54 protein-coding genes and 2 tRNA genes (2 of these 56 running past the window's edge) are annotated in these 54,855 nt (G+C 67.7%); 30 read left to right on the top strand and 26 right to left on the bottom strand.

What is annotated here, in order from left to right; genetic code table 11:
* Positions 1-134, bottom strand: partial view of an Lrp/AsnC family transcriptional regulator gene (locus AC3A6B_RS16920; RefSeq protein ID WP_487837839.1) — the beginning only. It extends 361 nt beyond the left edge of the window; the window shows 134 of its 495 coding nt (coding positions 1-134); its start codon is at positions 132-134; its stop codon lies beyond the left edge, outside the window.
* Between the two features lie 64 nt (positions 135-198).
* On the opposite strand from AC3A6B_RS16920, the gene ilvB reads away from it, so the two are divergent.
* Positions 199-1,947: a biosynthetic-type acetolactate synthase large subunit gene (ilvB, locus tag AC3A6B_RS16915; RefSeq protein WP_487837838.1), complete on the top strand. Its 1,749-nt coding sequence runs from the start codon at positions 199-201 to the stop codon at positions 1,945-1,947.
* A 104-nt stretch (positions 1,948-2,051) separates the two neighbouring features.
* Complete coding sequence (locus AC3A6B_RS16910; RefSeq protein WP_214698001.1) at positions 2,052-3,497, top strand: NAD-dependent succinate-semialdehyde dehydrogenase; 1,446 nt, start codon at positions 2,052-2,054, stop codon at positions 3,495-3,497.
* Positions 3,498-3,506: 9 nt separating this feature from the next.
* Here AC3A6B_RS16910 and AC3A6B_RS16905 read toward each other — a convergent pair whose 3' ends face one another.
* From AC3A6B_RS16905 to bktB, 3 genes are all read right to left on the bottom strand, one after another.
* A complete protein-coding gene (locus AC3A6B_RS16905; protein ID WP_487837837.1) occupies positions 3,507-4,556 on the bottom strand; it encodes an aldo/keto reductase in 1,050 nt (349 codons plus the stop codon).
* A 163-nt stretch (positions 4,557-4,719) separates the two neighbouring features.
* Positions 4,720-4,795, bottom strand: a tRNA-Lys gene (locus tag AC3A6B_RS16900).
* A gap of 64 nt (positions 4,796-4,859) precedes the next feature.
* Entirely contained in the window at positions 4,860-6,041 is a 1,182-nt protein-coding gene (gene bktB / locus AC3A6B_RS16895) for a beta-ketothiolase BktB (protein ID WP_487837836.1), read from the bottom strand.
* A 100-nt stretch (positions 6,042-6,141) separates the two neighbouring features.
* Here bktB and AC3A6B_RS16890 point away from each other — a divergent pair, with 100 nt between their 5' ends.
* On the top strand, positions 6,142-6,849 hold the full coding sequence (locus AC3A6B_RS16890; RefSeq protein WP_487837835.1) for an SDR family NAD(P)-dependent oxidoreductase: 708 nt from the start codon (positions 6,142-6,144) through the stop codon (positions 6,847-6,849).
* 43 nt (positions 6,850-6,892) lie between these two features.
* Here the strand turns inward: AC3A6B_RS16890 and AC3A6B_RS16885 are convergent.
* Positions 6,893-6,968, bottom strand: a tRNA-Ala gene (locus AC3A6B_RS16885).
* Positions 6,969-7,026: 58 nt separating this feature from the next.
* Between AC3A6B_RS16885 and AC3A6B_RS16880 the strand changes: the two genes are divergently transcribed.
* Complete coding sequence (locus AC3A6B_RS16880; RefSeq protein ID WP_487837834.1) at positions 7,027-7,893, top strand: alpha/beta hydrolase; 867 nt, start codon at positions 7,027-7,029, stop codon at positions 7,891-7,893.
* Here AC3A6B_RS16880 and AC3A6B_RS16875 read toward each other — a convergent pair whose 3' ends face one another.
* A complete protein-coding gene (locus tag AC3A6B_RS16875) occupies positions 7,894-8,871 on the bottom strand; it encodes a GMP reductase (RefSeq protein ID WP_487837833.1) in 978 nt (325 codons plus the stop codon). It abuts the gene before it with no gap.
* Between the two features lie 169 nt (positions 8,872-9,040).
* Here AC3A6B_RS16875 and AC3A6B_RS16870 point away from each other — a divergent pair, with 169 nt between their 5' ends.
* Positions 9,041-11,413 (top strand): UvrD-helicase domain-containing protein, encoded by a 2,373-nt coding sequence (locus tag AC3A6B_RS16870; protein ID WP_487837832.1) that lies wholly within the window; start codon positions 9,041-9,043, stop codon positions 11,411-11,413.
* A gap of 94 nt (positions 11,414-11,507) precedes the next feature.
* Here AC3A6B_RS16870 and AC3A6B_RS16865 read toward each other — a convergent pair whose 3' ends face one another.
* From AC3A6B_RS16865 to AC3A6B_RS16855, 3 genes are read right to left on the bottom strand one after another with little or no spacing between them, the layout of a single operon-like run.
* Positions 11,508-12,311 (bottom strand): BPSS1780 family membrane protein, encoded by an 804-nt coding sequence (locus AC3A6B_RS16865; RefSeq protein ID WP_487837831.1) that lies wholly within the window; start codon positions 12,309-12,311, stop codon positions 11,508-11,510.
* Positions 12,312-12,335: 24 nt separating this feature from the next.
* On the bottom strand, positions 12,336-13,394 hold the full coding sequence (locus AC3A6B_RS16860) for a homoserine kinase (protein WP_487837830.1): 1,059 nt from the start codon (positions 13,392-13,394) through the stop codon (positions 12,336-12,338).
* A gap of 9 nt (positions 13,395-13,403) precedes the next feature.
* Positions 13,404-13,763: a hypothetical protein gene (locus tag AC3A6B_RS16855; protein ID WP_487837829.1), complete on the bottom strand. Its 360-nt coding sequence runs from the start codon at positions 13,761-13,763 to the stop codon at positions 13,404-13,406.
* Between the two features lie 97 nt (positions 13,764-13,860).
* Between AC3A6B_RS16855 and polA the strand changes: the two genes are divergently transcribed.
* The 3 genes from polA to AC3A6B_RS16840 are packed head-to-tail and all read left to right on the top strand — an operon-like array spanning position 13,861 to position 18,882.
* Positions 13,861-16,653 (top strand): DNA polymerase I, encoded by a 2,793-nt coding sequence (polA, locus tag AC3A6B_RS16850; RefSeq protein WP_487837828.1) that lies wholly within the window; start codon positions 13,861-13,863, stop codon positions 16,651-16,653.
* A 26-nt stretch (positions 16,654-16,679) separates the two neighbouring features.
* The gene (locus tag AC3A6B_RS16845) at positions 16,680-17,963 is read left to right on the top strand and encodes a M20/M25/M40 family metallo-hydrolase (protein ID WP_487837827.1); all 1,284 of its coding nucleotides are present in this window, start codon (positions 16,680-16,682) and stop codon (positions 17,961-17,963) included.
* A gap of 16 nt (positions 17,964-17,979) precedes the next feature.
* Entirely contained in the window at positions 17,980-18,882 is a 903-nt protein-coding gene (locus AC3A6B_RS16840) for a LysR family transcriptional regulator (protein ID WP_487837826.1), read from the top strand.
* Here AC3A6B_RS16840 and AC3A6B_RS16835 read toward each other — a convergent pair.
* Positions 18,879-20,087, bottom strand: coding sequence for a D-amino acid dehydrogenase (locus AC3A6B_RS16835; protein WP_487837825.1), 1,209 nt, complete (start codon positions 20,085-20,087; stop codon positions 18,879-18,881). The two genes, AC3A6B_RS16840 and AC3A6B_RS16835, sit on opposite strands and share 4 nt — an antisense overlap.
* A 225-nt stretch (positions 20,088-20,312) precedes the next feature.
* Here AC3A6B_RS16835 and AC3A6B_RS16830 point away from each other — a divergent pair, with 225 nt between their 5' ends.
* The 6 genes from AC3A6B_RS16830 to AC3A6B_RS16805 all read left to right on the top strand — a co-directional run bounded on the left by AC3A6B_RS16830 (position 20,313) and on the right by AC3A6B_RS16805 (position 24,847).
* The gene (locus AC3A6B_RS16830; RefSeq protein ID WP_487837824.1) at positions 20,313-21,197 is read left to right on the top strand and encodes a transporter substrate-binding domain-containing protein; all 885 of its coding nucleotides are present in this window, start codon (positions 20,313-20,315) and stop codon (positions 21,195-21,197) included.
* Between the two features lie 6 nt (positions 21,198-21,203).
* Positions 21,204-21,971, top strand: coding sequence for an aspartate/glutamate racemase family protein (locus AC3A6B_RS16825; RefSeq protein WP_487837823.1), 768 nt, complete (start codon positions 21,204-21,206; stop codon positions 21,969-21,971).
* 71 nt (positions 21,972-22,042) lie between these two features.
* Positions 22,043-22,951 carry a dienelactone hydrolase family protein gene (locus AC3A6B_RS16820; protein WP_487837822.1) on the top strand — a complete coding sequence of 303 codons (909 nt, stop codon included), beginning with the start codon at positions 22,043-22,045 and terminating at the stop codon, positions 22,949-22,951.
* Between the two features lie 71 nt (positions 22,952-23,022).
* Entirely contained in the window at positions 23,023-23,913 is an 891-nt protein-coding gene (locus AC3A6B_RS16815) for a ZIP family metal transporter (protein ID WP_487837821.1), read from the top strand.
* Between the two features lie 129 nt (positions 23,914-24,042).
* On the top strand, positions 24,043-24,282 hold the full coding sequence (locus tag AC3A6B_RS16810) for a hypothetical protein (protein ID WP_487837820.1): 240 nt from the start codon (positions 24,043-24,045) through the stop codon (positions 24,280-24,282).
* A gap of 22 nt (positions 24,283-24,304) precedes the next feature.
* Positions 24,305-24,847, top strand: coding sequence for a DUF421 domain-containing protein (locus AC3A6B_RS16805; protein WP_487837819.1), 543 nt, complete (start codon positions 24,305-24,307; stop codon positions 24,845-24,847).
* Between the two features lie 14 nt (positions 24,848-24,861).
* Here the strand turns inward: AC3A6B_RS16805 and AC3A6B_RS16800 are convergent, their stop codons facing one another.
* The 9 genes from AC3A6B_RS16800 to AC3A6B_RS16760 form a co-directional block, all read right to left on the bottom strand.
* The gene (locus AC3A6B_RS16800; protein WP_487837818.1) at positions 24,862-25,071 is read right to left on the bottom strand and encodes a dodecin; all 210 of its coding nucleotides are present in this window, start codon (positions 25,069-25,071) and stop codon (positions 24,862-24,864) included.
* Positions 25,072-25,138: 67 nt separating this feature from the next.
* Positions 25,139-25,621 carry a hemerythrin domain-containing protein gene (locus AC3A6B_RS16795; protein ID WP_487837817.1) on the bottom strand — a complete coding sequence of 161 codons (483 nt, stop codon included), beginning with the start codon at positions 25,619-25,621 and terminating at the stop codon, positions 25,139-25,141.
* 162 nt (positions 25,622-25,783) lie between these two features.
* Positions 25,784-26,386 (bottom strand): DUF3299 domain-containing protein, encoded by a 603-nt coding sequence (locus tag AC3A6B_RS16790; protein WP_487837816.1) that lies wholly within the window; start codon positions 26,384-26,386, stop codon positions 25,784-25,786.
* Positions 26,387-26,388: 2 nt separating this feature from the next.
* Entirely contained in the window at positions 26,389-27,651 is a 1,263-nt protein-coding gene (locus tag AC3A6B_RS16785) for an ABC transporter permease (protein ID WP_487837815.1), read from the bottom strand.
* On the bottom strand, positions 27,648-28,349 hold the full coding sequence (locus tag AC3A6B_RS16780) for an ABC transporter ATP-binding protein (RefSeq protein WP_487837814.1): 702 nt from the start codon (positions 28,347-28,349) through the stop codon (positions 27,648-27,650). Before AC3A6B_RS16780 ends, AC3A6B_RS16785 begins: the two co-directional genes overlap by 4 nt.
* Positions 28,346-28,900 carry a DUF2796 domain-containing protein gene (locus AC3A6B_RS16775; RefSeq protein WP_487837813.1) on the bottom strand — a complete coding sequence of 185 codons (555 nt, stop codon included), beginning with the start codon at positions 28,898-28,900 and terminating at the stop codon, positions 28,346-28,348. The genes AC3A6B_RS16780 and AC3A6B_RS16775 overlap by 4 nt, the downstream gene beginning before the upstream one ends.
* A complete protein-coding gene (locus AC3A6B_RS16770; protein ID WP_487837812.1) occupies positions 28,897-29,808 on the bottom strand; it encodes a sulfurtransferase in 912 nt (303 codons plus the stop codon). Before AC3A6B_RS16770 ends, AC3A6B_RS16775 begins: the two co-directional genes overlap by 4 nt.
* Before the next feature lie 10 nt (positions 29,809-29,818).
* The gene (locus AC3A6B_RS16765) at positions 29,819-30,736 is read right to left on the bottom strand and encodes a DMT family transporter (protein ID WP_487837950.1); all 918 of its coding nucleotides are present in this window, start codon (positions 30,734-30,736) and stop codon (positions 29,819-29,821) included.
* Positions 30,737-30,751: 15 nt separating this feature from the next.
* Positions 30,752-31,885: an aromatic ring-hydroxylating oxygenase subunit alpha gene (locus tag AC3A6B_RS16760; RefSeq protein ID WP_487837811.1), complete on the bottom strand. Its 1,134-nt coding sequence runs from the start codon at positions 31,883-31,885 to the stop codon at positions 30,752-30,754.
* A 181-nt stretch (positions 31,886-32,066) separates the two neighbouring features.
* Here AC3A6B_RS16760 and xseB point away from each other — a divergent pair, with 181 nt between their 5' ends.
* The 4 genes from xseB to AC3A6B_RS16740 all read left to right on the top strand — a co-directional run bounded on the left by xseB (position 32,067) and on the right by AC3A6B_RS16740 (position 36,314).
* On the top strand, positions 32,067-32,333 hold the full coding sequence (xseB, locus tag AC3A6B_RS16755) for an exodeoxyribonuclease VII small subunit (protein WP_487837810.1): 267 nt from the start codon (positions 32,067-32,069) through the stop codon (positions 32,331-32,333).
* Entirely contained in the window at positions 32,330-33,247 is a 918-nt protein-coding gene (locus tag AC3A6B_RS16750; RefSeq protein ID WP_487837809.1) for a polyprenyl synthetase family protein, read from the top strand. Before xseB ends, AC3A6B_RS16750 begins: the two co-directional genes overlap by 4 nt.
* Before the next feature lie 14 nt (positions 33,248-33,261).
* Positions 33,262-35,145: a 1-deoxy-D-xylulose-5-phosphate synthase gene (gene dxs / locus AC3A6B_RS16745; protein ID WP_487837808.1), complete on the top strand. Its 1,884-nt coding sequence runs from the start codon at positions 33,262-33,264 to the stop codon at positions 35,143-35,145.
* A gap of 89 nt (positions 35,146-35,234) precedes the next feature.
* Entirely contained in the window at positions 35,235-36,314 is a 1,080-nt protein-coding gene (locus tag AC3A6B_RS16740) for a TRAP transporter substrate-binding protein (protein WP_487837807.1), read from the top strand.
* A 34-nt stretch (positions 36,315-36,348) separates the two neighbouring features.
* On the opposite strand, the gene AC3A6B_RS16735 is transcribed toward AC3A6B_RS16740, so the two are convergent.
* From AC3A6B_RS16735 to AC3A6B_RS16725, 3 genes are read right to left on the bottom strand one after another with little or no spacing between them, the layout of a single operon-like run.
* A complete protein-coding gene (locus AC3A6B_RS16735) occupies positions 36,349-36,810 on the bottom strand; it encodes a hypothetical protein (RefSeq protein WP_487837806.1) in 462 nt (153 codons plus the stop codon).
* A complete protein-coding gene (locus tag AC3A6B_RS16730) occupies positions 36,807-38,348 on the bottom strand; it encodes a TRAP transporter large permease (RefSeq protein WP_487837805.1) in 1,542 nt (513 codons plus the stop codon). The genes AC3A6B_RS16735 and AC3A6B_RS16730 overlap by 4 nt, the downstream gene beginning before the upstream one ends.
* Positions 38,349-38,394: 46 nt before the next feature.
* Positions 38,395-38,934, bottom strand: a complete 540-nt coding sequence (locus tag AC3A6B_RS16725; RefSeq protein WP_487837804.1) for a TRAP transporter small permease subunit — start codon at positions 38,932-38,934, stop codon at positions 38,395-38,397.
* Positions 38,935-39,102: 168 nt separating this feature from the next.
* Between AC3A6B_RS16725 and AC3A6B_RS16720 the strand changes: the two genes are divergently transcribed.
* The 5 genes from AC3A6B_RS16720 (at position 39,103) to AC3A6B_RS16700 (ending at position 44,131) form a co-directional block, all read left to right on the top strand.
* Positions 39,103-40,395 carry an SUMF1/EgtB/PvdO family nonheme iron enzyme gene (locus tag AC3A6B_RS16720; RefSeq protein ID WP_487837803.1) on the top strand — a complete coding sequence of 431 codons (1,293 nt, stop codon included), beginning with the start codon at positions 39,103-39,105 and terminating at the stop codon, positions 40,393-40,395.
* Positions 40,396-40,425: 30 nt separating this feature from the next.
* A complete protein-coding gene (locus AC3A6B_RS16715; protein ID WP_487837802.1) occupies positions 40,426-41,082 on the top strand; it encodes a TetR/AcrR family transcriptional regulator in 657 nt (218 codons plus the stop codon).
* 7 nt (positions 41,083-41,089) lie between these two features.
* Positions 41,090-41,656: a dCTP deaminase gene (gene dcd / locus AC3A6B_RS16710; protein WP_126838377.1), complete on the top strand. Its 567-nt coding sequence runs from the start codon at positions 41,090-41,092 to the stop codon at positions 41,654-41,656.
* 13 nt (positions 41,657-41,669) lie between these two features.
* Positions 41,670-42,551 (top strand): KPN_02809 family neutral zinc metallopeptidase, encoded by an 882-nt coding sequence (gene ypfJ, locus AC3A6B_RS16705; RefSeq protein ID WP_487837801.1) that lies wholly within the window; start codon positions 41,670-41,672, stop codon positions 42,549-42,551.
* Between the two features lie 119 nt (positions 42,552-42,670).
* A complete protein-coding gene (locus AC3A6B_RS16700; protein WP_487837800.1) occupies positions 42,671-44,131 on the top strand; it encodes a DEAD/DEAH box helicase in 1,461 nt (486 codons plus the stop codon).
* Positions 44,132-44,135: 4 nt separating this feature from the next.
* Here AC3A6B_RS16700 and AC3A6B_RS16695 read toward each other — a convergent pair whose 3' ends face one another.
* Positions 44,136-44,981 carry a symmetrical bis(5'-nucleosyl)-tetraphosphatase gene (locus tag AC3A6B_RS16695; protein WP_487837799.1) on the bottom strand — a complete coding sequence of 282 codons (846 nt, stop codon included), beginning with the start codon at positions 44,979-44,981 and terminating at the stop codon, positions 44,136-44,138.
* Between the two features lie 22 nt (positions 44,982-45,003).
* Between AC3A6B_RS16695 and AC3A6B_RS16690 the strand changes: the two genes are divergently transcribed.
* The gene (locus tag AC3A6B_RS16690) at positions 45,004-46,317 is read left to right on the top strand and encodes a hemolysin family protein (RefSeq protein WP_487837798.1); all 1,314 of its coding nucleotides are present in this window, start codon (positions 45,004-45,006) and stop codon (positions 46,315-46,317) included.
* A gap of 44 nt (positions 46,318-46,361) precedes the next feature.
* Here the strand turns inward: AC3A6B_RS16690 and AC3A6B_RS16685 are convergent, their stop codons facing one another.
* On the bottom strand, positions 46,362-46,850 hold the full coding sequence (locus AC3A6B_RS16685; RefSeq protein WP_487837797.1) for a thermonuclease family protein: 489 nt from the start codon (positions 46,848-46,850) through the stop codon (positions 46,362-46,364).
* Between the two features lie 163 nt (positions 46,851-47,013).
* Here AC3A6B_RS16685 and AC3A6B_RS16680 point away from each other — a divergent pair, with 163 nt between their 5' ends.
* Positions 47,014-47,676 (top strand): hypothetical protein, encoded by a 663-nt coding sequence (locus AC3A6B_RS16680; RefSeq protein ID WP_487837796.1) that lies wholly within the window; start codon positions 47,014-47,016, stop codon positions 47,674-47,676.
* Between the two features lie 31 nt (positions 47,677-47,707).
* Here the strand turns inward: AC3A6B_RS16680 and AC3A6B_RS16675 are convergent, their stop codons facing one another.
* Together AC3A6B_RS16675 and AC3A6B_RS16670 are read right to left on the bottom strand one after the other, a co-directional pair.
* The gene (locus AC3A6B_RS16675; protein ID WP_487837795.1) at positions 47,708-49,153 is read right to left on the bottom strand and encodes an NAD(P)/FAD-dependent oxidoreductase; all 1,446 of its coding nucleotides are present in this window, start codon (positions 49,151-49,153) and stop codon (positions 47,708-47,710) included.
* Between the two features lie 16 nt (positions 49,154-49,169).
* Entirely contained in the window at positions 49,170-49,556 is a 387-nt protein-coding gene (locus AC3A6B_RS16670; protein ID WP_487837794.1) for a nuclear transport factor 2 family protein, read from the bottom strand.
* A 119-nt stretch (positions 49,557-49,675) separates the two neighbouring features.
* Here AC3A6B_RS16670 and pdxR point away from each other — a divergent pair, with 119 nt between their 5' ends.
* From pdxR to AC3A6B_RS16645, 5 genes are all read left to right on the top strand, one after another.
* On the top strand, positions 49,676-51,211 hold the full coding sequence (gene pdxR / locus AC3A6B_RS16665) for a MocR-like pyridoxine biosynthesis transcription factor PdxR (protein WP_487837793.1): 1,536 nt from the start codon (positions 49,676-49,678) through the stop codon (positions 51,209-51,211).
* 140 nt (positions 51,212-51,351) lie between these two features.
* On the top strand, positions 51,352-52,356 hold the full coding sequence (tauA, locus tag AC3A6B_RS16660) for a taurine ABC transporter substrate-binding protein (RefSeq protein ID WP_487837792.1): 1,005 nt from the start codon (positions 51,352-51,354) through the stop codon (positions 52,354-52,356).
* 10 nt (positions 52,357-52,366) lie between these two features.
* Positions 52,367-53,155 carry a taurine ABC transporter ATP-binding protein gene (locus AC3A6B_RS16655; protein ID WP_487837791.1) on the top strand — a complete coding sequence of 263 codons (789 nt, stop codon included), beginning with the start codon at positions 52,367-52,369 and terminating at the stop codon, positions 53,153-53,155.
* On the top strand, positions 53,148-54,044 hold the full coding sequence (locus AC3A6B_RS16650) for an ABC transporter permease subunit (RefSeq protein WP_487837790.1): 897 nt from the start codon (positions 53,148-53,150) through the stop codon (positions 54,042-54,044). The genes AC3A6B_RS16655 and AC3A6B_RS16650 overlap by 8 nt, the downstream gene beginning before the upstream one ends.
* Positions 54,045-54,084: 40 nt before the next feature.
* A protein-coding gene (locus AC3A6B_RS16645; RefSeq protein WP_487837789.1) for a DHHA1 domain-containing protein crosses the window boundary here: on the top strand, positions 54,085-54,855 show its 5' portion. The gene runs 204 nt beyond the window's last position; the window shows 771 of its 975 coding nt (coding positions 1-771); it begins with the start codon at positions 54,085-54,087; its stop codon lies beyond the right edge, outside the window.

Below are 54,855 nucleotides of genomic sequence, written 5' to 3'. Positions count from 1 at the left end.
GGGGACAGGCCGACCTCGGTGCCGATCTCCTGCAGCGTCTTGCGCGAATCGTGCAGCAGGGCACGCAGGATCGCCATATCGAACTTGTCGAAGGTTTCTTCGTCGGTTTTCTTGTTTTGGCGATTGATCTTCATGGGATAGGACGAATTGCTTGAAAGAAGGAAGCAAATTCTGCAACGAAACCGGAAAAATTGGCGAATGCAAACCACCGCTCCCGTCCCCACGCTTCTCTCGCTGCGCAATGGCGCCGAAGCCCTGCTCGACACCCTGGTCGAGTGCGGCATCGACACGATCTTCGGCTACCCCGGCGGCGCCGCGTTGCCGCTCTATGACGCGCTGCACGGAGAACCGCGGTTGCGCCATGTGCTGGTTCGGCACGAGCAAGCGGCGGTGCATGCGGCCGAGGGCTACGCACGCAGCACCGGCCGCGTTGGCGTGGTGCTGGTGACCTCCGGGCCCGGCGTCGGCAACACGATCACCGGGCTGCTCGACGCCATCAGCGATTCGGTGCCCGTGCTGTGCATCAGCGGCCAGGTCGCGACCGCGGTGATCGGCACGAATGCGTTCCAGGAGAGCGATGCGCTCGGCATGTCGCGGCCGGTGACCAAGTGGAATCACCAGATCCGCCTTGCGAACGAGATTCCGGCCGTGGTGCGGCGCGCGCTGGGCATCGCCGCCTCCGGGCGTCCAGGACCGGTGCTGCTCGACGTGCCGAAGGATGTTCAGCTCGCGCCGCTGACCGGCGAGCCGGCTTCGACGGCGCGGCGGCTCGGCCCGGGTGCGCGGATCCCGCCGTACGCCAGCCTGCAGCGTGCCGCCGATCTTCTGTCGACCGCACGCCGGCCCGTTCTCTACGGCGGCGGCGGGCTCATCAACGCCGGTCCCGGCGCATGCGAAGCCTTTACCCGCCTCGTGCATCGCCTCGACGCACCCTGCACGCTGACCTTGATGGGCCTCGGCGCCTTCCCGGCGTCCGACCCGCGCTTTCTCGGTATGCTGGGCATGCACGGCACGCTGGAGGCCAACCTTGCGATGCACGAGGCCGACCTCGTGGTTTGCGTCGGCGCGCGCTTCGACGATCGCGTGACCGGCAGGCTCGACGAGTTCTGTCCGCATGCGCGCAAGATCCACATCGACATCGATCCCAGCAGCATCAACAAGGTGGTGCGGATGGACGCCCCGTTGGTTGGCGACTGCGGCGCGGTGTTGGATGCGCTGCTCGTCATGCCCGCGCTCGATGGCCTCGCGTCCAAACGCTTGGCGCCCTGGTGGCGGCGCATCGAGCACTGGCGCGCGCAGCGCTGCCTGGACTTCGCTGCGCGCCGCGACGCGATCCTGCCGCAGCAACTGATGCGCTCGCTGCAGCAGGCCATCGCAGGCCGCGACGCGATCGTCTCCACCGATGTCGGCCAGCACCAGATGTGGGCAGCACAGTACCTGCGCTTCGAGCGGCCGCGCCGCTGGCTCACTTCGGGCGGCGCCGGCACCATGGGCTATGGCCTGCCGGCCGCGATCGGCGCGCAGATCGCGCATCCGGACGCGCTCGTCGTCTGCGTGAGCGGCGATGCGTCGGTGCTCATGAACATCCAGGAGCTTTCCACGGCCATGCAGCACCGCGCGGGCGTGAAGCTCGTGCTCTGCAACAACGGCTACATGGGCATGGTGCGCCAGTGGCAGGAGCTGAACCACGGCAATCGCCTGAGCCACAGCTGGAACGAGGCGCTGCCCGACTTCGTGGCGCTGGCCAGGGCCTTCGGCTGGGGTGCGCGGCGCGTGTCGGACCCTGCCGAACTACCGGCGGCGCTGGTCGAGTGCCTGGCGTACGAAGGTCCCTTCTTCCTCGACGTGCAGGTGGCGGCGCAGGAGAACTGCTTTCCGATGATGCCGGCCGGCCAGGGCCACCATCGCGTGCTGCTCGCCAAGGACCGGTGGTACGCGGAAGACTGACCGCGCAGGCCGGGTAACCGTCACGGGCGACAATGCCGGTTGGCCGCGCGTTCCGGTTTCGTTTTGCGCGCCATCACCACTCGGAAAGAACCCCAAGGACCGACATGAGCACAGCAAGCTACACCGACACCCGCCTCTTGATCGAGAATGAATGGTGCGACGCCGCGAGCGGCAAGACCCTGGACGTGATCAACCCCGCCACGGGCAAGCCCATCGGCAAGGTCGCCCATGCGGGCATTGCCGACCTGGATCGCGCACTGGCCGCCGCGCAGCGCGGCTTCGAAGCCTGGCGCAAGATTCCGGCCAACGAGCGCGCGGCCACCATGCGCAAAGCCGCCGGCCTGGTGCGCGAACGCGCCGCCGACATCGCCCGCCTGCTCACGCAGGAACAGGGCAAGCCCTTCGTCGAAGCCCGCGGCGAAGTGCTGGCCGGCGCCGACATCATCGAATGGTTCGCCGACGAGGGCCGCCGCGTCTACGGCCGCATCGTGCCCTCGCGCAACCTGGCGGCGCAGCAGCTGGTGATCAAGGAACCGCTCGGCCCGGTGGCCGCGTTCACGCCGTGGAACTTCCCGATCAACCAGATCGTGCGCAAGCTCGGTGCCGCGCTCGCGAGCGGCTGCTCGTTCCTGGTCAAGGCGCCGGAAGAAACGCCGGCCTCGCCCGCGGCGCTGCTGCAGGCCTTCGTGGATGCCGGCGTGCCTGCCGGCACGGTCGGCCTGGTATTCGGCGATCCGGCCGAGATCTCGAGCTACCTGATCCCGCATCCGATCATCCGCAAGGTCACTTTCACCGGCTCGACCCCGGTCGGCAAGCAGCTGGCGGCGCTGGCCGGTGCGCACATGAAGCGCGCCACCATGGAGCTCGGCGGCCACGCACCCGTGATCGTGGCCGAGGATGCCGATGTGGCGCTGGCCGTGAAAGCCTCCGGCGGCGCCAAGTTCCGCAACGCGGGCCAGGTGTGCATCTCGCCGACGCGCTTCCTGGTGCACAACAGCATCAAGCAAGCCTTTGCCGAAGCGATGGTGAAGCATGCCGAGAGCCTCAAGCTCGGCGACGGCCTGGCCGAAGGCACGACTCTCGGGCCGCTCGCGAACGCGCGCCGCCTCACTGCGATGGCGAAGGTGCTCGACGATGCGCGCGCCACCGGCGCGAAGGTCGCCACCGGCGGCGAGCGCGTGGGCTCCTCGGGCAACTTCTTCGCGCCCACCGTGCTGACGGACGTCTCGCTCGAAGCCGACGTGTTCAACAACGAACCCTTCGGCCCGATCGCCGCCATCCGCGGCTTCGACACGCTGGAAGAAGCGATCGCCGAAGCCAACCGCCTACCCTTCGGCCTCGCAGGCTACGCGTTCACCAAGTCGATCAAGAACGCCCACTTGCTGTCGCAGCAGATGGAAGTCGGCATGCTGTGGATCAACCAGCCGGCCGCGCCCACGCCGGAGATGCCCTTCGGCGGCATCAAGGACTCGGGCTACGGCTCCGAGGGTGGTCCGGAGGCCATGGAGGCCTACCTGAACACCAAGGCCGTGTCGATCATGGCGGTGTAGCCGTCGTCCTCAGGCGCCGGCGGATTCCGCGAGCTGCTTGTGCCGCGGTCCGCCCTGGCGCTCCAGCATCCAGCCCGGATATTCCGCCGGCAGCGCGCTGGCCTTGTCGAGCGCGGCGAGTTCCCCGCCGCTCAAGGCGATGGCGGTCGCCGCGATGTTGTCGTCGAGCTGCTCTGCGCGCTTGGCGCCGATGATCACGCTCGTCACCGCCGCCTGGTGCAGCAGCCAGGCCAGGGCGATCTGCGCCACGGAAACGCCCTTCGCCTGCGCGATGCCGCGCATCACGTCGATGCAGTCGTAGGCGCGCTCGACGTTCACCGGCGGAAAGTCGAAAGTGGTGCGGCGGCTGCCTGCCTCCGCCTTGACGTCGCGGCCGTACTTGCCGCTCAGCAGGCCGCCTGCGAGTGGGCTCCACACCATCAGGCCGACGCTTTCGCTCTTGAGCAGCGGAACCAGTTCGCGCTCCAGATCGCGGCCGGCGACCGTGTAGTAGGCCTGCAGCGATTCGAAGCGCGCGAGCCCCAGCCGTTCCGAGATGCCGAGGGCCTTCATGATCTGCCATGCCGCCCAGTTCGATACGCCGACATAGCGCACGTGACCCTGCTGCACGAGGTTGTCGAGCGCCCTCACGGTCTCCTCGATCGGCGTCGCCGGATCGAAGCCGTGGATCTGGTACAGGTCGATGTGGTCGAGCTGCAGGCGCTTCAGGCTCGCCTTCACGCCGTCCATGATGTGGTAGCGCGACATCCCGCGCGAGTTGACGCCTTTCGTGCCCACCTCGCCGAGCACCTTGGTGGCGACCACCACGTTTTCGCGCGGCACCTGAAGGTTTCGCAGCGCTTGCCCGGTGATGATTTCCGAGCGGCCGTCGGAGTAGACGTCCGCGGTGTCGATGAAGTTGATCCCGGCATCGAGCGAGCGGCCGATCAGGCGCTCGGCGTCAGCCTGCTGCAGGTCGCCGATCTGCCCCCAGATACCGCCTCCGCCGCCGAAAGTCATCGTGCCTAGACACAGCTCGGAAACGAACAGGCCGGTTCGGCCGAATTTTCTGTAGCGCATATGAGGGGCTCCTTGGGTTGCGTGCTGCGAGCGTGCAGTTGGGCGAGTGTCGTTCCGGCAGGAACGCTCGCGCTAGCCCGATCCTCTTCGTCTCTTGCCTGATCCTGCGCTGCAAATGAAAAAAGCCCGCCATCGTTCTGATGGCGGGCTTTTCATGAGGTTTTGGTGGGCCCTGAGTGACTCGAACACTCGACCTACGGATTAAGAGTCCGCTGCTCTACCAACTGAGCTAAGAGCCCCTGATCGACATTGCTGTCATTCAGGCAATCCCACGATTATAGCCATATCGCGAGGCGGCTTCGCTCAGGCGCGCTCGAAAATGCACGCGATGCCCTGGCCGCCGCCGATGCACATCGTCACCAACGCGTAGCGGCCCTGGATGCGTTCGAGTTCGTACAGCGCCTTCACGGTGATCAGCGCGCCGGTGGCGCCGATCGGGTGCCCGAGCGAGATGCCCGAGCCGTTCGGGTTCACCTTCGCGGCATCCAGCCCGAGATCCTTGCTCACCGCGCAGGCCTGCGCCGCGAAGGCTTCGTTGGCCTCGACCACGTCCATGTCGGACGCCTTCAGGCCCGCCTTCTCCAGCGCCTTGCGCGAGGCCGGCACCGGGCCGATGCCCATGTAGGCCGGATCCACGCCGGCGAAGGCATAGGCGACCACGCGCGCCATCGGTTTCAGGCCGCGCCGCGCCGCCTCTTCCTTCTCCATCAGCACGACGGCCGCGGCCGCATCGTTGATGCCCGAGGCGTTGCCGGCCGTCACCGTGCCGTTCTCCTTCAGGAAGGCGGGCTTGAGCTTGGCCATGTCTTCGATCCTGGCGTCGAAGCGCACGTGCTCATCGGTGTCGAATTGCGTCGGGCCTTTGCGGCTTTCCAGCGGCACCGGAACGATCTGCGTCTTGAAGTAGCCGCTCTCGATGGCTTTCTGCGCGCGCTGGTGGCTGGCGAGCGCGGTCTGGTCCTGCGTTTCGCGGCTGATGCCCCATTTCTTCGCGACGTTCTCCGCCGTCACGCCCATGTGGATGTTCTCGAAGGGGTCGTGCAGCGCGCCGATCATCATGTCGACCAGCTTGGTGTCGCCCATGCGCACGCCCCAGCGCGCCGTAAGCGAAGAGAGCGGCGCGCGGCTCATGCTTTCCGCGCCGCCGCCGACGGCCACCTTGGCATCGCCAAGCTGGATGCTCTGCGCCGCGCTCACGATCGCCTGCAGGCCCGATCCGCACAGCCGGTTGACGGTGAGAGCAGGGGTCTCCTGTGCGCAGCCGCCTTCGATGGCGGCCACGCGCGCCATGTACATGTCGCGCGGCTCGGTGTTGACCACGTGGCCGAACACCACGTGCTCCACATCCTTGCCGTCGACCTTGGCGCGCGCGAGCGCTTCCCGGGTCACCAGCGCCGCCAGCCGCGTGGGCGGCACATCCTTGAGGCTTCCGCCGAAAGTACCGATGGCGGTGCGCACACCGCTCACGACAACCACTTCTTTCATGACGATTCTCCGGTGCGAAAAGGAAGCCCGATGATGCCAGCCGGGCGCTTCCTGCACTGACGCCGGCGTTACCATGCCTGCCCGAACAAGGAGCCGCCAAATGATCGAAGCCAACACCATCCGCCACATCGTGGTGACCGGCGCCGCCGGCGCGCTCGGCCGCGCCGTCGTGCAGCATTTTCTCGACCAGGGCGCCCGCGTGGCGCTGCTCGACCATCGCATGGAGCATCTGACCGACGCGTTCCCGGGGCTCGACAACTCGCAACACCTGTTGCTGCAGGCTGACGTGACTTCGGCCTCGGCCATGGCCGAGGCCGCGACACAGATCCTCGCGGCCTTCAAGCAGGTCGACGCGCTGGTCCACATCGCCGGCGGCTTCGAGATGGGCGAGCCGGTGCATGCGCTGAGCCGCGCGGCCTGGGACCGGATGATGAACCTGAACGCGTGGTCCTTCGTGGCCGTCTCGCAGGCGCTGGTGCCCTCGATGATCGAACGCAAGGCCGGCAGCGTGATCGCCGTGAGCGCCAAGACCGCAGCGCGCGGCGCGGCCGGGATGGCGGCCTACATCGCGTCGAAGAGCGCCCTGCAGCGCCTGGTCGAGGCGGCGGCCGCCGAGCTGGCGCCGCACGGCATCCAGGTCAACAGCATCGCGCCCAGCGTGCTCGACACGCCCGCCAATCGCCAGGCCATGCCCGACGCCAAGCCCGATACCTGGGTGTCGACCGCGGTGGCGGCGCAGACCATCGGCTTCCTGGCCTCGCCGGCGGCCGCTGCGCTGCACGGCCAGCACCTGACATTGGACGCCTGAAAAGAAAAGGCCTCGGCGAGTACCGAGGCCTTCGAGAGAATGTTGGTGGAGAGGAGGAGGATCGAACTCCCGACCTCCGCATTGCGAACGCGGCGCTCTCCCAGCTGAGCTACCCCCCCAACGCAGAGCGAATTTTAACCAGAACCCATGTTCTGGCGCACAAGGAGCACGAATCTCATGGCCTTCGACGACCCCGCCTGGCTGGAGGGCATGTACAACAACCTGGCGCGGGTGAAGGATCATCCGGCGTACCTGGGGCGCTGGGCCCGCGATTCCGCCGCCGCGCGCGACGCCTTGCCCGGCCGGCTCGACCTGGCCTATGGCGAGGGACCCAACGAAACGCTCGACGTCTTCCCCGCGCCGGTGCCCGACGCGCCCGTGCTGGTGTTCGTCCACGGCGGCTATTGGCGCGCGATGGACAAGAGCGACCATTCCTTCGTCGCCCCCGCGTTCAACGACCGCGGCGTTTGCGTGGTCGTGCCCAACTATGCCTTGTGCCCGGGCCCCGCCGAGCGGCCCGTCACCGTGCCGGAGATCGTGCTGCAGATGGTGCGCGCGCTCGCATGGACATGGCGCTACGTCGCGGCCTACGGCGGCGATCCTTCACGCATCACCGTTGCCGGCCACTCGGCAGGCGGACACATGGCGGCCGCGCTGCTCGCCTGCGACTGGAAGAGCGTGGCGCCCGACCTGCCGGCGCAGCTGGTGCGCAATGCGCTCTCGATCTCGGGCCTCTACGACCTGCGGCCGCTGCAGCGCACGCCCTTCCTGGAACACGTGCTGCGCTTGAGCGACGCGGATGTGCTGCGCGCCAGCCCCGTGCTGTGGCCGGCACCTGCGCGCGGCCAGCTCTACGCTGTCGCGGGCGGCGACGAGAGCGAGGAGTTCATCCGCCACAACGCATCGATTCGAGCGGCATGGGGCCGCAACACCGTGCCGGTCTGCGAAGTGCTGCCGGGCCTGCACCACTTCAGCATCGTCGATGCCTTTGCCGATCCGGCCCACGCGCTGCACCGCTACGCAGTGCAACTGCTCGAGGCCTGACTACATCAGCAGGTGCTCGCCCGCGTTGTCGCCGCCGAGCATGACGTAGTTGACCTTGCGGATATCCATCAGCTTGCGCCCGCCCGAATAGCTGATGGAACTCTGGATGTCCTGCTCCATCTCGATCAGCGTGTCGGCCAGCTTGCCCTTGATCGGCTCGAGGATGCGCTTGCCCTCGACGTGCTTGTACTCGCCCTTGTTGAAGTCGCTGGCCGAGCCGTAGTACTCCTTGAAGAGCACGCCGTCGACTTCCACCGTCCGGCCGGGCGATTCCTCGTGGCCCGCGAAGAGCGAGCCGATCATCACCATCGAAGCGCCGAAGCGGATGCTCTTGGCGATGTCGCCGTGGTCGCGGATGCCGCCGTCGGCAATGATCGGCTTGGTCGCCACGCGCGCACACCACTTGAGCGCCGACAGCTGCCAGCCGCCGGTGCCGAAGCCGGTCTTGAGCTTGGTGATGCAGACCTTGCCCGGGCCGATGCCGACCTTGGTGGCATCCGCACCCCAGTTCTCCAGGTCGATCACGGCCTCGGGCGTGCCGACGTTACCGGCGATCACGAAGGCCTTGGGCAGCTTCTTCTTGAGGTACGCGATTATGTTCTTCACCGTGTCGGCATGGCCGTGCGCGATGTCGATCGTGATGTATTCGGGCGTGAGGCCGCCGGCCGCCAGTTGGTCCACCGTGTCGTAGTCCGCCTTCTTGACGCCCAGCGAGATCGACGCGAACACACCCTTGGCATGCATGTCCTTGACGAACTCGAGGTTGTCGAGATCGAAGCGGTGCATCACGTAGAAGTAGCCGTTCTGCGCCAGCCAGGTGCAGATGGTCTCATCGACCACCGTCTTCATGTTGGCCGGCACCGTCGGGATGCGGAAGCTGCGGCCGCCGAGGGTGACGCTGGCGTCGCATTCGGAACGGCTTTCCACCACGCATTTGCGCGGGAGCAAGAGGATATTGTCGTAGTCGAAGATCTGCATAACCAAGCTCCTGTGAAGGTAATTGAGCGCTTGGTCCGGCCGGTTTCTACAAACGAAAAACCGGGCGCAAGAAACTTGGGCCCGGTGACTGATTTTACGCGCCCGATCGAAAAGCGTTCTTCCGGCGCTTCGTATAACCCGAATACGCCCGGCTTTCTACAATCGACGGATGTTCACCGACCTCGCGGCCGCCGCAGACTCGCCGCTGCTCCACAACCTCAACCCGGAGCAGCGTGCCGCCGTCGCGCTTCCGGCCGGCAATGCGCTGATCCTCGCCGGCGCCGGCTCGGGCAAGACGCGGGTGCTCACCACCCGCATCGCCTGGCTGCTGCAGACGGGCCAGGTGTCGCCCGGCGGCATCCTGGCCGTGACCTTCACCAACAAGGCGGCGAAGGAAATGATGACGCGGCTGACCGCGATGCTGCCGGTCAACGTGCGCGGCATGTGGATCGGCACCTTCCACGGCCTGTGCAACCGCTTCCTGCGCGCGCACTGGAAGCTTGCGGATCTGCCGTCCACCTTCCAGATCCTCGACACGCAGGACCAGCTCTCGGCCATCAAGCGGCTGATGAAGCAGTACAACGTCGACGACGAGCGCTTCCCGGCCAAGCAGACCCAGTGGTTCATCGCCGGCGCCAAGGAAGACGGGCTGCGTCCGCGCGACGTCGAGATCCGCAGCGAGGACGACCGCAAGAAGGTCGAGCTCTACCAGCTCTACGAAGAGCAGTGCCAGCGCGAAGGCGTGGTCGACTTCGGCGAGCTCATGCTGCGCAGCTACGAGCTCTTGCGCGACAACGACCCGGTGCGCGAGCACTACCAGCGGCGCTTCCGCCACATCCTGATCGACGAGTTCCAGGACACCAACCGCCTGCAGTACGCCTGGATCAAGATGCTTTCGGGCAACACCGTCGAAGGCCGCTTCGTGCCCGGCGACAACAGCGTGATCGCGGTCGGCGATGACGACCAGAGCATCTACGCCTTCCGCGGCGCGCGCGTGGGAAACATGGCCGACTTCGTGCGCGAGTTCGACGTCTCGCACCAGATCAAGCTGGAGCAGAACTACCGCAGTTTCAGCAACATCCTCGATTCGGCCAACGAGCTGATCAGCCACAACAAGAAGCGGCTGGGCAAGAACCTGCGCACCGACCAAGGCCCTGGCGAGCCGGTGCGCGTCTACGAATCGACCAGCGACTTCGCCGAGGCGCAGTGGATGGTCGAGGAGATGCGCCAGCTCGCGCGCGACGGCATCGAGCGCAAGGAAATGGCCGTGCTCTACCGCAGCAACGCGCAGAGCCGGGTGATCGAAACCGCGCTCTTCAACGCCGCCGTGCCGTACCGCGTCTACGGCGGCCTGCGCTTCTTCGAGCGGGCCGAAATCAAGCATGCGCTGGCCTACCTGAGGCTGCTGGAGAACAAGGACGACGACACCAGCTTCCTGCGCATCGTCAACTTCCCGCCGCGCGGCATCGGCGCCCGCAGCATCGAGCAGCTGCAGGATGCGGCCCGCGCGGCCGGGCGCTCGCTGCACGACGCGGTGAACGCGGTGGGCGGCAAGGCGGGCACCAACCTCTCGGCCTTCGTTGCCAAGATCGACGTGCTGCGCGAGCAGACGCAGGGCATGTCGCTGCGCGAGATCATCGAGCTGGTGCTCGACCACAGCGGCCTGATCGAGCACTACAAGGCCGACCGCGAAGGCGCCGACCGCATCGAGAACTTGGAAGAACTGGTCAACGCGGCCGAGAGCTTCGTTACGCAGGAAGGCTTCGGCCGCGACGCGGTGGCGATGCCGGTCGACGAGCTGCGCCAGTCGCCGGCCAGCCAGGGCCTCGACCCGAACCGTCCCGTCACCGACGAGCCGCTGGCGCCCGATGCCGAAACCGGCGAGACCATGAGCCCGCTGGCGGCCTTCCTGACCCATGCCGCGCTGGAGTCGGGCGACAACCAGGCGCAGGCCGGCCAGGATGCGGTGCAGTTGATGACGGTGCACGCGGCCAAGGGTCTCGAATTCGACTGCGTGTTCATCACTGGCATGGAAGAGGGCCTGTTCCCGCACGAGAACTCGATGAGCGACTACGAGAGCCTCGAAGAGGAGCGGCGGCTGATGTACGTGGCCATCACGCGCGCAAGAAAGCGCCTGTACCTCAGCCATTCGCAGACGCGCATGCTGCACGGCCAGACGCGCTACAACGTGAAGAGCCGCTTCTTCGACGAGCTTCCCGAAGGCGCGCTCAAGTGGCTGACGCCCAAGAACCAGGGCTTCGCGCCGTCGGCCTTCGGCTATGGCGGCGGCTACGCGACCACGCGCGGCAGCGGTGGCTTCGGGGGCGGCAAGGACACCTTCGCCAGCCCGCCGGTTCCGCCGCAGAAGAGCGCGCCTTCGCACGGCCTGCGCTCGGGCGTGCAGGTGTTCCACAACAAGTTCGGTGAGGGCACGGTGCTGGCGCTCGAAGGCAGCGGCGACGATGCGCGTGCGCAGGTGAACTTCCCGCGCCACGGGGTCAAGTGGCTGGCGCTGTCGGTCGCCAAGCTGACGCCCGTGTAGGAGGGTTCAGGCCGGCGCCGGGCCGCCCTAAGGCGGCCTGCGGCCCCCTCCGGGGGGCAGCGAGTACACGCAGTGCCGCGGCGTGGGGGCCATTTCAATCTGCGTTGAAGCTGTCCCTGAAAGTAAACCAGGTCGAGCTCAGCGACATCGCCGCCAGCACCAGCGCGCTGCCGATCATCAGCGCGCCGCCGATTGCCGAGGCGCCGTCGCCCATGCCGATCGCGCCGACGCCCACCAGCACCGTGGCCACGAGTCCGATGCCGATGCCCGCGGCGAGGAACACGCCGAACCACGACAGGCAGAACATGGCATAGGCGCCGAAGTTGCGGAACAGCGCGACCAGGCTGAAGAACAGGCTCTTCACCGGCTCGACCTGGTGCCAGTGCACAAGCGCCGGCGCATGCCACATCGCGAGCGAGAGCGGCAGATTGAGGGCCATGACGAACAGGCGCGCGGTCTGGAAATCGCCGCTTGCGATCACCTCGGGCGCGAGCGTTTCATCCAGCAGGTAGGCGCGCGCCAGCTGGCCGCCGTCGATCAGCGCCGAGACCCCCACGGCGGCGACGAAATAGACCGCCGAGATGATGCCCAGCACCACCATCGGCCGCCATTCAGCCCGCACGGCGCGCACGGCCGCGATGAACATCGCCGCAGCGGTGGGCTTCGGCGTGTCGTTGGCATAGGCGACCGAGGTGGCGACCATCAGGCCGAGCGTCATGAAGGGCAGCAGGATCGGCGCCAGCACGCTGCCGAGGAAGGGCAGCTGCGAAGCGATCGAGATCGCCGCCATGAACAGGAAGAACAGCGAAATGAAGGCGAGCGGCTGTCGCCAGAAGGTCCTGAGTCCGAGGCGGACCCATTCGGCGCCGGTGCGCGCCGGCACGAGATTCAGTTTCATGGGGTTAGGGGTGAGCAGGCCCCGTCAGGCGGCCAGCGGCTCGGCAGTCGGGCGCATGCCTTCAAAAGGGGAGAACGGTGTTGCGGGCGCACGGACGCGTTCACGCAGCACACGCTCGAAATGGGTCGGATCATGGGCCTTGAGCATGCTCGCTTCCCGTGGCAGGTGGAAGTCCCACAGCCGTGAAATCCAGAAGCGCAGCGCCGCGGCGCGGAGCATGGCGGGGAGCAGGGCGCGCTCGGCCCCGGTCAGCGGCCGCACGGTGCCGTAGGCGGCCAACAGTGCGTCCGCATGGGCCGCATCGTGCCGGCCGCTCTGCAGGTCGATGGCCCAGTCGTTCAGGCACACGGCGAGGTCGAACAGCCAGCTGTCGGTGCCGGCAAAATAGAAGTCGAACACGCCGGTCAGGCGCGGCGTCTCGCTTCCGGTGTCGAACATCGCGTTGTCGCGGAACAGGTCGGCATGCACCGGCCCGCGCGGCACGGCCGCGTAGGCCGAGGATTCGGCGATGTGGTTCTGGTAGGCGAGCTCGCTTTGCAGCAAGGCGGCTTGCGGAGCGTCGAGGTAGGGCAGCACCACCGGCGCCGTGTCGTTCCACCAGGGCAGGCCGCGCAGGTTGGGCTGCATGCGCGGAAAGTCGCGCGCCGCCAGATGCATGCGCGCCAGCAGGCGGCCCAGCTCGGCGCAATGCGCGGCCGTCGGCGCCAGCTCGCTTTTTCCTTGCAGCCGCTGCACCAGGGCCGCCGGCTTGCCGGCCACCCTGTGCAGGAACTCGCAGGGCGCATTGGCAGGGATGGAGAGCGCGTGGCCGTCGGGCGGCGCCACGGCCGGGTCGGCCACGGGCTCCGGCACCGGAATGCCGCGCGCCGCCAGATGCTTCATCAGGCAGAGGTAGTAGGGCAGCTGCTCGGCGCCCAGGCGTTCGAACAGCGTCAGGACGAACTCGCCCGACGCCGTGCTCGCGAAGTAATTGGTGTTTTCGATGCCGCCCTCGATGCCCTTCAGCGCGGCGAGCGGGCCCAGGCCGAGGCGCTGCACCAGCGCATCGGCTTCGTCGAATCCGACTTCAGTGAAGACTGCCACTGCCCGCGCTCAGAACTTGAGCACGTTCCAGACCCGCGGGCCATTGCCGCCGGTGCCGGTTTCGGACTGGCCCTGGCGATCGCGCCCGCCGTTGTTCGGCAGCACCTCGTAGGAGGGCACGTTGGCTTTCGGCGTCACCGTGATGCTCTGGGTCTGGCCGCCGTAGCGCACTTCGTCCACCGTGGCGCCGCTGTCTTCGACGCGGATGTGCTCGATCTTCTGGTTCTGGCGCGGCGATGCGGCCTGTTCCTGGCCCTGCGGCGCGCCGGGCGGCGGCGCGCTCTGGGCATGAACGGCGGCCAGCGGTGCAGCGCAGGCCAGGGCGGCCAGCAAGGCGCCGCGAACGAGCAGAAGGGTTGGGGAGGACATGGCGAGGATTGTAGGCGCCGGCCTCGCGGCAGGTGTCAGCCGGCGACGATCTTCGCCGTCGTGCGGAAGCCCGAGCGCGGCGCGGCAAAATGCTCCGATGACCGACAAGAAAACGCTGCTGCTCGTGGATGGTTCCAGCTACCTCTACCGCGCCTTCCACGCGATGCCCGATCTGCGCGCCGTGCCCGGCGATGCCACCAGCCCGGCCACGGGCGCCATCCGCGGAATGATCAACATGATGCAGGCCCTGCGCCGCGAAGTGCGGGCCGACTACGCCGCCTGCGTCTTCGATGCGCCCGGAAAGACCTTTCGCGACGACTGGTACCCCCAATACAAGGCGAACCGCTCGCCGATGCCCGACGACCTGCGCAGCCAGGTCGAGCCGATCCTCCAGGTGGTCAAGCTGCTCGGCTGGCCAGTGCTGTGCGTGCCCGACATCGAGGCCGACGACGTGATCGGCACCCTGGCCCGTACCGCGGCCAACCAGGGCATCGAGGTGATCGTTTCCAGCGGCGACAAGGACCTGAGCCAGCTGGTCGACGAGCACATCACCATCATCGACACCATGAACGGCAAGAAGCGCGACGTGGCGGGCGTGACGGCCGAGTTCGGCGTGCCGCCGAACCTGATGATCGACTACCAGACCCTGGTGGGCGACAGCGTCGACAACGTGCCCGGCGTGGAGAAGGTCGGCCCGAAGACTGCTGCCAAGTGGCTGCTCGAGTACGGCTCGCTCGATGCGCTGATCGCGCGCGCCGGCGAGGTGAAGGGGCAGGCCGGCGAGAATCTGCGCAAGGCGCTCGACTGGCTGCCCCAGGGCCGACGCCTCGTGACCATCCGCACCGACTGCGAGCTCGACGGCCACGTGGCTGGCCTGCCTTCGCTGGCCGGCATCGCCATCGGCCCCCAGCAGATCGACGAACTCAAGGGCTTCTACGAGAAGTACGGTTTCAAGAGCCTGGTGAAGACGCTCGAGGCGCACGAAGTCTCGCCCGAGCTGATCGAGGAGAACAAGAGGAAAAAGGGCCCCGAAGGCGGTACCGGGCTGTTCGACGAGCCGGGTTTCGAGGCCGCGGCGAAGGCCACCAACCTGGCCTACGACACGGTCATGAGCTGGGAAGCTTTCGATGCCTGGCTCGCGAAGCTGCTGGACAGCGAGCTGGTCGCGATCGACACCGAAACCGACTCGCTCGACGAGATGCGCGCCGAGATCGTCGGCATCAGCTTCAGCGTCAAGCCCGGCGAGGCGGCCTATGTGCCGATGGCCCACAACTATCCCGATGCGCCGGCCCAGCTCCCGCGCGACGAAGTGCTCGCGAAGCTCAAGCCCTGGCTCGAGGATGGCACGAAGAAGAAGCTCGGCCAGCACGTCAAGTACGACCGCCATGTGTTCGCCAACCACGGCATCGAGGTGCAGGGCTACGCGCACGACACCATGCTGCAGAGCTACGTGCTCGAAGTGCACAAGCCGCACGGCCTGGCCAGCCTGGCCGAGCGGCATCTGGGCCGCACGGGCATCGACTATGAAGATCTCTGCGGCAAGGGCGCGCACCAGATCCCGTTCAGCCAGGTTTCGATCGAGAAGGCCGCCGAGTATTCGTGCGAGGACTCCGACCAGACGCTGGACATACACCTCGCGCTGTGGCCGAAGCTCGAGGCCGACCAGAAGCTGCGCTTCGTCTACGAGCTCGAGATGGCGTCCAGCGAAGCGCTCTACCGCGTCGAGCGCAACGGCGTGCTGATCGACGCGCCCACGCTGGCCGCGCAGAGCAACGAGCTCGGCAAGCGGATCATGGCGCTGGAGCAGGAGGCCTACGAGCTCGCGGGCCAGCCCTTCAACCTCGGCTCGCCCAAGCAGATCGGCGAGGTCTTCTTCACCAAGCTCGGCCTGCCGGTGGTCAAGAAGACGCCGAGCGGCGCCCCCAGCACCGATGAGGAAGTGCTGGAAAAGCTGGCCGAGGACTTCCCGCTGCCGGCCAAGATCCTGGAGCACCGCGGCTTGTCCAAGCTCAAGGGCACCTACACCGACAAGCTCGGGCAGCTGGCGAACCCGCGATCGGGCCGCGTCCACACGCACTATGCGCAGGCGGTCGCAGTGACCGGGCGGCTGTCGAGCAACGATCCCAACCTGCAGAACATCCCGATCCGCACCGCCGAAGGCAGGCGCGTGCGCGAGGCCTTCGTGGCGCCTGCCGGCAGCGTGATCGCGAGCTCCGACTATTCGCAGATCGAGCTGCGCATCATGGCCCACATCAGCGGCGACGCGTCGCTCCTGCGCGCCTTCACCGAGGGCATCGACGTGCACCGTGCAACGGCCGCCGAGGTCTTCGGCGTGGCGGTGGACCAGGTCTCGAGCGAGCAGCGCCGCTATGCGAAGGTCATCAACTTCGGGCTGATCTACGGCATGAGCAGCTTCGGCCTGGCGCGCAACCTCGGCATCGAGACCAAGGCCGCCGCCTCCTACATCGACCGCTACTTCGCGCGCTATCCCGGCGTGAAGATCTACATGGACGAGACCAAGGCGCTGGCCAAGCAGAAGGGCTATGTCGAGACCGTGTTCGGCCGCCGCCTCTACCTGCCCGAGATCAATTCGCCCAACGGCCCGCGGCGCGGCGGGGCGGAGCGCGCGGCGATCAACGCGCCGATGCAGGGCACCGCGGCCGACCTGATCAAGCTCAGCATGGTGAAGGTGCAGGAGGTGCTCGACGCCGAGCGCCGCCGCACGAAGATGATCATGCAGGTGCACGACGAACTGGTGTTCGAAGTGCCCGAAGATGAAGTCGAATGGGTTCGCTCCGAGATCCCGCGACTCATGGCCGGCGTGGCGGAGCTCAAGGTTCCGCTCCTCGCCGAGATCGGCTTTGGTCCCAACTGGGACAAGGCGCATTGATGATGAAGACCCAAGGAACCAAAAGAATGAATTTCTCTCGCTCCCTCGCCACCTTCGCGTTCTGCGCCGCCTGGCTCGGCATTGCCTCGGCCGCACCCGACGAGCGCATCGCCGCGCTGGCGGCCAAGGAAAAACCCGCGCTGCTCGAAACGCTGAAGCAGCTGGTCTCGATCGAGTCCGGCAGCCGCGACCTCGAAGGCCTGGACAAGATCGCCAACCTGATCGTCGACAAGTTCAAGGCGCTCGGCGGCCAGGTCGAGCTGATCGACCCCACGGCCGATGCCTACCGCATGGAAGACACGCCCGAGAAGATCGGCAAGGTGGTGCGCGCCACCTGGAAGGGCACCGGCAGCAAGAAGATCATGCTGATCGCGCACATGGACACGGTCTACCAGATCGGCATGCTCGCCAAGCAGCCCTTCCGCATCGAAGGCGACAAGGCCTACGGCCTCGGCATCGCCGACGACAAGCAGGGCGTGGCGGTGATCACGCACACCGTCGCGCTGCTCAAGGCGCTGGACTTCAAGGAGTACGGCACGCTCACAGTGCTGATCAACGGCGACGAGGAGATCAGCTCGCCCGGCTCGCGCAACCTGATCACCCGCCTGGGCGGCGAGCACGACGTGGTGATGTCCTACGAAGGCGCCTCGGTCAAGGAGGACAAGCTTTCGCTCGCCACCGCCGGCATCGCCTCGGTCTCGCTCAACGTCACCGGCAAGGCCTCGCACGCGGGCTCGGCGCCCGAGCTCGGCGTCAACGCGCTCTACGAGCTCTCGCACCAGATCCTGCAGATGCGCGACCTCTCCGATCCGGCCACCGGCCTCAAGATGAACTGGACCATCTCGAAGTCCGGCAGCAACCGCAACGTGATCCCGGCCGCGGCCAGCGCCGGCGCCGACGTGCGCGTGCTGAAGGTCGGGGACTACGACCGCATCGAAAAGCAAGTGCAGGAGCGAGTGAAGAAGCAGCTCATTCCCGAAGCCAAGGTCGAGATGAAGTTCGAGCGCCGCCGTCCGCCGCTGGAGGCCACCGACGCCTCGCGCGCGCTGGCCAGCCATGCGCAGCAGGTCTACAAGGAGCTCGGCCGCGAGCTCGGCGCCGACGACAAGGTGGCCGGCGGCGGCACCGATGCCGCCTTCGCCGCGCTGAAGACGAAGGCGCCGGTGGTCGAGCGCTTCGGCCTGCAGGGCTTCGGCGCGCACTCTGCCGATGCCGAGTACGTGCTGATCGATTCGATCGAGCCGCGGCTCTACCTCGCGGCGCGGATGATCATGGACATCTCGCGCGGCAAGGCAGCGGCCGCGCCCTAGGCGCCGTCGTCCCGCGATGCGCCTGCGCCATATCGAAGTCTTCAACGCCATCATGCTCACCGGTAGCGTGAGCGCGGCGGCGCGGCTCATCAACATCACGCAGCCGGCGGTCAGCCGCACGCTGCAGCATGCCGAGATCCAGCTCGGCTTCTCGCTGTTCCAGCGCGCCAAGGGGCGGCTCACGCCGACCACCGAGGCGCTGGCGCTCTATCCGCACATCGAGCGCCTGTTCGCGCAGCTCGACGAGGTGCAGCGGCTGGCCGCAAACCTGCGCAGCGCCAGCGACGTGGGCGAGCTGCGCATCCTCACCGTGCTCGCGCTTAGCTACGAAGTGCTGCCGCGCGCGCTCAAGACCTTCCGCCAGAAGCACCCGGGCATCGCCGTCACGGTGGAGTCGCTGCATTCGCCGCAGATCATGTCGGCCCTGCTGCTGCAGGAGGCCGACGTCGGCTTCGCCTTCAGTCCGGCGGTCCATCCCTCGCTCACGCAGGAGACGCTGGCGGACAGCCGCATGGTGTGCATCGCGCCCAAGGGCATGCTGCCGCGCGCGCTGGTGCGCAACGGCTCCGTCGCGCTGCACGACCTGGTCGACCTGCCGGTGGTCGGGCTGGACAGCCGCGATCCCGTCGGCACGAGCCTGAGCCAGGCCTGCCGGCAAGCCGGCGTGGGCTTCCAGCAGGCGGTGGTCACGGTGCAGACCTACCACGCGGCGCTGGCGATGGCGCACCACGGCCTCGGCGTGGCGCTGGTCGATGGCTGCACGTCGAGCTCCGCCGACCGCGCCAAGGTCGACGTGCTGACGCTGGAGCCGCACATCCCGGTGCCTATCCGCGCGCTGCGCTTCGCCGGCAAGCCGGATTCGGTGGCGGTGCGCGGCATCACGCGCTGCATGCGCGAAGCGATCGAGGCAATGACTTAGACGAGCGCTTGCGCGACGCGCTGCGCCGAACCGAAAGCCAGGGTGAAGCCCAGCGCCCCGTGCCCGGTGTTGAACAGCATGTTGGCCGGCGCGCTCGCCAGGCGGCCGATGATCGGCACGCCGGTCGGCGTGGCCGGGCGCATGCCGGTCCAGGGATGCAGGGCTTCGAGGCGGCTCGCTTGCGGGAACACGGCGCGCGTGGCCTCGGCCAGTGTTTCGATGCGCGTGGCGGGGATGCTTGCATCGTGGCCCACGAGCTCGGCCATGCCCGCCACCCGCAGCCGCGATCCGATGCGCGCGAACACCACCTTGCGCGCGCTGTCGGTCACGCTCACCCGCGGCGCCGCACCGGGCGCCGGATCGACATCGACCGTGATGCTGTAGCCCTTGAGCGGATAGACCGGCAGGTAGACGCCCAGCTGGCGCCCGAGCCGGTGCGAGGCCGTGCCCAGTGCCATGACGAAGGCATCGGCTTCCAGGTCGCCGGCGCCGGTCTGCACCGCGGCCACGCGGCCAGCCCGGACATCGAAGCCGCGCACTTCGCAATCGAGCATGAAGCGCACGCCGCGCGCGCGCAGCGCCCGTTCGAGTTCGATGCAGACCTTGAGGCAGTCCGCGGCGCACTCGCTCGGCGTATGGATGGCGCCGGCCATCTGTGCACGGTAGCCGGCCAGCGCGGGCTCGATCGCGATGCACTCCTCGGGCGTGACGAGGCGCTGCTCGCTGCCCATCGCCCGCTGCAGTTCGAGTTGCCGGCGCGCGCCTTCGAGCGCGGCGGCACTGGCGTAGAGCACCAGCTTGCCGGTGGCGGAGAAGTCGCACTCGGGGGCGACGTCGGCCAGCATGTCTTCGAAGGCGCTGCGGCTTTGCGCGGCGAGCGCGAGCAGGCGCATCGTCGTGTCGCGCGAGGTCCGCGCGTTGCACGCCGCCAGGAAGGCCAGCCCCCAGCGCCACTGCAGCGGATCGAGCTGCGGCCGCAGCTTGAGCGGAGAGGAGGGCGAAAACAGGAGCTTGGGTAGCTGCTCCCAGATCGAGGGGTCGGCCAGCGGCTGCACGTACGAATAGCTCAGCTGGGCGCCGTTGCCGCCGCTTGCGCCGGCGCCCGGCACGGCGCGATCGATCACGCTCACCTCCAAACCCAGCCGGTTCAAATGCCAGGCCGTGGCCAGGCCCACGATGCCGGCACCGAGCACACACACGTGCATGACGCTCCTTCCTGTCGCTGCTTTGTTGTTGGATGCGTCGACTCTAGGGCGGCATCGTTGCGGCGTGAAATGCCAAAAGCGCCGCGGGCCATAGCCGAAGCTCATGCCCTGCGGCTACCGCCCATAACTTTTGGTCATGGCCATGGGTGCAAAAGGAATTGTGACCGGCGCATGAATCGTTCCTACACTCCGCAACACATTCCAATATCCACCGAAAGGGCTCGCATGAAACTTTCCGCATTGATGGCCGCCGTCCTGCTCACCGTCGCCGCGACGGGCGCGCAAGCCGCCGACACCCTGGCCAAGATCGCCGAGTCCGGCAAGATCACGCTGGCCTACCGCGAATCCTCGGTGCCCTTCAGCTACCTGGACGGCCCGAACAAGCCGATCGGCTTCTCGGTCGAGCTGTCCAATGCAGTGGTCGAGGCGGTCAAGAAGAAGCTCAACAAGCCGAACCTGCAGGTGGCGCTGATGCCGGTGACTTCGCAGAACCGGATCCCGCTGATCCAGAACGGCACTATCGACCTGGAGTGCGGCTCCACCACCAACAACACGGCGCGCAGCAAGGACGTTTCCTTCGCCGTCAATCACTTCTACACCGGCACGCGCCTTCTGGTGAAGAAGTCCTCCAAGATCAAGAACTACGCCGACCTGGCGAAGAAGACGATCGCCAGCACCACCGGCACCACCAACGCGCTGGTCATGCGCAAGTACAACGCCGAGAAGAACCTTGACATGGACATCGTGCTCGGCAAGGACCACGCCGACGCCTTCCTGCTGGTCGAGAGCGACCGTGCCCTGGCCTTCGCGATGGACGACATCCTGCTCTTCGGCCTGATCGCCAACGCCAAGAACCCGGCCGAGTTCGAGGTGGTCGGCGACGCGCTGCAGGTCGAGCCCTACGCCTGCATGCTGCCCAAGGACGACCCGGCCTTCAAGAAGGTGGTGGACGACACCATCGTCGGCCTCATGAAGAGCGGCGATTTCGAGAAGATGTACACCAAGTGGTTCATGTCGCCGATTCCGCCGAAGAACGCGCCGCTCAACCTGCCGATGAGCCCGCAGCTGCGCGACAACATCAAGGCCCCGAGCGACAAGCCCGCGACCTGAACTGCCTTGGCCGTGACGCAGGTGGTCGGCATCCTCGGCGGCATGGGCCCGGCCGCCGGCGCCGACTTCGTGCGGCTGTTCGTCGAGGCCTGCGCGCAGCACATGCGCTCGCGCGGCGAGCCGGTGCGCGACCAGGCCTTTCCGGAGCACTGGCTTGCGCAGGTGCCGGTACCGGATCGCAGCGGCGCGCTCGAATCGGACGCGCTCGGCGCGCACCAGCCGCTCGAACCGATGCTGCAGGCGCTGGGCCGGCTGGCCGCGCTCGGCAGCCGGGCCGTGGCCATCGCCTGCAACACCGCGCATGCCTGGCACGCCACCTTGCAGGAGCGTTTTCCGCAGATCGAGGTGCTGCACGTCGCGCGCGAAGTCTCGGCCCACCTGGCGGCAGAGGGCGTGCGTGATGCGGCGCTCATGGCGACCGAGGGCACCTACCGCGTCGGCCTCTACGAACAGGCGATGGCCGACGCCGGCCTGGCCTGCCACCTGCCGCTGGCCGACGAGCGGCGGCTGCTCATGCGCGGCATCTACGAGGGCGTGAAGGCCGGCGACATGCTGCTGGCCGAAGCCTGCTTCAGCCGGGTCGCCCGGCAACTCGCCGATCGCCACGGACCGGTGGCCATCGTCATGGGCTGCACCGAGATTCCGCTGGGCCTGCAGGGCTCGGCCGCGGTGGCGGGCCTGCGGCTGATCGATCCGGCCCAGGTGCTGGCCTCCGCGCTGGCAATCCGGGCCTACGGCGGGGCACGGAACCTCGTCGCACATTCCCGGCTCTGATCGCCTACATTGCGGCCTGCGCATCGCAGCGGCGCCTTCCTTGTCCGTCGATTCAACCGGAGTAATACCACATGCCTCAATTCGATACGGGTCCCGATCTGAAAGCCGAATTCGATTCGCTTCGCCCCGGCGAAAGCACCGAACAAGGCGCCACGCGGCGCACCGCGCTGAAAGCGGCGATCGGCATCGGCTACGCGGCCGCTGCGCTGCCGATCGCCGCGCAGACCGCGATCAAGACCCCGGCCGACGGCCTCAAGGCCGGCCCCGTCAAGTACAGCGTCAACGGCTTCGACGTGCCGGCCTACGCGGCCGCACCGGCCGGCAAGAGCGGCCTGCCGGTGGTGCTCGTGATCCAGGAGATCTTCGGCGTGCACGAGTACATCGCCGACACCTGCCGCCGCTTCGCCAAGGCCGGCTTCCTGGCGATCGCGCCCGAGCTCTACGCGCGGCAGGGCGACCCGAGGACCTACACCGACATTCCGAAGCTGCAGGCCGAGGTGGTCAGCAAGGTGCCGGATGCGCAGGTCATGGCCGACCTCGACGGCGCGCTGAAGTACGCCGCCGCCAGCGGCGGCGATGTGGACGAGGCCGCGATCACCGGCTTCTGCTGGGGCGGCCGCATCGTCTGGCTCTATGCGGCCACCGGCAAGGTCAAGGCCGGCGCGGCCTGGTACGGCCGCCTGGTCGGCCAGCCCAGCGAACTCACGCCCAGCCATCCGATCGACATCGCCGCCACCCTCAAGGCGCCGGTGCTCGGCCTGTACGGCGGCAAGGACCAGGGCATCCCTCTTGACACGGTTGATAAGATGAAAGCGGCTCTGGCGACCGGCACTGCGGCGGCCAAGGCCTCCCAGTTCGTCGTGTACCCCGAAGCGGGCCATGCCTTCCATGCCGACTACCGGCCGAGCTATGTTGCGAGCGCGGCCGAAGACGGCTGGAAGCGCACTCTGGCCTGGTTCAAAGCCAACGGTGTCGCCTAGAAAGCGGCATTCGCCAGCCGCTTTCCACCGAAAGCCGTCCGATGGGCGGCTTTTATTTTTTTGAAGCAGTCATGAATCTGTTAGCCATCATCGCCGCGACCCTGGTCGCAGGCATCGGAAGTGTCTGGATCGCCGCGCTGCTGCTGCGCGTGGGCGTGAGGAGCGACGGAGGCGGCGTGAATCCGCAGCATCTGCTGAGTCTGGCCGCCGGCGCGCTGTTGGCCACCGCGTTCATGCATCTCCTGCCCGAAGCCTTCGAAAGCCGCATCGAGCCCGGCCTGCTGTTCGGCGTGCTGCTGTTCGGCCTGGTGTTCTTCTTCCTGCTCGACAAGGCCGAACTCTGGCATCACGGCCACGAGCACCACCACGGCGGCTTGGCCGGCGATACGCACGTGCATGACCACCACGACCGGCACGACCATGTGCATGCCCATTCACCCCCCCATGCCCATGCCTCCAAGGGCGGCGGCTGGGCCGTGCTCACCGGCGACAGCGTGCACTGCTTCGGCGATGGCATCCTGATCGCGTCGGCCTTCATCGCCGATCTGCGCCTGGGCCTGGTGGCGGCGCTCGCGGTGCTGGCGCACGAGGTGCCGCACCACATCGGCGACCTGGTCGTGCTGCGCCAGAGCTCGCCCAATCCGCGCGCCGCGCTGGTCAAGGTCTCGCTCGCCGGTACCATGACCGCGCTGGGCGGGCTGGCCGGCTGGTGGCTGGTCGATCAGCTGCACGGCTGGCTACCGTACTTCCTGGTGCTGGCCGCCAGCAGCTTCGTCTACGTCGCGCTGGCCGACCTGATCCCGCAGCTGCAGAAGCGCCTGGCAGCGCGCCAGACCGCCTTGCAGATCGTCTGGCTCGCGGTCGGCATCCTGATGGTCATGGGCGTAAGCCGGCTGGCCCACGGCGACCACGAACACGGCGACCCGGCACACGCGCACGAAGAGCACGGCCACAAGCACTGAAGGCGCAGATGGGGCGCTCTCCGACACGCCGGTCGGCGCTCCAGGTCCACACTCGGGGCTGTTCAACGCGACCGTGGAGGCTCACACTTGAGGGCTGCCCAACGCGATCCATCAGCCAAGGAGCCGATCATGACCAGCGCCGATCCCCCGCTGCGTTCCGCTGTAACAAGCGACGACCCGACGGAAGACGAACTCGACGACGAGCTGCCCGAAGACGAGGCCGAGTCCGAGGGCGAGGAAGAAGATGCCGAAGCTGCGGACGAGTTGTCGGAGGAGACCGGCATCGATCTGACCGACGCCAGCGAACTCGATGCCGACAACGTGCCGGCCGACGAGGAGTTCGACCGCGTGATGCAGGCGCCGGACTGAAACACCAGCTCGAGGCCGGCGCATGCGCGGTGAATTGGCCGAGCTGTTCGCCTTCCACATGCCGGTGTGGGAGATCATCCTGCGCGGCAGCGCGATCTACTGGTTCCTGCTGCTGCTGTTCCGCTTCGTCCTGCGGCGCGATGCCGGATCGCTGGGCATCGCCGATCTGCTGTTCGTCGTGCTCATCGCCGACGCATCAAGCAACGCGATGCAGGGCGAATACCGCTCGATCGCCGAGGGCTTCACGCTGCTCGCCACGCTGGCGGCCTGGAACTACCTGCTCGACTGGGCCAGCTACCGCAGCAAGGCGGTCAAGCACCTGATGGAGCCGCCGCCCGAACCGCTGGTCCGCGACGGCAAGCTGGTCTGGAAGGCGCTCAAGCGCAACCTGATCACCGAGGACGAACTGAAGTCCAAGCTTCGCGAGAAGGGCATCGAAACGATGGACACCATCCGGCTCGCCTATCTCGAAAGCGACGGCCAGATCAGCGTGCTCGAGCGCAACGGGCCGCAGGGCGGCAAGCAGCACGACCAACCTGCGCCGCGGCGTCCGGGCGCAGGCTGAGCCGCGCGCGGGCTTCAGTCTTCGAGGGTGAAGCCTACCTTCAGCGTCACCTGCCAGTGGGCCACCTTGCCGTCCTGCACGTGGCCGCGGGTCTCGGTGACCTCGAACCACTGGATGTTGCGCACCGACTCGCTGGCCTTCGCGATCGCGCGCTGCACGGCGTCGTCGCTGCTCGTGGGCGAGGAGCCGGTGAGCTCGAGGAGTTTGTAGACATGGCTGGACATGGAGCGCTCCTTTGACGATGGAACAGGGCGGCGCCGCGGATGGCACCGGCCCCGTCCATCATAGGCTTCAGGCCATCGCTTCCTGGTGCTGCATCAGCTCCTCCTTGCGCGCGATGAGCTGCTCCTTCAGCGCGCCCAGGTCCATCTTGGACTTGCGCGCCTTGTCGAAGATCTGCTCGCGCTCTTCCTTCACGTGGTGGTCGATGTATTCGCCGAGCACGATCACCTTGGCATCGAACAGCGCCTCATCGGGGCCCATGGCTTCGATCTGCGCGATCAGTTCCTTGGCGGTCCCGTGTTCGACAGTAGCCTCATCCAGCAGCGGATCGTCGTGGATGGCCGCGCGCGCCGCCGGATAGAAGATCTCTTCCTCGATCTGCGCATGCACGCTGAGCTCGCGGCAGATCTGGTCGGCCAGGGCCTCGCGCTGATCGGCGGGCGCCTTGGCTTCGGCCAGCTTGCTGAATTCCTGGAACAGTTTTTTCACGGCGATGTGGTCGGCGTCCAGAAGGTCGACGGCGTCGTTCTTCTTGGGAGGTGCTTTGCTCATGATGCTGATTCCTTTGGTGGGATGTCGTGGGTGGATTTCGTGGGCGGCGCAGCCCGTGCCTGCGCCAGAGGCCACACTAGAAATCGCACCGTGCCGACCCTGTGAGGGTCTGCATGACATGCGCGTAGGACGAACGCGATCCCCGCGCGACAGCGCCGTCAGCTACTTGGCGCCGCCCGTGTACTTGGTCACGCTCTCGGCGGTGACGTGGTAGCCGCTCACGCCCATCATCGAGTCGTTGCGCAGGGTCTGCAGCTTGCCGGTGACCCACACCGTGTCCATGGCGCGGAACTTCGCACCCTGGCGCGGGCGCACGTGCAGGATCTGGTTGGCCGGCGGCGGCGGCGTGTGGATGCAGGCGCCGAAGTAAGGCACCAGCAGGAACTCCGTGATCTCGCCCTTGCTCTCTTCGAGCGGCACGATGAAGCCCGGAATCTTCACCTCGACGCCGTTCATCTCCGGATTGGTCGGCGCGTTGTTCGAGACCTCCTGCATCTTCATGAGCAGCTCGTTGGCGCGCGGATCGCCGTCCTGCAGCTTGCTCAGGTCCATGCCCTTGAATTCCTTCATCGGGTCCCAGTCCTTGGGCACCAGCTCTTCCCACGAGATGAGCCGGGGCTGGCCCGCCGCGGGCTTGGCGGCAGCGGCCTTGCCGCCCAGCGGGTTGGTCGGCGAGGTCGTCTGCGGCGCGGGGTCGGCGGCGAAGGTCATGGTCGTCGCGGCGCCAAGGGCCAACAACAGGGAACGCAGCATCGTCTTCTTCATCTTCAGATCCTCGGTGAAAGGCCATCGGCCAGCGAGAGCCTGTAGGCGCGAACGCCGGGCAGCAGGCTGGCCAGCCAGCCGGCCGCCAGCAGGCCGGCGAGCAGTATCCATTCGTTCAGTGTAGGTTCACTGAGGCGCAGCGCCAGGCCGAACTGGGCCTGCAGCCACGGCGCGAGCAGGGCGATGCCGAGAACCGCGAAGAGCACGCCGATCGCCACGCCCAGCAGCGTGACCCATGCGCCTTCGAGCGCCAGCAGCGCCAGCACGTGGCGCAGGCTGGCGCCCACCGCGCGCAGCACTGCGAGCTCGCGGCGGCGTTCGTTGAGGCCGGCCATCACCACCGACACCAGGCCGGCGAGGCTGACCAGCGCGACCAGCGCCGACATCAGCAGGAGCGCGTTTTCGCCGATGCCGACCACGCTCCAGAGCTCGTCGAGCGCTACGCCGGGCAGGATGGCCATCAGCGCTTCGCCCGGATAGTTCGAGACCCAGCGCTGCACGCCGAACACCGCGGCGCGGTTCTTCAGGCCGACCAGCACCGCGGTCACGTTCTTGGGCGTGAGGTCGAACTTGCGCACCTGCTCGGCCGGGATCCGAACGCCCGGCATCGGCGCGCCGCCGGCCCATTCGAGGTGGATGGCCTGCATCGCCGGCAGGCCGATGTGCACCGTGCGGTCGACCGGCGTGCCGGTGCGCGCGAGCACGCCTACCACGGTGAAGGGCTTGTCCGCGTGCTCGGCGACGTTGAGCTCGCCGCTGCCGTGCGCGAGCGTGATCTTCTGGCCGACGTGGTAGCCCAGCCGGTCGGCCACCTCGGCGCCGACGACCGCATCGAAGAGCTCGGCGAAGGGCCTGCCTTCGCGCATCTGCAGCGACTGGCGCTCGCCGTAGCGGAAGTGCCGGAAGTACTCGGGCGTGGTCGCGAGCACCGCGAAGCCGCGGTGCGAATCGCCGAGCGAGAGCGGCAGGACCCAGTCCACGCCCGGGTGCTCGGCCAGTGCCTGCACGCTCTTCCACTGCATGTTGTTGGTGGCGGCACCGATGCGGAACACCGAGTAGAGCAGGAGCTGCGAGGAGCCGGTGCGCGCGCCCACGATCAGGTCGGTGCCCGAGACGGAGGAGGAGAAGTTCGCGCGCAGCTCGGTGCGGATGCGCTCGACGCCGAGCAGCAGGAAGGTCGACAGCGCGATCGACAGCACTGTGAGCGCGAGCGTGAAGCGGCGGTTCCAGGCGCTCTTCCAGGCGATGCCGAACAAGGCCTTCATGCAGCGCCTCCCGCGGCGCGATTGATCTCGGGCAGGAGGATGTGGCGGCCGAAGCGCGCCGCGATGCGCTGGTCGTGGCTCACGAACACCAGCGCGCTATGGCTGGCCTGGCAGGCCGCGACCAGCACGTCGAGAAAAGCCTCGCGCCGGTCTTCGTCGAGCGCCGAGGTCGGCTCGTCGGCGATCACGACTTCAGGCTGGCCGATCAGCGCGCGCGCTGCAGCCACGCGCTGCTGCTGGCCCACCGAGAGCGCCATCGCCTGGCGCTGCCACAGGCCGGCGTCCAGGCCCATCCGTTCCAGCAGCTGCTGCGCCTGCGCCCGCGCCGGGCCCGCGCGCGAGGCCTGTGCCATGCGGCGGGCCGAGAAGCGGCAGGGCAGGAGCACGTTGTCGAGCACGCTGAGGTAGGGCAGCAGGTTGAACTGCTGGAAGATGTAGCCCACATGCGCGACCCGGTTGCGGTCGCGCGCGCTGCCCGAAAGCGCCGCCCAGTCGTGGCCCAGCAGCGTCGCGCGGCCCGCGTCGGCCACCAGCACGCCGGCCAGGAGCGACAGCAGCGTGCTCTTGCCGCAGCCGCTGGGCCCGTGCAGGAACACGGCCTCGCCGGCCGCGATCTCGAGCCGCTCGATGTCGATGCAGGGCGCGTCGGCGCCGGGCCAGGCGAAGCGCAGCGACTCGACGCTGAGAACCGGAGTCACTTGCTCCAGGCCAGCCGCGAATTCGGCCGTTTCAGCGTGCGCTTGAACTGGCCCTCGCGCGTGACGATCTGGGCATCGATCTGGCGCATGCCCTTGAAGGCGGTGAACAGGCCGATGTCGATGAATTTGGCCGCTGCCGCATTGGTGCAGTTGAAGGCGAAGCTGCCGTCCAGGTCGGCATGGCCTTCGGCGACGCCGGTGCCGGCCTCGGCCTTGCCCAGGCCCAGCGCCGTCGATTGCAGGGCAATGGGCCCGAGCTTGCAGTTGGCTGCCGGATCGATCTTGAACAGCTGGTCGGCCGCGCGCAGCTGGGCCACGACAGCCTCGGCGGCCTTCTTCTCGGCATCGGTCTTCGGCGCATGCTCGAAGCCGACGAAATTCTCGAGCGGCGACTCCATCGCGATCACGATCGCCGGCCCGTCGACCGCGACGTCGAGCTTGAGCTGGCCGTGCACATGCGCGCGTTGCTGTGCCTGCGCCATCGCGGCCCCGGACGCCGCCGCGAGCAGGGACGCGAGCGCGAGACCGGAAAAAGCGCGTTGGAAATTCATGCTTTCGCACCTTGCCGGGTCGGCAGCCCCGGCGTGTTGCTCCACTCGCTCCAGCTGCCGGCATAGAGCGCGGTCGGCCCCAGCCCGGCGATCTGCATCGCGAGCAGATTGGGCACGGCGCTCACGCCGCTGCCGCAGTGATGGACGACCGTTGCGGGATCCCGGCCCGCCAGCAGCGCTTCGAACTCGGCGCGCAACTGGGCGGCTGGCTTGAACTTGCCGTCGGGACCGAGGTTTTCGGTGAAGGGCCGGTTCAGGGCCCCGGGGATGTGACCCGCGATCGGGTCCAGAGGTTCCACCTCGCCGCGATAGCGTGCCGCGGCGCGCGCATCGATCAGCGTCTGGCCGGCCTGCTCGAGCCGCGAGGCGACGGTCTGCGTATCGGCGAGCGCGAGCAAGGGCGTGTCGGCGACGAAGTTCGACTGGAAGCGCGCGGGCTCTTCGCCGCCGGTCAAGGAACCGCCGGCTGCCTGCCAGGTCTGCAGTCCGCCGTCGAGCACGGCGACCGCCTCGTGCCCCATCCACTTGAGCATCCACCAGAGCCGGCCGCAGTAGTTGGCGCCGTTGCGGTCGTAGACCACGGCCTGCATGTCGTTGCCGAAGCCGACGCTGGACAGCCAGGCCGCGAACTTCTCTCGGCTGGGCAGCGGGTGGCGCCCGCCCGAGGCCGGCGGGCCCTCGTCCGTCGCCACCACCACGACCTCGCCGCGCGCGCCGGGCAGGCCGTGCTTCGCGCTCAGGTCGGTGTCGAGGTTGGCGTAGACGGCGCCCGGAATGTGGGCCGCGCGGTACTGCTCGCCGCCGGCTTCGGGCTTCGTCAGGTCGAAGCTGCAGTCGAACACCATCAGCGGGGTGCCGCTTTCCTGCAGCGCCATGAGCTGGTCGACGGAAATCAGGGTCGTGTACATGTGAGCTCCTTCAATGCTCTTCCGCAGGCGCCTTGGGCAGCGAGCGCTGGCGCAAGACGGTGGCGGCGATGCCGCTCACGACGATCAACGCCATGCCGGCCCAACCGGCCGCGTCGATGCGGTCGCCGAACAGCAGCACGCTGTAGATCGCCGCGAAGACGATGCCCGAATACTGCAGGTTCGCGACCACGAGCGTACCGCTTTCGGTCTTGGCGCTCGAGTAGGCGTAGGTCATGCACAGCTGTCCCAGCGCCGCCAGCACGCCCACCGGCAGCAGCCACAGGGCATGGCGCCAGGTCCACTGGTCCCAAGGCGTGAAGCCGCCCAGCAGGGCGGCCGCGCCACCCGCCACGGCGGAGCCGAGCGCGAAGTAGAACACCGTGCGCGCCTCGGGTTCGCCGGCCCGCGAGAGCGCCACCACCTGCATGTAGGCGAAGGCGGCGGTCAGCCCGGACAGCAGTCCCATGAGCCCGGCGAAGCCCTGGTTGTCGCCCACCGTGGGCTTGAGCATCAGCACCACGCCGCCGAAGCCCGCGAGCACGGTGAGCACCAGCGGGCCCTGCAGCGGCGGCCGTGGGATGCGCCCGTCGCGGCCAGGCACCGGCACCCAGGCGAGCAGGGCGCCGCCGACCAGGAAGGCGGCGATCCAGACGCTGCTCATGTAGTTGAGCGTCATCGCGGTGGCGAGCGGCATGTGCGCGATCGCGTAGAACCAGGCGCCGAGCGAGAACACGCCGATCAGGCTGCGCCAGGCGTGCATGCCGGGATAGCGCGTGGCGAGGCTGACGCCGCGGCTGCGAGCCAGCACCCAGAGGAAGACGATGCCGATCAAGCCGCGGTAGAGCACCAGCTCGGCGCTCGTGAACCAGGCCGAGGCGATCTTCACGCACACGCCCATGGTGGCGAAGATCAGTGCGGCCAGCACCATCCACAACGCTTGCACTTATCGCATCTCGTGGCGGTACCACTCGTGAAACTGCAGCATGCCGTCTTCCATCGGGCTCTGGTAGGGGCCGCTCTCGTCGTCGCCGCGCAGCATCAGCGCGCGGCGGCCGGCGTCCATGCGTTCGGCGATCTCGTCGTCTTCCACGCAGGTTTCCATGTACGCGGCCTGCTGCGCCTCCACGAATTCGCGCTCGAAGGCGACGATCTCCTCGGGATAGAAGAACTCGACCATGTTGAGCGTCTTCTGCGGGCCCACCGGATGCAGGGTCGAAACCGTGAGCACATGGGGATACCACTCGATCATCACGTGCGGGTAGTAGGTGAGCCAGATCGCGCCGTACTTGGGCGGCTTGCCGTCGCGGTACTTGAGCAGCTGCTCCTGCCACTTCTGGTAGACCGGGCTGCCGGCGCGGCCGAGCCGGTTGGCGACGCCGACCGTCTGCACCGAGTAGTAGCGGTTGAATTCCCAGCGCAGGTCTTCGCAGGTGACGAAGCTGCCGAGGCCCGGATGGAAGGGGCCGACATGGTAGTCCTCGAGGTAGACCTCGATGAAGGTCTTCCAGTTGTAGTTGCACTCGTGCAGCTCGACGCGGTCGAGCGCATAGCCCTCGAAGTCGAGGTCGGCGCGCGGGCCGAGGCTCGCGAGCTCGGCCGCGACGTCGCGCTTCCTGCCCGTGGCGTTCTTCTCGAACAGGAGGCCGTTCCACTCGCTCAGCGGGTAGTTGTGCAGATTGAGGCAGGGGTCCTTCTCGAAATGCGGCGCGCCGATCAGCTGGCCGGTGGTGCGGGGGTCGGCCGCCGCATAGGTCCAGCGGTGCAGCGGACAGACGATGTTGCCGCCGGTCCGGGCATCGAGTTCGCCGCGGCCCTGCAGGATCAGCGCCTGCCGGTGGCGGCACACGTTGGAGACCAGCTCCACGCCCTTGGGCGTGTGCACCAGCGCGCGGCCCTGCTGCTCCTGCGGCAAGGTGTGGTAGTTGCCCGGTTCGGGCACGGCGAGCCGATGGCCGACGTAGCGCGGGCCGGCGGCGAAAAGCGTTTGCAGCTCGCGGGCATAGAGCGCCTCGTCGAAGTACGCGGAAACCGGGAGTTGGCTCGAAGCCTGCTGCAGTTGAAGACTTAAATCAGACATGGGTGACCTGACCAAGCTCCCCACAGGGAGAGAAAGAGAACGGAAGGTTGCCGTCGAAGAAGGGGTGCGGCGGCGGGTGAAAAATGCCGGCGGGTGCCGGCTTGGAAGACGTGGGATTGTACCCGTGGGCATAGGTTCCCGCCCCCCGCCCTAAAATGCCCGGTTTCATCCCCATCACCGCATGCCCAAGGTGCCTCCCATTTCTCCGCCGGCCCCGCCTGGCTCTCCCGATACCGGTGCGCTGCCCGCAAGCTACGAAGCCGGGCTCCAGGAACTCGAACAGTTGGTGACCGAACTCGAATCGGGCCAGCTGCCGCTCGACCAGCTGCTCGGCAGCTACCAGCGCGGCGCGGTGCTGCTGGCGTTCTGCCGCGACAAGCTGCAGGCGGTCGAAGACCAGATCAAGGTGCTCGATGCGGGCGGCCTCAAGGTCTGGACGGGCGAATGACGGTCGCCGATGCCTTGCGCTGGGACGCCCGACGCCTTGCCGCGTGGAGCGATCCGCAGCTTGCGCGCGTCGAGGCCGCGCTGTCGCAATGGGTCGGCGTCGATGCGCCGGTACTGCTCGGCGACGCGATGCGCTATGCCGTGCTCGACGGCGGCAAGCGGCTGCGTCCCCTGCTGGTGTTCGCGGCCAGCGAGGCCGTGGGCGGCCAGGCCGAGGCCGCGCTGCGCGCCGCCTGCGCGGTCGAGCTGATCCATGCCTATTCGCTGGTGCATGACGACCTGCCGTGCATGGACAACGACGTCCTGCGCCGCGGCAAGCCGACCGTGCACGTGAGGTTCGGCGAAGCCGATGCGCTCCTGGCCGGCGATGCCTTGCAGGCGCTGGCCTTCGAACTGCTCACGCCCGACGGCGACAGCGTCGCGCCAGCGGTGCAGGCGAACCTGTGCCGCCTCCTGGCCCGCGCTGCCGGCAGCCAGGGCATGGCCGGCGGCCAGGCCATCGATCTCGCGAGCGTCGGCCTGGCACTCGACGAAGCACGGCTGCGCGAGATGCATCGGCTGAAGACCGGCGCCCTGCTGCAGGGCAGCGTCGAAATGGGCGCGGCCTGCGGTGGCGCGATCGCGGCCGAGGCGCTCGCGGCGCTGCGCGACTACGGCGCCGCCATCGGCCTCGCCTTCCAGGTGGTTGACGACATCCTCGACGTCGTCGCCGATTCGCAGACCCTGGGCAAGACGGCCGGCAAGGATGCCGCGAGCGACAAGCCCACCTATGTCTCCCTGCTCGGCCTCGACGGCGCGCGGGCCCAGGCCCGCGAACTGCTGGCCCAGGCGCTGGCCGCGCTCGATCGCAGCACGCTCGCCGATACCGGCGCGCTGCGTGCGCTGGCCCACATGGTCGTGGACCGCGACCGATAACAAAAAGTCTCCCCATGGCTCCGCTGCTTCCCACCATCCACGATCCTTCCGTCCTGCGGCAGTTCGACCGCGCGCAGCTCAAGCAGCTGGCCGACGAAGTGCGCAGCTGCGTGCTCGACAACGTGTCGCGCACCGGCGGGCACCTGAGCTCCAACCTCGGCACGGTCGAACTCACGGTCGCGCTGCACCACGTGTTCAACACGCCGCACGACCGCCTGGTGTGGGACGTGGGTCACCAGACCTACCCGCACAAGATCCTGACTGGCCGGCGCGAGCGCATGCCCACGCTGCGCCAGATCGGCGGCATCTCCGGCTTTCCGCAGCGCACCGAGAGCGAGTACGACACCTTCGGCACCGCGCACTCGTCGACCAGCATCTCGGCTGCGCTCGGCATGGCGATGGCGGCCAAGCAGAAGGGCGAGGACCGCCACTCGGTCGCGATCATCGGCGACGGCGCGCTGACCGCCGGCATGGCTTTCGAGGCGCTCAACAACGCGGGTGTCTGCCATTGCAAGCTGCTGGTGATCCTGAACGACAACGACATGTCGATCAGCCCGCCGGTCGGCGCGCTCAACCGCTACCTCGCGCAGCTCATGAGCGGCAACTTCTACGCCGCGGCCAAGAACGTTGGCAAGACCGTGCTGCGCGCCGCGCCGCCGCTGTTCGAGCTGGCCAAGCGCTTCGAGCAGCATGCCAAGGGCATGGTGGTGCCGGCCACGCTGTTCGAGCAGTTCGGCTTCAACTACGTCGGCCCGATTGACGGCCACGACATCGATTCGCTGGTGCCGACGCTCGAGAATCTCAAGCATCTCGAAGGCCCGCAGTTCCTGCACGTGGTCACCAAGAAGGGCCAGGGCTACAAGCTGGCCGAGGCCGATCCGGTGGCCTACCACGGGCCTTCCAAGTTCGATCCGGCGGTCGGCCTCGTCAAGCCCGCCACGGCGCCCAAGCAGACCTTCACGCAGGTCTTCGGCAGCTGGCTGTGCGACATGGCTGCGCAGGACGGCCGGCTGGTCGGCATCACGCCCGCCATGCGCGAGGGCTCGGGGCTGGTCGAGTTCGAGCAGCGCTTTCCCGAGCGCTATTACGACGTCGGCATCGCCGAGCAGCATGCGGTCACGTTCGCGGCCGGCTTGGCCTGCGAGGGGCTGAAGCCGGTGGTCGCGATCTATTCGACCTTCCTGCAGCGCGCCTACGACCAGCTCATCCACGACGTCGCGATCCAGAACCTGCCGGTGGTGTTCGCGCTCGATCGCGCCGGCCTGGTGGGCGCCGACGGCGCCACGCATGCGGGCGCCTACGACATCGCCTTCATCCGCTGCATTCCCAACATGAGCCTGGCCTGCCCGGCCGACGAGGCCGAGTGCCGGCAGCTGCTCTCCAGCGCCTTCGCGCAGAACCATCCGGTGGCGGTGCGCTATCCGCGCGGCGCGGGCGCCGGCGTCACGCCCGGGCTCACGCTCGATGCGCTGCCCTTCGGCAAGGGCGAAGTCCGCCGCGAAGGCCGGCGCATCGCCATCCTCGCCTTCGGCACCTTGCTCTATCCGGCGCTGAAGGCCGCGGAGGCGCTCGATGCCACGGTGCTCAACATGCGCTGGGCCAAGCCGCTCGACGTCGAACTGCTGCTGCAGGTCGCCGGCACGCACGAGGCCATCGTGACGATCGAGGAGGGTGCCGTCATGGGCGGGGCGGGCAGCGCCGTGCTGGAAGCCTTGCAAGCCGCGCAGGTGCACAAACCCGTGCTGCAGCTCGGCCTGCCCGATCGCTTTGTCGAGCATGGCGACCCGGGCAAGCTGCTGGCCAGCATCGGGCTCGATGCGGCGGGCATCGAGCAATCGATCCGGCACTGCTTCGACGATGCCTCTGCCGCAGGGAAAACCCCCCCCGGCACGGTGTAAGCACTTTTTACAATCGCGCTCGACTCAACAAGTCAGCAACGCGGCCACAAGCCGCGTTCTCGTTTTTCAATGCACTCGGAGTGAATTCAATGGATCGTCGTTCCCTCATCAAAAACGCAGGCATCGCCGGCGTCCTCGCTGCCGGCATCGCGCCGGCGGTTCATGCGCAGGCTGCCGTTCGCTGGCGTCTGGCGTCCAGCTTCCCGAAGTCGCTGGACACTATCTTCGGAACGGCCGAGACGTTCTCGAAGAAGGTGAGCGACATGACGGGCGGCAAGTTCCAGATCTCGGTGCATGCCAGTGGTGAGCTGATGCCGGCCTTGGGTGTGCTCGACGGCGTGCAGAACGCCTCGGTCGAGATGGCGCACACCGCGCCGTACTACTTCTATGGCAAGGACCCGACCTTCGCGTTGGGCTGTGCGGTGCCCTTCGGCATGAACACGCGCCAGATGAACGCATGGATGTACGAAGGCAACGGCCTGAAGCTGATGCGCGACTTCTACGCCAAGTACAACGTCGTCAACCTGCCGGGCGGCAACACGGGCGCGCAGATGGGCGGCTGGTTCCGCAAGGAAATCAAGTCGCTCGCCGACCTGAAGGGCCTGAAGTTCCGCACCAACCCGATCGCGGGCAAGGTGCTCGAGCCCTTCGGCATGATTCCGCAATCGATCCCGGGTGCCGATCTGTATCCCGCGCTCGAAAAGGGAACGATCGATGCGCTCGAGTGGGTCGGCCCGTACGACGACCAGAAGCTCGGCTTCAACAAGGTCGCGCCGTTCTACTACTACCCCGGCTGGTGGGAAGGCGGTCCGCAGCTGGACTTCTACATCAACAACAAGGCATGGGAAGGCCTGCCGGCCGAGTACAAGGCCATCGTCGAAGTGGCGGCCGCGCATGCCCACGTCACGATGACCGCCAAGTACGACGCCAAGAACCCGATCGCGCTCAAGCAGCTGGTCGGCTCCGGCACCAAGCTGCGCCCCTTCACGCAGGACGTGATGAACGCGGCCTTCAAGTCGGCCCAGCAGATCTACGCGGACCTGAACAACAGCAACCCCGAGTGGAAGAAGGTCTACACCGACTACGCCAAGTTCCTGGCCGACCAGAACGCCTGGTTCCGCTTCACCGAAGGCACCTACGATCGCTTCATGCAGCAGCAGAAGCTCTGAGCGCGCTTCGCCTCAAGACAAAAAGCCCCGCCGGCTACGGCGGGGCTTTTTTCATGGCGATGCGTTCGGCGACGCGTTCGGCAAAGCCAGTGAGCAGCCGCGCGTCGGCCGAATGGAACCAGGTGAGGGCGCCATTGCGGCGGCGCACCAGCAGGCGCGGCGCAATGACACGCTCGAGCCAGCGCCAGTGCACGAGCTTGAGTTGCGCCACATCGGCCGCGTGCTCGCGCTTGGTCCAGAGCCAGGTCTGCGTGAGCACATCGCCTTCGAGGCGCGTGCGGCTGTAGACGATCCAGTAGCCGACCCAGAGGATGCACAGGGCCGCCACCCCAAAAACCAGGAGGCTGGGTGTGGACCAGTCCACTCTGCGCAGCGACGGCAGGCTCCAGAGGCCGAAGCCGATCAGGTCGATCACCAGAACGACCGCCAGCGTTCGCACCAAAGGCGGGTAGGCCGGGCTCTCCAGCGCGGCCGGGGCGTCGACTGCGTCGCTCACTGCTTCTTGTCGGCGCCAGGGCTCGGAGGCTCGGGCTCCGGCATCGGCAGGGCGTCGGGCTCGGCCGGCTTCTGGGTGCCGAACGGATCTTCCATGTTAATGCCGCCGCCCGGCCCCTGCGAGTCGGCCGGCATCTCGAGCTGCACCTTGTCGACGTCGACCTCGACCTTCTTGTCGAGGAACACGGTGACGGTCTGCGGGAAGAAGATCACGATCGCCACCAGCAGCAGCTGCAGCCCGACCCACGGGATCGCGCCCAGGTAGATGTCGCGCGAATCGATCTTGCGCGGCAGCGCATTGTTCTTGAACAGCGTGTCGGCGATGCCGCGCAGGTAGAACAGCGCGAAGCCGAAGGGCGGATGCATGAAGGAGGTCTGCATGTTCACGCACAGCAGCACGCCGAACCACACCATGTCGATGCCGAGCTTGGCCGCGACCGGCCCGAGCAGTGGCAGGATGATGAAGGCGATCTCGAAGAAGTCGAGAAAGAAGGCCAGGAAGAAGATGAAGACGTTGACCGCGATCAGGAAGCCGATCTGCCCGCCGGGCAGGCCGGAGAGCAGGTGCTCGATCCACTTCGCGCCGTCCACGCCCTGGAATACGAGCGAGAACACGCGCGAGCCGATCAGGATGAAGACCACCATGGCCGTGAGGCGCATGGTGCCGTTCGTCGCTTCCTTGAGCATCTGCCAGTTGAGGCGCCGGTGGATGGCGGCCAGCACCAGCGAGCCGATGGCGCCCATGGCGCCGGCCTCGGTCGGCGTCGCGATCGCATGCTCCATGAAGGGCAGGCCGCCCATCGAGCCGAGCACGGCGAAGATCAGGATGGCCGAGGGGATGATGCCGCGCAGGCACTTGCCCCACAGCGCCCAGCCGACGAGCGTGCGCGCGGTGACCGGCACGCCGGGCACGTAGCTCGGGCGGATGCGCGAAACCAGGAAGGTGTAGAGCGCGAAGATCAGCACCTGCAGGATCGACGGCCCCCATGCGCCCTTGTACATCTGGCCGACGTCGGTGCCGAGCTGGTCGGCCATGACGATCAACACCAGGGAGGGCGGCACCAGCTGCGTGATGGTGCCCGAGGCCGCCAGCACGCCGGTGGAATAGCGCATGTTGTAGCCGTAGCGCATCATCACCGGCAGCGAGATCATCGCCATCGCGATCACCTGCCCGGCCACGGTGCCGGTGATGGCGCCGAGAATGAAGCCGACGATGATCACCGAGTAGCCGAGGCCGCCGCGCACCGGGCCGAAGAGCTGGCCCATCGAATCGAGCATGTCCTCGGCCAGGCCGCACTTCTCGAGCACGGCGCCCATCAGCGTGAAGAAGGGAATCGCCAGCAGCGTCTCGTTGGACAGGATGCCGAACACGTTGAGCGGGAGGTTGGCCATGAAGCCGGCCGGGAACCAGCCCATCTCTATCGCGATGAAGCCGCTGAGCAGGCCCAGCGCCGAGAGCGAGAACGCGACCGGAAAGCCGATCAGCATGATCACGATCAGCCCCGCGAACATGATCGGGGCGAAATTTTCCATCTGCATCTTTTTTATCCTGCGAAGCGGGGCGGTGTGCGTTTCGTTGCGGCGTTCACTGCACCGGCTTCTCGTAGTGCGTGTCCATCTCGATCAGGCCGCGCAGGTAGGCGATGCGCTTGATGATTTCGGCCACGCCCTGCAGGAACATGGCGCCGAAGCCCAGCGGCATCATCAAGGCCGCGGGCCAGCGGATGAGGCCGCCGATGTTGCCCGACATCTCGCCGCTCTTGAGCATGCCGAGGAAGAAGGGGAAGCTCAGCCAGAAGAGCAGGCCCATCACGGGCAGCAGGAAGAAGACCAGGCCGAAGAGGTCGACGTACACCGGGCCGTTGCGCTTGAGCTTGCCGTAGATGATGTCCACGCGCACGTGTTCGTTGAGCTTGAGCACGAGCGGCGCGCCGAGCATCACGGTGGCGGCGAACAGGTACCACTGGATCTCGAGCCAGGCGTTGGAACTGAAGTCCAGGCCATAGCGCACGAAGGCGTTGCCGGCGGAAATCACCGACGCGGCGAGGACAGCCCATGCCGCCACCTTGCCGAACTGGGCACTGATCCAGTCCATGGTCAGCGCGAATTTGAGTAATGCGGACAAGGGTTGTCTCCCTGCGGGAAAGAGTTCTGGCGCCAGTCGGGTAGGGTCGGCGCAAAGCCCGCAATGGTAACGCCCCGATGCAGGGCCCAGTCCTGGCGCGGGCGGGTGGGTTTACCCGTGGAGCTCCATGGTCGTAGCGAGCTGCGAGGCAGGTGGCCATAATGACCCATGCCTGCGAGCCCGCCGTCCAGCACGCCGTTCGGCACCCCCAGCCTGCCTTTTTCGATCGATTCGCCCGACATGTGCCGTGCGGGCCGCGAACTGCTCTCGCTGGCGCTGATCGATGCGCGCAACCACACGCTGCACCTTCTCGCGCTTTACGAGCAGGCGCTGGATTCGGCTGCGCTGGCCGTGCCGCGCCAGGACGGGGTCGAGCCGCCGGTCTGGCTGGCCGGCCACATCGGCTGGTTCGCGGAATGGTGGATCGGGCGCAATACCCAGCGCGCCTTCGGCATCGACTGCCCGGTGCGGCCGACGCGGCTGGCTGCGATCGAACCGCAGGCCGACGCGTGCTGGAATCCGGCGCAGATCGCCTGGATGGATCGCTGGTCGCCCGAGCTGCCCGATCTCGCCCAGACCAAGGCCTACTTGCTCGATACGCTGGAAAGCACGCTCGAGCTGCTCGAACATGCGGTCGAGACCGACACCGGTCTCTACTTCTACCGGCTCGCGCTGTTTCACGAGGACCTGCGCGGCGAGCAGCTGGTGGTGATGGCCCAGACGCTGGGCCTGCCGCTGGGCGTCGAGCAGGAGCCGACCGCGATCGTGCGCGAGCCGCTCCTCATTCCGGCCACCGCCTGGGAACTGGGCGTGGCCGATGCCGGCTTCGCATTCGCGCAGGAGCGCGGCCGGCTCCAGGTCGAAGTCCCGGAGTTCGAGATCGACGCCCAGCCCGTCACCTGGAGCCAGTACGTGGAGTTTGTCGACGACGGCGGTTACGACCGCGAGGACCTGTGGCATCCCGAAGGACTCGAGTGGCTCGAGCGGCAGCCCGAAGGGCGGCGCGGGCCGCGCCACGTGGTCCAGATCGGCGCCGCGCGTCGCGGCACCGGCGGCTCGGTTCTGCAGCAGCGCTTCGGGCGCACCGTGCGCGCGGCGGGCAACCAGAGCGCGGTGCACGTGGCCTGGTGGGAGGCCGATGCCTGGGCACGCTGGGCCGGGCGCCGTCTCGCGACCGAGGTGGAGTGGGAAATCGCGGCCCACACCGCCGCGCGCCGGGGCTTCCGCTGGGCCGACGTCCACGAATGGACCGCGGGCACGCTGAAGCCCTGGCCGGGCTTCCGTCCCGACCCCTGGAGCGGCGGCACGGAGTTCGATCCGCAGCCGATCTTCGGCCAGGCCCACGTGCTGCGGGGCGCATCGCTTGCCACGCGCGCGCGCCTGCGCTCGCCGAAGCGCCGCGGCTTTGCCATGCCGCAGCGCGATGACGGCTTCTTCGGATTTCGCACTTGCGCATACTGACAACAACATCAACGGAAAGGGCGCTGCCGGATGGCTCGCGTGCGTGACCCGGCCGGCTACGACGGCCAGCGAGAAATGATTCTTTCCAACGCGGCGCAGCTGTTCGCGCAGCGCGGCTACGCGGGTACTTCGATGAACGAGGTGGCCGCGGCCTGCGGCGTGTCGAAGGCCACGCTCTACCACTACGTGCGCGACAAGCACGACCTGGCGGTGCGCATCGCCGAGGATCACGTGCAGAGGCTCGAGTCGGTGGTGCAGGAGGTGCTGCGCGAGTACCAGGCGCCAGAGGCCCGGCTCGCCGAGCTCATCCGGCGCTTCGTGGCGGAGTACGCGATCGCCCAGAACGCCCAGCGCGTGCTGACCGAAGATGTGCGCTTCCTGCGCGAAGAGGACCAGGAGCGCATCCTGAACGTGGAGCGGCGCGTGGTCGCCGCCTTCGCGCGCACCATCGCCGAGGTGCGCGGCGAGGATCCGCAGAGCAAGCTCGGCAAGCCGATGGCGATGCTGCTGTTCGGCATGATCAACTGGATGTTCACCTGGATGAAGCCGGGGCGCGAGCTCGATCACGACGCGATCGGCGCGATGGTGTCCGAGCTCTTCTTCGGCGGTGTCGGGGCCGTGACGCTTCCGGAGGCGCTGGCGGCCGATCAGCGGCATGCCACAATCCCCGGCACCCCCGCAGCGTAGACCTCACATGAGCATCAAGAGCGACAAATGGATCCGGCGAATGGCCGAAAAGAACGGCATGATCGAGCCCTTCGAACCGGGCCAGATCCGCGAGCAGGACGGCCACCGCATCATCAGCTACGGCACCTCGAGCTACGGCTACGACATCCGCTGCGCGCCCGAGTTCAAGGTCTTCACCAACATCCACAGCACGGTGGTCGACCCGAAGAACTTCGACGAGAAGAGCTTCGTCGATTTCCATGGCGACTTCTGCATCATCCCGCCCAACAGCTTCGCGCTGGCGCGCACGGTGGAGTACTTCCGCATCCCGCGCAACGTGCTGACCATCTGCCTGGGCAAGAGCACCTATGCGCGCTGCGGCATCATCGTCAACGTCACGCCTTTCGAGCCCGAGTGGGAAGGCTACGTGACGCTGGAGTTCAGCAACACCACGCCGCTGCCGGCCAAGATCTATGCCGGCGAGGGCTGCGCGCAAGTGCTGTTCTTCGAGAGTGACGAGGTCTGCGAAACGAGCTACAAAGACCGTGGCGGCAAGTACCAGGGCCAGCGGGGTGTGACACTGCCGAAGGCCTGAGCAGGAGAGCGTCATGAAGTGGGAAGGCAACCGCGAATCCGAGAACGTGGAAGACCGCCGGGGCGAAGGCGGCGGCGGCTTTGGCGGCTTGCCGATCGGCGGGCGGAGTGTCGGCATCGGCACCATCGTCGTGGCACTGCTCGCGGGCTGGATCTTCGGCATCAATCCGCTCACGTTGCTCAGCATGTTCGCCGGCGGCGGCGAAGCGCCGATCGTCCAGCAGCAGCAGCGGGCCCCGGCGCCGCCGGCCAACGACGAGGCGGCACGCTTCGTCTCGGTCGTGCTGGCCGACACCGAAGACGTCTGGACCCCGATCTTTCAGCAGGCCGGTTCGACCTACCGCCAGCCCAGGCTGGTGCTGTTCCGCGGCGCCACGCCCACGGCCTGCGGCACCGGCCAGAGCGCCATGGGTCCCTTCTACTGTCCGGGCGACCAGAAGGTCTACATCGATCTCGGCTTCTTCGACACCCTGAAGCGCGAACTCGGCGCCCCGGGCGAGTTCGCGCAGGCCTACGTGATCGCGCACGAGGTCGGCCACCATGTGCAGAACCAGCTCGGCATCACGGCCAAGGTCGACTCGATGCGCGGCCGCATCAGCCAGGCCGACAGCAATGCGCTGAGCGTGCGCGTCGAACTGCAAGCCGACTGCTTTGCCGGCGTCTGGGCCAACAAGGCGCAGAACGCACGCCAGATTCTCGAGCAGGGCGACGTGGAGGCGGCAATGAATGCCGCCGCGAAGATCGGCGACGACGCGCTGCAGCGCTCGGCGGGCCGGGCAGTGGTGCCCGACAGCTTCACCCACGGCACCAGCGCCCAGCGCCAGCGCTGGTTCACGACCGGGCTGAAGAGCGGTTCGATGAAGGCCTGCGACACCTTCAACACCCGCAGTCTTTGAGCGTGCAAGGGCCGATTGCCCGTTTTTGCTGCGTTGTCCGCTATCGAAAAGATAGCTAGGCGCGCAGTCACCGCACTGTCATCGCCGTCTTTTGCCGCAGTGCGACAATACCCGGCTTCATGACAAGCTCCTTCTCCAATCTTTCCCTGGCCGAACCGCTGGCGCGCGCCGTGGCCGAAATGGGCTACGAAACCATGACGCCGATCCAGGAGCAGGCCATTCCGGTGGTCCTCGCGGGCCAGGACGTGATGGGCGCAGCGCAGACCGGCACCGGGAAAACCGCTGCCTTCTCGCTGCCGCTTTTGCAGCGCATGCTCAAGCACGAGAACAGCTCGACCTCGCCGGCGCGCCATCCGGTGCGCGCCCTGGTGCTGCTGCCCACGCGCGAGCTGGCGGACCAGGTGGCGCAGCAGGTCAAGCTCTACGCCAAGTACACCAACCTGCGCAGCGCCGTGGTGTTCGGCGGCATCGACATGAAGCCGCAGACGCTGGAACTCAAGAAGGGCGTCGAGGTGCTGGTCGCCACGCCGGGCCGGCTGCTTGACCACATCGAGGCCAAGAACGCGGTGCTCAACCAGGTCGAATACGTGGTGCTCGACGAGGCCGACCGCATGCTCGACATCGGCTTCCTGCCCGACCTGCAGCGCATCCTCTCGTTCCTGCCCAAGCAGCGCACCACCTTGCTGTTCTCGGCCACCTTCTCGCCCGAGATCAAGCGCCTGGCCGGCAGCTACCTGCAGAACCCGGTCACCATCGAGGTGGCGCGGCCGAACGAAACCGCTTCCACCGTCGAGCAGCATTTCTACAGTGTGAGCGACGACGACAAGCGCCGCGCGCTCAAGCAGATCCTGAAGCAGCGCGGCCTCAAGCAGGCTTTCGTGTTCGTCAACAGCAAGCTGGGGTGTGCGCGGCTTGCGCGTTCGCTCGAACGCGAGGGCTTGAATACCACCGCCCTGCACGGCGACAAGAGCCAGGACGAGCGCCTGAAGGCCCTCGCGGCCTTCAAGGCCGGCGAGGTCGACCTGCTGGTGGCCACCGACGTCGCGGCCCGCGGCCTCGACATCAAGGACGTGCCGGCGGTCTTCAACTTCGACATTCCGTTCAACGCCGAAGATTACGTGCACCGCATCGGCCGCACCGGCCGCGCCGGCGCCTCGGGCCTGGCGGTGAGCTTTGCCAGCGGCGGCAACGACGTGCGCCTGGTGGCCGACATCGAGAAGCTGATCAAGAAGAAGATCGAGCTGGAACCCGTCGAGTTCGAGGAAGACCGCCCGCGCGGCCGCATCAACGACGGCCGCCGCCACTGGCGCGACGAGGGCGAGGCCGGCGATGCGCGCGATGTGCTCGACCAGCCGCGCGAACGCAGCGAAGCCCGCCCCATGCGCAGCAGCCGGCCGCACCGCGCACCCGCGGCGCCGCGCGATCCCTTCTTCGAGCAGCCCTACGAGACGCCGGAGCGCGAAGCCGCACCGGCCTGGGAAGCGGCCGCCAAGACCACGCCTTCGCGCGGCATCTCGAGCAACATCAAGAGCAAGCGCAAGGTCGCGGCGCTGTTCAAGACCGCAGCACAGGCCAATTAGGGGCTCAGCCCGCCGGCTTCTGCACTGCCGGGCAGCGGACCTGGATCAGTTCGCGCTCCGCGAGCGTCGCGCCGATGCGCACCGCGCTCAGGCAACGGCCCCAGACGCAGCCGGTGTCGACGGACATCAGGTCGGGCCGCGAGAGCCAGCCCAGCGTCGACCAGTGCCCGCAGGCGATGGTCGCGGCTTGCGTCCTGCGGCCGGGCACGTCGAACCAGGGCATGAAACCCGCGGGCGCGGAGGCTGTCCCGTCCTTGGTTTCGAATTCCATCCGACCATCCGCCGTGCAGAAGCGCAGCCGCGTGAGCGCATTGACGATCGCGCGCAGCCGCGCATGGCCGCCGAGCGTATCGCTCCATTTTGCGGGCTCGTTGCCGTACATCTCGTGCAGGAATTCGCCCGCTGCGGAACCGCGCAGCACCGACTCGACCTCGGCTGCATAGACCAGCGTGTCGGCCACGCTCCACTGCGGCAGCACGCCCGCATGCACCATCAGCAGGTCGCCGCCGCCCACCAAACGGTGCAGTGCCATGGGCTGCCGGCGCAGCCAGTCGAGCAGGGCTTCGCGGTCGGGCGCTTCCAGCACGCCGTGCAGCGTGTCCTTGCGGCCGAGCTTGCGTGCGCCCTGCGCGACGCCGAGCAGGTGCAGGTCGTGGTTGCCGAGCACGGTCTTCGCGGCGCCGCCGTAGCGCTGCACGCGCCGCAGCACCTCGACCGACGCGGGGCCGCGGTTGACCAGGTCGCCCAGCAGCACCAGGGTGTCGCGGCTGGGAGAGAAAGCGATGTCGTCGAGCAGGCGCTGCAGGGGCTCGTCGCAGCCCTGCACATCGCCGATCAGGTAGAGTGCCATCTCCCCATTCTCTCCCGCATACATGGATGTTTTTCTGCTGGCCTTGCTGACCACGCTCAACGCGTTGTTCGCAATGTCCGAAATGGCGCTTTCCACCAGCCGTCGAGCGCGGCTTGCGGCGCTGGCCGAGGCGGGGGACACGGGGGCGGAGGCTGCGCTCAAGCTGATGGAGGATCCGACGCAGTTTCTCTCCAGCGTGCAGATCGGCATCACTTCGATCGGCATGTTGAGCGGCATCGTCGGCGAGGCGGCCTTCGCGGCGCCGCTTGCGCACTGGATGCAGGGCCTGGGTCTGGGCGCGGGCGGGGCCAGCTTCGTGTCGACGGCCATCGTGGTGACCTGCATCACCTTCTTCACGATTGTTTTCGGCGAGCTGGTGCCCAAGCGCATCGGCCAGCTCTACCCCGAGCCGGTGGCGCGCTACGTGGCGCGGCCGATGCGCGCGCTGGCCACCGCCGCCAAGCCCTTCGTGCTCTTGCTGGCAGGCGCCACGGCGACCACGCTCAAGCTGCTGCGCATCGATTCGAGCGCGGCCCGCATGATGACCGAGGAGGAGATTTCCGCCAGCCTCGAGGAGGGCGTCGATGCCGGCGTGATCGAAATGCACGAGCACCAGATGGTGCGCAACGTGTTCCACCTCGACGATCGCCGGCTGAGCTCGCTGATGGTGCCGCGGGCCGACATTGAATGGCTGGAGGCCTCCTTCACCGTCGCGCAGAGCCTGCAGAAGGTGTCGGCTGCGAGCGCGCTCAACCTGGTCCACTCCTGGTACCCGGTGTGCCGCACCTCGCTGGACGATGTGGTGGGCGTGATCAGCGTGGCGCACCTCTTGACGCTGAGCCCGGCGCACGAGGGTACCATCGAGTCGGTGGCGCAGCCTGCGGTGTTCGTCCCCGAGACGCTCACGGGCATGGAGCTGCTCGAGCAGTTCCGCACACGCGCCGGCCGGCTGGTGTTCGTGGTCGACGAATGGGGCGTGGTGCAGGGCCTGATGACGCCGCGCGACCTGCTGGAGGCGATCACCGGCGAGCTGCAGACCGCCACCCAGGGCGATGCCTGGGCTCACGAACGGCCCGACGGCGTGTGGGAACTCGACGGCCTGATGCCGGTGTCCGAACTGCGCGCGCGGCTCGGCATCCGCGAGCTGCCGGAGGAGGAGCGCGGGCGCTACAACACCGTGGCGGGTTTGCTGATCTTCGTCTCCGGCCATCTGCCCGAGCTCGGCGAGCGCATCGATTGCGCGGACTGGAACTTCGAGATCACGGCGATCGACGGCAGGCGCATCGACCGCGTGCTGGCGCGTCCGCTCGGCACGGCCGCGTACGCCGCGAGCTGATCGCCGGCGGCGGCGGGCAAAAGCCTATCCGCCGAGCCGCGTTTTCACCGGGGGTACGGATGCGCCGGCCGCCATTGCCAGGGCGGCACCGGGTTGCGTTCGGCCCACAGGCCGGCGCGCCTGGCCTTGGCCTCCCGTTCGGCGAAGCTGTATCGGCCGCGCTCGGCCGCGCTCTGCTCGGAGGCATGGGCGCGCGACCACCAGGCCAGGCCGGCGCCGAGCATGGCGAGACCCACATCGAGCGTTTTCGGGCAGCGGGCTTCGGTGCAGGACGCGGGCGCCACCCACACCTCGCAGACGCGGCGGTCGTAGCGATCGGTCTGGCCGCAGTCCAGCCGTGCGGTCTTGCGGTATGCGATCTCCGAGAGTGCACGCTTGGCGCGGCGGCCGAAGGGCTGGCCGAGCTCTGGTGCATCGACGGCATGCAGCCGCACGGTGAGCCGGCGGTAGGCGCCGGGCTCGCCGCAGCGAAGCTTGAGGGTGTCGCCGTCGCTGACGGCGACGACGAGGCAGAGGAGGGCGGCAGAAAGCATGGGGCAAACCGCGCGACTCGACTCGCCAGGTTCCGCCACCCTCGCTGTGGCTTCAAAGCCCCGAATGGCAGGTTTGCATGCGGATTCCTCAAAAGTCGCTTTGGAAAGTAACTATTTGTGTGATTCAATCGACCCCCGGAGTGAGGACCAGTCGAGGGATTTCATGAAGAAAATGCTGAGCATCGTGTGCGCGACAGCCTTGGTCTGTGGATGCGCAACCCGGCCCCAGGAGGGCCCCGGTTCGGGTTCCGGCGCCGACTACGTGCCCATGGTGGCGCCGTCGGCGGTCGAGAGTTCGGTCTACGACCAGGACGTGGCCAAGTGCCGCGCGAACGCGAAGAACGTGCCTTTCAATGCCAGCCAGCACGACGATGCGCTGGTCGTGGTCGACGGTGGCGTGATCGGCATAGGCATCCTGCAAGGATGGTCGACGCTCGCCGGCGGCGTGGTGATCGGCGGACTGGTCGGCTTCAACCACTGGGTCTACACGCCCGAGCGCCGCGCCTGGAAGACCAAGCAGGAGACCGTGATGGCCAACTGCATGGCGCAAAAGGGCTACATCAACACCGACCCGAGCGTGCGTGTCACCTGGGTGCCGCCGGCGCTGCGGGCGGTGGAAAGCATCCGGCCCACGGGCCGGGACACCTACAACGTGGAGCAGCTCGCCAAGGCGCAGCGCTGCAACGCCACGCCGCTGGCGACGTTGGTGGAGAAGGGGCCGGGCTTCGAGCGCCACACCGTGGCCTGCACCAACGGCCAGGTCATGGCGGTGCGCTGCGAGTTCGGCCAGTGCCGCGTGAGCCAGATGACGGCGCTGCGCAGCTGACTTCTGCGTTGCCGATGCGCAGCGGGCCGGCTCACTTCTCGTCGCGCAGCCAATACCACTTGTAGAGCACGCGCTGGCCCAGGCGCCGGAACGGCGCGAAGGCCGGCGACTCGACCAGGCCCAGCACATTGGGGAAGGGCAGCGGCGACTTGTAGATCGGCAGCTCGAAGACCTTGCGCCCTGCGTCCTTGCCGGCCAGGCGCTCGGCCAGCCGCTTGCCGGCCCAGGTCGAGAACGACACGCCGTTGCCGCCGTAGCCCACCGCGTACCAGATCTTCTTGTTCGCATCGGGCTGCGTGATGCGCGGCATCATGTCGTGGCTCACGTCCACCCAGCCCCACCACGAGTAGTCGATGGGGATGCCGGCGAGCGGCGGGAACTTGCGCGCGATCGCGTCGGTGAGCAGCTTCAGGTGCACCGGGTCCTCGGCATCGGCGCCGCTCACCGAACTGCGACTGCCGAGCTGCAGCCGGTTGCCCTTGAGCAGCCGGTAGTAGAAGCGCAGCGTGCGCGTGTCGGTCAGGAAAGTGAGCGACCTGAAGTTGGTGGCCTGCAGCTCGGCCTCGGTCAGCGGCCGCGTCACCACCGAGTTCGACAGGATCGGCATGATCTTGTTCTTGAGCAGCGGGTTGAGGGCCTGGCCCGTGTAGCCGCCAGTGCACACGGCGACGCGCCGCGCTCGCACCACGCCGCCCGGCGTCTGCAGATGGTGCACGCCGTCGATGGTCTGCCAGCCCTGCACCGGGCTCGCCGTGTGGACCTTCACACCCAGCGCACGCGCCTTCTTCATCAGCCCGAAGGTGAATTTGAGCGGATGGATGCCCACGCCTTCGGATTCGAACAGGGCGCCTGCGGTCTCGCGCTCGTCGCAGTAGTCGCGCCGCACTTCCTCGGCGGTGAGCATGCGCGTGTCGTAGCCGAATTGCTCGCGCATCACGCGCGCCTCGGCCGCGAGGCCGGCGAGCTTCTCGGGCCGGTGCGCGAGGTAGAGGTGGCCGCCGTCGAAGGCATCGCAGTCGATCTGCGTCGTCAGGTGCCTGAAGTTCTCGAAGCCGCTGCGGATCTCGGCGTCGAGCTGCCTGGCCACGTCGAGGCCCCAGCGCCGGATCCACTGCGAGCGCTTGAGCCGGCCGCTGGCGTTCTGGCCCTGGCCGCCGCTGCGGCTCGAGCAGCCCCACGAGGCCTGGTTGGCTTCCAGCACGGTGGCCTGGATGCCGTGCTCCTGCGCCAGGTAGAGCGCAGTCGACATGCCGGTGGCGCCCGATCCGATGACCGCGACGTCGACATCGATATCGCACGCGACCGGGCCGTCGTCCTGGGGTGGCGTGCCGGCGCTGGCCACCCACCAAGTCGGCGCGTAGGCGCGGCCGGCGCCCGGGTCGGGGGCCACCAGCGGGTCGTAGCGCGGGTCGTAGGGCTTGCGCGCGGGCGCGGCTTGCCCCTGAGTGCTGAACTGCGCGGTGCCGGTCATCGTCATGGAGGCTCCCTGCGAATTACCTGGCCGCAGGCAGGTTGGGGCGCGCCTTGCGGAATGCGTTCTTGAGGGCGATCTTTCCGTCCTTGAAGCTGAAGATGTCCACGCCGTCGGCCTCGATGCGGCTGCCGTCGGCGGCCGTGCCGGTGAAGGTCCATTGCGAGGTGCCGAAATCGCCCGTGACGAAGTGCCGGCCGTTGATCCACTGCGCATCGGGCACGGCCTGCCAGGCAGCCGCGAAGGCGCGGCGCACGGCTTCGGTGCCGCTGTGGCGGGCGCCGCAGGCGTCGGGGCCGGCAGCGGCCTGGAACACGCAGTCCTCGCTCATGAAGCTCATCAGCGCATCGATGTCGTGGCGGTTCCAGGCGTCGCTGAAGGCCTCGAGGGTGGCGGTGGTCACGGTCACGCGGAACTCCTGTCCTTGTTCATGCAATGCTCGAAGCGTAGAGAGCCCGCGCGCGCAGCGATAGGGCCAGATGCGGGGATTCGACCGAGCCAGTGCGCCGCCCTAAACTGCGATGCACCATGCCGAACCCCCGATCCATCCAGTGGGCGCAGCTCTTCGCGCTGCCCGAGCAGACCGGCCTGCCCCTGCAGGGCCGGCTGCGCGCCGCGGTGGTGCAGGCCATCCTCGAAGACCGCCTGAGTCCCGGCGCGCCCTTACCCTCGTCGCGGGAACTGGCGGCCCTGCTTGGCCTGAGCCGCAACACCGTGACTTCGGCCTACCTGCAGCTGATGGATGAAGGCTTTCTGGAGGCGCGACCGCGCAGCGGCGTGTTCGTGGCGCCCAACGCGCGGCCGCTCTCGGCCGCGCTGGCCGAGCCGCTGGTGGGGCGCAGCGGCCAGTCGGGCCAGCCGCCGGAATGGTCGGCGCGCGTGCTGCGCTCGCTGATCGACCGGCCCACGCTGTCCAAGCCCGACCAGTGGCGCGACTATCCGTACCCCTTCGTCTACGGCACCTACGATCCGCAGCTTTTTCCGACCGAGGATTTCCGCGAATGCTGCGCACGCAGCCTCGCGCGCTCGCAGCTGCCGCACTGGACGCCCGACTTCGAGACCGACGATGTGCCGGACCTGATCGAGCAGATCCGCACCCGCTTGCTGCCCAAGCGCGGCGTGTTCGCGTTGAAGGAAGAGATCCTGGTCACGCTCGGCGCGCAGCATGCCTACTACCTGCTGGCCGATGCGCTGTTCGACGAGCACACGCGCGTCGGGTTGGAGGAGCCGGGCCATCCGCATGCGCGCAACAGCTTCGCGCTGCGCAACCCGAAGTGGGTCGAGATCGACGTCGACGAAGAGGGCCTAGTGGTCGATGCGCTGCCGGCCGCCGACTACCTGTTCTGTACCCCCTCGCACCAGAGCCCGACGACGGCCACGCTGAGCCTGGAGCGCCGCCAGTGGCTGCTGCGCAAGGCCGAGCTGCAGGACTTCGTGATCATCGAGGACGACTACGAGGCCGAGAATCTCTACGAGGGCACGCCGATGCCGGCCCTGAAGAGCCTGGACAAGACCGGCCGCGTGATCTACGTCGGCTCGGTGTCCAAGAGCCTGTCGCCGGCGCTGCGCCTGGGCTTCATCGTCGCCCCGCGGGCGCTCATCAAGGAACTGCGTTTGATCCGCCATGCGATGGTGCGGCATCCGAGCGCATTCCTGCAGCATGCCTATGCGCTCTTCCTGTCGCTGGGTCACCACGAGTCGCATGCGCGGCGCGTCAACCATGCGATGCAGGAGCGGCTGGCGCTGGCGGCGCAGGCGCTGCGCGACCACCTGCCGGATTTCGAGTTCACGCTGCCCTCGGGCGGCGCCTCGATCTGGGTGCAGGCGCCGACCTGGGTCGATGCCTCAGAGCTGGCGCTGATGGCGCGCAGCCACGGCGTGCTGATCGAGGCCGGCGACGTGTTCTTCGCCAAGCCGCCGTATCCGTGCCCCTTCTTCCGGCTGCGCCTGTCATCGATCGCGGCGGCGCAGATTCCGGCCGGGATTCGGGCGTTGGGGATGGCGGTGGAGGAGTTGGCGCAGGCGCGCGGCGAGGCGCGCAGCGCGAAGTCCAGGCCGCACTGACGCACCTCCCCCGTGCGCGCCGCACCAGAACAAGGGTAAGTCCCAGTCCACTGGCTCCATGCCGGCGCCAGTGCTGGTACTTACTGGCCGGGGGCGATGGGTGCAAAGTCCGATCGAGATTCACCACCCTGGAGAAACAAATGACCATGCCCCGGCGCCTCACCCTGCAATGCGCAGCCCTCGCGACAGCACTCCTGTGCGGCGGCTCCTTCGCCCAGACCAAGGAACTCACCTTCGCGCACCAGGACATGCTGGTGCCGCTGCGCCTGGTGATGGAATCCGGCGAGGTCGAGAAAGCCACCGGCTACAAGATCAACTGGCGCATGTTCGCAGGCGGCGGCGACGTGATCCGCGCCATGGCTTCGGGCGACGTGCAGATGGGCGAGACCGGCTCCAGCCCGCTCACCGCCGCAGCCAGCCAGGGCCAGGACATCAAGCTGTTCTGGATCTCGGCCGACATCGCCGACGCCGAGGCGCTGGTCGCGCGCAACGGCAGCAACATCAACAGCATGAAGGACCTGGCCGGCAAGAAGGTGGCGACGCCTTTCGTGTCGACGGCGCACTACCAGCTGATGGCCGCGATGAAGATGGACGGCGTGGACGCCAAGAGCGTCAACGTGATGAACATGCGCCCGCCCGAGATTGCGGCGGCCTGGGAGCGCGGCGACATCGACGCCACCTTCATCTGGGATCCGGTGCTCTCGAAGATCAAGTCCAACGGCAAGACCATCGCCACCTCGGGCAGCATCGGCAAGCGCGGCGCGCCGACCTTCGAAGGCATCGTGGTCAACGCCAAATGGGCGGCCGCCAACGAACCCTTCATGATCGCTTTCGTGAAGGCACTCAACCGCGCCAACGAGGAATACAAGGCCACCGGCAAGAGCTGGAAACCCGATTCGCCGCAGATCAGGGCCATGGCCAAGTGGACCAAGGCCGATCCGAAGGATGTATCTTCGGTGATGTCGCTTTACAGCTTCCCGACCATGGCCGAGCAGGTATCGCCCACCTGGCTGGGCGGCGGCGCCGCCAAGGCCATGGCCGGCACGGCAGCCTTCCTGAAGGAGCAAGGCCGCGTGCAGGAAGTGAAGCCCGACTACAGCGCCTACGTGACCACGACTTACGTCGACAAGGCGATGGGAAAGTAAGGCTGATCCGATGCCCACGCTCGACATCCGCGACCTCACGGTCAACTACGCCGTCAAGGGCGGCACGCTGCAGGCGCTGGCGCCCGTGAACCTGGAGATGCACGACGGCGATTTCGTCGTCGCGCTCGGCGCCTCGGGCTGCGGCAAGACCACGCTGCTCAACAGCATCGCCGGCTTCCTGCCCCCGTCCACCGGCGAGATCCTGCTCGACGGCCGGCCCGTGGTCGGCCCCGGCGCCGATCGCGGCGTGGTGTTTCAGAAACATGCGCTCATGCCCTGGCTCAACGTGCGAGACAACGTCGCGCTGGGCCTGCGCCTGGCCGGCATGGGCAAGGCGGAACGCGACCGCATCGCCGAAGAGAAGCTGGCGCTGGTCGGCCTGCAGCAGTACGCCGGCCGCGCCGTCTACGAACTCTCTGGCGGCATGCAGCAGCGCGTGGGCATTGCGCGCGCGCTTGCGAGCGACCCGGCCGTGCTGCTGATGGACGAGCCCATGGGCGCGCTCGATGCCTTCACGCGCGAGCAGGTGCAGGAGATCCTGCTCAAGGCCTGGTCCAAGTCGAACAAGATGGTGTTCTTCATCACCCACTCGGTGGAGGAGGCGCTGTTCCTGGCCACGCGGCTGATCGTGATGAGCCCGAGCCCGGGCCGCATCTCGCATGTCTACGACGACGTGCCCTTCTCGCGCCAGTTCCTCTCGCATGGCAATTCGCGCAAGGTGAAGTCCGAGCCCGAATTCATCCGCATGCGCGAAGAGGTCTTGGCGATCGTCCATCATCGGGAGGCCGCCCATGCCTGATGTCGGCATCGCTTCGCCCGTCGCCATGACGCCACCCGCCAACAGCCCTGCGCAGCCGGCCGTCGTCGCCGGCACGGCCAAGGGCGCCGCCAAGCTCAAGACCAGCGCCTTCAAGGTGCCGGGCGAAGGCTCGAGCGCGACCATCAGCGTGATCACCGTGGTGGCGCTGCTGGTGTTGTGGTTCGTGGTCACCAACATGGGCTGGGTCAAGCCGCTGTTCCTGCCTTCGCCGCAGGCGGTGTTCCAGCAGTTCCACGAATACATCACCGGCCAGGCCAACGACAAGCCGCTGTGGCAGCACTTCCTGGCCAGCATGTTCCGCGTGTTCTCGGCCTTTCTGCTGGCCTGCGTGACGGCGATTCCGATCGGCATCGCGATGGGCATGAGCCGCGTGGCGCGCGGCATCTTCGATCCGCCGCTGGAGTTCTACCGGCCGCTGCCTCCGCTGGCCTACCTGCCGCTCATCATCATCTGGTTCGGCATCGACGAGCTGCCGAAGGTGCTGCTCATTTTCCTGAGCTGCTTCGCGCCGCTGGCGCTGGCCGCGCGCTCGGGCATGCGCAGCGCGTCGCAGGAGCAGATCAATGCCGCGTATTCGATGGGCGCCAGCTACATGCAGGTGATCCGCCATGTGATCCTGCCCTCGGCGCTGCCCGACATCCTGATCGGCATGCGCATCGCCATCGGCTTCGGCTGGACCACGCTGGTGGCGGCCGAGATGGTGGCCGCCAACATGGGCCTGGGGCAGATGGTGCTCAACGCATCGAACTTCCTGCGCACCGACATCGTGATCATGGGCATCATCGTGATCGGCGTGGTGGCCTATCTGTTCGACCTGCTGATGCGCTGGCTCGAGCGCCGGCTGGTACCGTGGAAGGGGCGCATGTAGCGGGCAGGGATTCGGCTGCCCTGGAAGCGAGGGCTGAAGAGTGACGGTTCGACGATTCGACGTCTGCAACGGCGATGCCGACGGCTTGTGCGCCGCCGTGCAATGGCGGCTGCACGAGCCCGCGCCCGCAGCGCTGCTGACCGGCCTGAAGCGCGAGATCGCGCTCGTCGCGCGCGTGCAGGCGAAGGCCGGCGACGAGCTCACCGTCTTCGACCTGTCCATGCGGCCGAACCGAGATGCGCTGCTGCATCTGCTCGACGCCGGCGTGCGCGTGCGCTACTTCGACCATCACGTGGTGGAGGACATGCCTGTGCACCCGCTGCTCGAGCCGCACGTCGACACCGCCACCGATGTCTGCACCAGCCTGCTCGTCGATCGCCACCTCCGCGGCGCCTTCCGGCCCTGGGCGCTGGTGGGCATCTACGGCGACAACCTGGCCGAGGTCGCCGACCGGCTGGCGCTCGATTCGAATGTCGACGCCGGCGATTGCGCGCTGCTGCGGCGGCTCGGGGAAGCGATCAACTACAACGCCTACGGCGACGAGGAGCGTGATGTGCTCATCGCGCCGCGCGAGCTGCACGCGATCATGCTGCGCTACCGCGACCCGCGCGACATGCTGGCCTACGAGGCGGTGGTCGACGAGATCGACGCACAGCGCCACAGCGATCTGCAGCAGGCGCTTGCCGTTGCCCCGCTGTGGGAAGACGCGGGCGCCAGTGTGTGCGTGCTGCCCGATGCGCCCTGGAGCCGGCGCGTGCTCGGCTGCATCGCCAACGAGCTCGCCAACGCCGAGCCGCAGCGTGCCCATGCC

The organism is Variovorax sp. Soil_C_33 (assembly GCF_057656935.1).
The sequence above is the reverse complement of the archived record's forward strand: the minus strand, read 5'-3'. Positions and strand labels throughout refer to the sequence as shown.

What these genes read in the sequence shown, in the direction of transcription:
- ilvB (WP_487837838.1), top strand. Translation starts at nt 199, where the DNA reads ATGCAAACCACCGCTCCCGTCCCCACGCTTCTCTCGCTGCGCAATGGC.
- AC3A6B_RS16910 (WP_214698001.1), top strand. Translation starts at nt 2,052, where the DNA reads ATGAGCACAGCAAGCTACACCGACACCCGCCTCTTGATCGAGAATGAA.
- AC3A6B_RS16905 (WP_487837837.1), bottom strand. Translation starts at nt 4,556, where the DNA reads ATGCGCTACAGAAAATTCGGCCGAACCGGCCTGTTCGTTTCCGAGCTG.
- bktB (WP_487837836.1), bottom strand. Translation starts at nt 6,041, where the DNA reads ATGAAAGAAGTGGTTGTCGTGAGCGGTGTGCGCACCGCCATCGGTACT.
- AC3A6B_RS16890 (WP_487837835.1), top strand. Translation starts at nt 6,142, where the DNA reads ATGATCGAAGCCAACACCATCCGCCACATCGTGGTGACCGGCGCCGCC.
- AC3A6B_RS16880 (WP_487837834.1), top strand. Translation starts at nt 7,027, where the DNA reads ATGGCCTTCGACGACCCCGCCTGGCTGGAGGGCATGTACAACAACCTG.
- AC3A6B_RS16875 (WP_487837833.1), bottom strand. Translation starts at nt 8,871, where the DNA reads ATGCAGATCTTCGACTACGACAATATCCTCTTGCTCCCGCGCAAATGC.
- AC3A6B_RS16870 (WP_487837832.1), top strand. Translation starts at nt 9,041, where the DNA reads ATGTTCACCGACCTCGCGGCCGCCGCAGACTCGCCGCTGCTCCACAAC.
- AC3A6B_RS16865 (WP_487837831.1), bottom strand. Translation starts at nt 12,311, where the DNA reads ATGAAACTGAATCTCGTGCCGGCGCGCACCGGCGCCGAATGGGTCCGC.
- AC3A6B_RS16855 (WP_487837829.1), bottom strand. Translation starts at nt 13,763, where the DNA reads ATGTCCTCCCCAACCCTTCTGCTCGTTCGCGGCGCCTTGCTGGCCGCC.
- polA (WP_487837828.1), top strand. Translation starts at nt 13,861, where the DNA reads ATGACCGACAAGAAAACGCTGCTGCTCGTGGATGGTTCCAGCTACCTC.
- AC3A6B_RS16845 (WP_487837827.1), top strand. Translation starts at nt 16,680, where the DNA reads ATGAATTTCTCTCGCTCCCTCGCCACCTTCGCGTTCTGCGCCGCCTGG.
- AC3A6B_RS16840 (WP_487837826.1), top strand. Translation starts at nt 17,980, where the DNA reads ATGCGCCTGCGCCATATCGAAGTCTTCAACGCCATCATGCTCACCGGT.
- AC3A6B_RS16835 (WP_487837825.1), bottom strand. Translation starts at nt 20,087, where the DNA reads ATGCACGTGTGTGTGCTCGGTGCCGGCATCGTGGGCCTGGCCACGGCC.
- AC3A6B_RS16830 (WP_487837824.1), top strand. Translation starts at nt 20,313, where the DNA reads ATGAAACTTTCCGCATTGATGGCCGCCGTCCTGCTCACCGTCGCCGCG.
- AC3A6B_RS16820 (WP_487837822.1), top strand. Translation starts at nt 22,043, where the DNA reads ATGCCTCAATTCGATACGGGTCCCGATCTGAAAGCCGAATTCGATTCG.
- AC3A6B_RS16815 (WP_487837821.1), top strand. Translation starts at nt 23,023, where the DNA reads ATGAATCTGTTAGCCATCATCGCCGCGACCCTGGTCGCAGGCATCGGA.
- AC3A6B_RS16810 (WP_487837820.1), top strand. Translation starts at nt 24,043, where the DNA reads ATGACCAGCGCCGATCCCCCGCTGCGTTCCGCTGTAACAAGCGACGAC.
- AC3A6B_RS16805 (WP_487837819.1), top strand. Translation starts at nt 24,305, where the DNA reads ATGCGCGGTGAATTGGCCGAGCTGTTCGCCTTCCACATGCCGGTGTGG.
- AC3A6B_RS16800 (WP_487837818.1), bottom strand. Translation starts at nt 25,071, where the DNA reads ATGTCCAGCCATGTCTACAAACTCCTCGAGCTCACCGGCTCCTCGCCC.
- AC3A6B_RS16795 (WP_487837817.1), bottom strand. Translation starts at nt 25,621, where the DNA reads ATGAGCAAAGCACCTCCCAAGAAGAACGACGCCGTCGACCTTCTGGAC.
- AC3A6B_RS16790 (WP_487837816.1), bottom strand. Translation starts at nt 26,386, where the DNA reads ATGAAGAAGACGATGCTGCGTTCCCTGTTGTTGGCCCTTGGCGCCGCG.
- AC3A6B_RS16785 (WP_487837815.1), bottom strand. Translation starts at nt 27,651, where the DNA reads ATGAAGGCCTTGTTCGGCATCGCCTGGAAGAGCGCCTGGAACCGCCGC.
- AC3A6B_RS16775 (WP_487837813.1), bottom strand. Translation starts at nt 28,900, where the DNA reads ATGAATTTCCAACGCGCTTTTTCCGGTCTCGCGCTCGCGTCCCTGCTC.
- AC3A6B_RS16770 (WP_487837812.1), bottom strand. Translation starts at nt 29,808, where the DNA reads ATGTACACGACCCTGATTTCCGTCGACCAGCTCATGGCGCTGCAGGAA.
- AC3A6B_RS16765 (WP_487837950.1), bottom strand. Translation starts at nt 30,736, where the DNA reads ATGGTGCTGGCCGCACTGATCTTCGCCACCATGGGCGTGTGCGTGAAG.
- AC3A6B_RS16760 (WP_487837811.1), bottom strand. Translation starts at nt 31,885, where the DNA reads ATGTCTGATTTAAGTCTTCAACTGCAGCAGGCTTCGAGCCAACTCCCG.
- xseB (WP_487837810.1), top strand. Translation starts at nt 32,067, where the DNA reads ATGCCCAAGGTGCCTCCCATTTCTCCGCCGGCCCCGCCTGGCTCTCCC.
- AC3A6B_RS16750 (WP_487837809.1), top strand. Translation starts at nt 32,330, where the DNA reads ATGACGGTCGCCGATGCCTTGCGCTGGGACGCCCGACGCCTTGCCGCG.
- dxs (WP_487837808.1), top strand. Translation starts at nt 33,262, where the DNA reads ATGGCTCCGCTGCTTCCCACCATCCACGATCCTTCCGTCCTGCGGCAG.
- AC3A6B_RS16740 (WP_487837807.1), top strand. Translation starts at nt 35,235, where the DNA reads ATGGATCGTCGTTCCCTCATCAAAAACGCAGGCATCGCCGGCGTCCTC.
- AC3A6B_RS16730 (WP_487837805.1), bottom strand. Translation starts at nt 38,348, where the DNA reads ATGCAGATGGAAAATTTCGCCCCGATCATGTTCGCGGGGCTGATCGTG.
- AC3A6B_RS16720 (WP_487837803.1), top strand. Translation starts at nt 39,103, where the DNA reads ATGCCTGCGAGCCCGCCGTCCAGCACGCCGTTCGGCACCCCCAGCCTG.
- AC3A6B_RS16715 (WP_487837802.1), top strand. Translation starts at nt 40,426, where the DNA reads ATGGCTCGCGTGCGTGACCCGGCCGGCTACGACGGCCAGCGAGAAATG.
- dcd (WP_126838377.1), top strand. Translation starts at nt 41,090, where the DNA reads ATGAGCATCAAGAGCGACAAATGGATCCGGCGAATGGCCGAAAAGAAC.
- ypfJ (WP_487837801.1), top strand. Translation starts at nt 41,670, where the DNA reads ATGAAGTGGGAAGGCAACCGCGAATCCGAGAACGTGGAAGACCGCCGG.
- AC3A6B_RS16700 (WP_487837800.1), top strand. Translation starts at nt 42,671, where the DNA reads ATGACAAGCTCCTTCTCCAATCTTTCCCTGGCCGAACCGCTGGCGCGC.
- AC3A6B_RS16695 (WP_487837799.1), bottom strand. Translation starts at nt 44,981, where the DNA reads ATGGCACTCTACCTGATCGGCGATGTGCAGGGCTGCGACGAGCCCCTG.
- AC3A6B_RS16690 (WP_487837798.1), top strand. Translation starts at nt 45,004, where the DNA reads ATGGATGTTTTTCTGCTGGCCTTGCTGACCACGCTCAACGCGTTGTTC.
- AC3A6B_RS16685 (WP_487837797.1), bottom strand. Translation starts at nt 46,850, where the DNA reads ATGCTTTCTGCCGCCCTCCTCTGCCTCGTCGTCGCCGTCAGCGACGGC.
- AC3A6B_RS16680 (WP_487837796.1), top strand. Translation starts at nt 47,014, where the DNA reads ATGAAGAAAATGCTGAGCATCGTGTGCGCGACAGCCTTGGTCTGTGGA.
- AC3A6B_RS16675 (WP_487837795.1), bottom strand. Translation starts at nt 49,153, where the DNA reads ATGACGATGACCGGCACCGCGCAGTTCAGCACTCAGGGGCAAGCCGCG.
- pdxR (WP_487837793.1), top strand. Translation starts at nt 49,676, where the DNA reads ATGCCGAACCCCCGATCCATCCAGTGGGCGCAGCTCTTCGCGCTGCCC.
- tauA (WP_487837792.1), top strand. Translation starts at nt 51,352, where the DNA reads ATGACCATGCCCCGGCGCCTCACCCTGCAATGCGCAGCCCTCGCGACA.
- AC3A6B_RS16655 (WP_487837791.1), top strand. Translation starts at nt 52,367, where the DNA reads ATGCCCACGCTCGACATCCGCGACCTCACGGTCAACTACGCCGTCAAG.
- AC3A6B_RS16650 (WP_487837790.1), top strand. Translation starts at nt 53,148, where the DNA reads ATGCCTGATGTCGGCATCGCTTCGCCCGTCGCCATGACGCCACCCGCC.